Origin of the sequence: Kitasatospora sp. NPDC059462, from assembly GCF_042749955.1 — a bacterium.
Taxonomy (GTDB): Bacteria; Actinomycetota; Actinomycetes; order Streptomycetales; family Streptomycetaceae; genus Kitasatospora.
Genome location: NZ_JBHYUU010000040.1, coordinates 1 through 49,813, shown reverse-complemented (window position 1 = coordinate 49,813; position 49,813 = coordinate 1). Strand labels below are relative to the sequence as shown.

General features: G+C 72.8%; 43 protein-coding genes, 1 tRNA gene and 2 pseudogenes. 24 read left to right on the top strand and 22 right to left on the bottom strand.

Annotation, left to right across the window (positions count from 1 at the left end; genetic code table 11):
* Positions 1-1,068 (top strand): hypothetical protein (locus ACFXAM_RS13590; protein WP_380290627.1); only part of this gene is annotated, 1,068 nt, incomplete at its 5' end.
* 105 nt (positions 1,069-1,173) lie between these two features.
* Here the strand turns inward: ACFXAM_RS13590 and ACFXAM_RS13585 are convergent.
* Together ACFXAM_RS13585 and ACFXAM_RS13580 are read right to left on the bottom strand one after the other, a co-directional pair.
* Positions 1,174-2,265: an RCC1 domain-containing protein gene (locus ACFXAM_RS13585; protein WP_380290625.1), complete on the bottom strand. Its 1,092-nt coding sequence runs from the start codon at positions 2,263-2,265 to the stop codon at positions 1,174-1,176.
* 110 nt (positions 2,266-2,375) lie between these two features.
* A complete protein-coding gene (locus tag ACFXAM_RS13580) occupies positions 2,376-2,846 on the bottom strand; it encodes an SsgA family sporulation/cell division regulator (protein ID WP_380290623.1) in 471 nt (156 codons plus the stop codon).
* Between the two features lie 221 nt (positions 2,847-3,067).
* Here ACFXAM_RS13580 and ACFXAM_RS13575 point away from each other — a divergent pair, with 221 nt between their 5' ends.
* Both ACFXAM_RS13575 and ACFXAM_RS13570 read left to right on the top strand, forming a co-directional pair.
* Entirely contained in the window at positions 3,068-4,741 is a 1,674-nt protein-coding gene (locus ACFXAM_RS13575) for an alpha/beta hydrolase (RefSeq protein ID WP_380290621.1), read from the top strand.
* Between the two features lie 79 nt (positions 4,742-4,820).
* Positions 4,821-5,228, top strand: a complete 408-nt coding sequence (locus tag ACFXAM_RS13570; protein WP_380290619.1) for a hypothetical protein — start codon at positions 4,821-4,823, stop codon at positions 5,226-5,228.
* On the opposite strand, the gene ACFXAM_RS13565 is transcribed toward ACFXAM_RS13570, so the two are convergent.
* Entirely contained in the window at positions 5,180-6,121 is a 942-nt protein-coding gene (locus tag ACFXAM_RS13565; RefSeq protein ID WP_380290617.1) for a LysR family transcriptional regulator, read from the bottom strand. The genes ACFXAM_RS13570 and ACFXAM_RS13565 overlap by 49 nt on opposite strands.
* Positions 6,122-6,198: 77 nt before the next feature.
* Between ACFXAM_RS13565 and ACFXAM_RS13560 the strand changes: the two genes are divergently transcribed.
* The gene (locus ACFXAM_RS13560) at positions 6,199-6,930 is read left to right on the top strand and encodes a hypothetical protein (RefSeq protein ID WP_380290615.1); all 732 of its coding nucleotides are present in this window, start codon (positions 6,199-6,201) and stop codon (positions 6,928-6,930) included.
* Here the strand turns inward: ACFXAM_RS13560 and coaE are convergent.
* The 4 genes from coaE to rpsA form a co-directional block, all read right to left on the bottom strand.
* Positions 6,914-7,507, bottom strand: coding sequence for a dephospho-CoA kinase (gene coaE / locus ACFXAM_RS13555; protein ID WP_380290613.1), 594 nt, complete (start codon positions 7,505-7,507; stop codon positions 6,914-6,916). The genes ACFXAM_RS13560 and coaE overlap by 17 nt on opposite strands.
* Positions 7,508-7,540: 33 nt before the next feature.
* Positions 7,541-8,182 (bottom strand): MBL fold metallo-hydrolase, encoded by a 642-nt coding sequence (locus ACFXAM_RS13550; RefSeq protein WP_380290611.1) that lies wholly within the window; start codon positions 8,180-8,182, stop codon positions 7,541-7,543.
* A gap of 24 nt (positions 8,183-8,206) precedes the next feature.
* Positions 8,207-10,450: an MMPL family transporter gene (locus ACFXAM_RS13545; protein WP_380290609.1), complete on the bottom strand. Its 2,244-nt coding sequence runs from the start codon at positions 10,448-10,450 to the stop codon at positions 8,207-8,209.
* Between the two features lie 232 nt (positions 10,451-10,682).
* Complete coding sequence (gene rpsA / locus ACFXAM_RS13540) at positions 10,683-12,173, bottom strand: 30S ribosomal protein S1 (RefSeq protein ID WP_350543883.1); 1,491 nt, start codon at positions 12,171-12,173, stop codon at positions 10,683-10,685.
* A 419-nt stretch (positions 12,174-12,592) separates the two neighbouring features.
* Between rpsA and ACFXAM_RS13535 the strand changes: the two genes are divergently transcribed.
* The gene (locus ACFXAM_RS13535) at positions 12,593-13,447 is read left to right on the top strand and encodes a class I SAM-dependent methyltransferase (RefSeq protein ID WP_380290606.1); all 855 of its coding nucleotides are present in this window, start codon (positions 12,593-12,595) and stop codon (positions 13,445-13,447) included.
* A gap of 4 nt (positions 13,448-13,451) precedes the next feature.
* On the top strand, positions 13,452-15,962 hold the full coding sequence (gene hrpB, locus ACFXAM_RS13530) for an ATP-dependent helicase HrpB (RefSeq protein WP_380290604.1): 2,511 nt from the start codon (positions 13,452-13,454) through the stop codon (positions 15,960-15,962).
* Between the two features lie 66 nt (positions 15,963-16,028).
* On the opposite strand, the gene ACFXAM_RS13525 is transcribed toward hrpB, so the two are convergent.
* The 3 genes and pseudogenes from ACFXAM_RS13525 to ACFXAM_RS13515 all read right to left on the bottom strand — a co-directional run.
* A complete protein-coding gene (locus ACFXAM_RS13525) occupies positions 16,029-16,232 on the bottom strand; it encodes a DUF397 domain-containing protein (protein ID WP_380290602.1) in 204 nt (67 codons plus the stop codon).
* Positions 16,225-16,854 carry a DUF5753 domain-containing protein gene (locus ACFXAM_RS13520; RefSeq protein WP_380290637.1) on the bottom strand — a complete coding sequence of 210 codons (630 nt, stop codon included), beginning with the start codon at positions 16,852-16,854 and terminating at the stop codon, positions 16,225-16,227. Before ACFXAM_RS13520 ends, ACFXAM_RS13525 begins: the two co-directional genes overlap by 8 nt.
* Positions 16,855-17,058: pseudogene (locus tag ACFXAM_RS13515) on the bottom strand (multiprotein-bridging factor 1 family protein); the annotation flags it as partial. It abuts the gene before it with no gap.
* A 147-nt stretch (positions 17,059-17,205) separates the two neighbouring features.
* Here ACFXAM_RS13515 and ACFXAM_RS13510 point away from each other — a divergent pair.
* From ACFXAM_RS13510 to ACFXAM_RS13500, 3 genes and pseudogenes are all read left to right on the top strand, one after another.
* The gene (locus tag ACFXAM_RS13510; protein ID WP_380290600.1) at positions 17,206-17,691 is read left to right on the top strand and encodes an ATP-binding protein; all 486 of its coding nucleotides are present in this window, start codon (positions 17,206-17,208) and stop codon (positions 17,689-17,691) included.
* The gene (gene rfbB / locus ACFXAM_RS13505; RefSeq protein WP_380290598.1) at positions 17,688-18,725 is read left to right on the top strand and encodes a dTDP-glucose 4,6-dehydratase; all 1,038 of its coding nucleotides are present in this window, start codon (positions 17,688-17,690) and stop codon (positions 18,723-18,725) included. Before ACFXAM_RS13510 ends, rfbB begins: the two co-directional genes overlap by 4 nt.
* Positions 18,626-19,249: pseudogene (locus ACFXAM_RS13500) on the top strand (DegT/DnrJ/EryC1/StrS family aminotransferase); the annotation flags it as partial. The gene rfbB and the pseudogene ACFXAM_RS13500, both read left to right, overlap by 100 nt.
* Here the strand turns inward: ACFXAM_RS13500 and ACFXAM_RS13495 are convergent.
* Positions 19,216-19,536, bottom strand: a complete 321-nt coding sequence (locus ACFXAM_RS13495; protein WP_380290596.1) for a DegT/DnrJ/EryC1/StrS family aminotransferase — start codon at positions 19,534-19,536, stop codon at positions 19,216-19,218. The pseudogene ACFXAM_RS13500 and the gene ACFXAM_RS13495 overlap by 34 nt on opposite strands.
* Here ACFXAM_RS13495 and ACFXAM_RS13490 point away from each other — a divergent pair.
* The gene (locus ACFXAM_RS13490) at positions 19,510-19,803 is read left to right on the top strand and encodes a DegT/DnrJ/EryC1/StrS family aminotransferase (protein ID WP_380290594.1); all 294 of its coding nucleotides are present in this window, start codon (positions 19,510-19,512) and stop codon (positions 19,801-19,803) included. The two genes, ACFXAM_RS13495 and ACFXAM_RS13490, sit on opposite strands and share 27 nt — an antisense overlap.
* An 86-nt stretch (positions 19,804-19,889) precedes the next feature.
* A complete protein-coding gene (locus ACFXAM_RS13485) occupies positions 19,890-20,459 on the top strand; it encodes a formyltransferase family protein (protein ID WP_380290592.1) in 570 nt (189 codons plus the stop codon).
* A 50-nt stretch (positions 20,460-20,509) separates the two neighbouring features.
* On the opposite strand, the gene ACFXAM_RS13480 is transcribed toward ACFXAM_RS13485, so the two are convergent.
* Both ACFXAM_RS13480 and ACFXAM_RS13475 read right to left on the bottom strand, forming a co-directional pair.
* Complete coding sequence (locus ACFXAM_RS13480) at positions 20,510-21,697, bottom strand: glycosyltransferase (RefSeq protein WP_380290590.1); 1,188 nt, start codon at positions 21,695-21,697, stop codon at positions 20,510-20,512.
* A gap of 204 nt (positions 21,698-21,901) precedes the next feature.
* Complete coding sequence (locus ACFXAM_RS13475) at positions 21,902-22,369, bottom strand: NUDIX domain-containing protein (protein ID WP_380290588.1); 468 nt, start codon at positions 22,367-22,369, stop codon at positions 21,902-21,904.
* A 513-nt stretch (positions 22,370-22,882) separates the two neighbouring features.
* Between ACFXAM_RS13475 and ACFXAM_RS13470 the strand changes: the two genes are divergently transcribed.
* Complete coding sequence (locus ACFXAM_RS13470) at positions 22,883-23,293, top strand: VOC family protein (protein WP_380290586.1); 411 nt, start codon at positions 22,883-22,885, stop codon at positions 23,291-23,293.
* A gap of 383 nt (positions 23,294-23,676) precedes the next feature.
* Here ACFXAM_RS13470 and ACFXAM_RS13465 read toward each other — a convergent pair whose 3' ends face one another.
* The 6 genes from ACFXAM_RS13465 to polA form a co-directional block, all read right to left on the bottom strand.
* The gene (locus tag ACFXAM_RS13465; protein ID WP_380290584.1) at positions 23,677-24,450 is read right to left on the bottom strand and encodes a GNAT family N-acetyltransferase; all 774 of its coding nucleotides are present in this window, start codon (positions 24,448-24,450) and stop codon (positions 23,677-23,679) included.
* Between the two features lie 105 nt (positions 24,451-24,555).
* Complete coding sequence (locus tag ACFXAM_RS13460; RefSeq protein WP_380290582.1) at positions 24,556-25,695, bottom strand: DUF3103 family protein; 1,140 nt, start codon at positions 25,693-25,695, stop codon at positions 24,556-24,558.
* Positions 25,696-25,856: 161 nt separating this feature from the next.
* On the bottom strand, positions 25,857-26,612 hold the full coding sequence (locus ACFXAM_RS13455) for a hypothetical protein (protein ID WP_380290580.1): 756 nt from the start codon (positions 26,610-26,612) through the stop codon (positions 25,857-25,859).
* Positions 26,613-26,761: 149 nt separating this feature from the next.
* Positions 26,762-27,493 carry a hypothetical protein gene (locus tag ACFXAM_RS13450; protein ID WP_380290578.1) on the bottom strand — a complete coding sequence of 244 codons (732 nt, stop codon included), beginning with the start codon at positions 27,491-27,493 and terminating at the stop codon, positions 26,762-26,764.
* A 196-nt stretch (positions 27,494-27,689) separates the two neighbouring features.
* On the bottom strand, positions 27,690-28,382 hold the full coding sequence (locus ACFXAM_RS13445) for a hypothetical protein (protein ID WP_380290576.1): 693 nt from the start codon (positions 28,380-28,382) through the stop codon (positions 27,690-27,692).
* A gap of 88 nt (positions 28,383-28,470) precedes the next feature.
* Complete coding sequence (gene polA / locus ACFXAM_RS13440) at positions 28,471-31,152, bottom strand: DNA polymerase I (RefSeq protein ID WP_380290635.1); 2,682 nt, start codon at positions 31,150-31,152, stop codon at positions 28,471-28,473.
* Between the two features lie 374 nt (positions 31,153-31,526).
* Here polA and ACFXAM_RS13435 point away from each other — a divergent pair, with 374 nt between their 5' ends.
* The 6 genes from ACFXAM_RS13435 to ACFXAM_RS13410 all read left to right on the top strand — a co-directional run bounded on the left by ACFXAM_RS13435 (position 31,527) and on the right by ACFXAM_RS13410 (position 38,281).
* Positions 31,527-31,940 carry a PaaI family thioesterase gene (locus tag ACFXAM_RS13435; protein ID WP_380290633.1) on the top strand — a complete coding sequence of 138 codons (414 nt, stop codon included), beginning with the start codon at positions 31,527-31,529 and terminating at the stop codon, positions 31,938-31,940.
* A gap of 544 nt (positions 31,941-32,484) precedes the next feature.
* Positions 32,485-33,714: a branched-chain amino acid ABC transporter substrate-binding protein gene (locus tag ACFXAM_RS13430; RefSeq protein ID WP_380290574.1), complete on the top strand. Its 1,230-nt coding sequence runs from the start codon at positions 32,485-32,487 to the stop codon at positions 33,712-33,714.
* A gap of 134 nt (positions 33,715-33,848) precedes the next feature.
* The gene (locus ACFXAM_RS13425) at positions 33,849-34,778 is read left to right on the top strand and encodes a branched-chain amino acid ABC transporter permease (protein WP_380290572.1); all 930 of its coding nucleotides are present in this window, start codon (positions 33,849-33,851) and stop codon (positions 34,776-34,778) included.
* Between the two features lie 5 nt (positions 34,779-34,783).
* Positions 34,784-36,718 carry a branched-chain amino acid ABC transporter permease gene (locus tag ACFXAM_RS13420; RefSeq protein ID WP_380290631.1) on the top strand — a complete coding sequence of 645 codons (1,935 nt, stop codon included), beginning with the start codon at positions 34,784-34,786 and terminating at the stop codon, positions 36,716-36,718.
* Positions 36,719-36,725: 7 nt separating this feature from the next.
* Entirely contained in the window at positions 36,726-37,568 is an 843-nt protein-coding gene (locus ACFXAM_RS13415; protein WP_380290570.1) for an ABC transporter ATP-binding protein, read from the top strand.
* Positions 37,565-38,281, top strand: a complete 717-nt coding sequence (locus ACFXAM_RS13410; RefSeq protein ID WP_380290568.1) for an ABC transporter ATP-binding protein — start codon at positions 37,565-37,567, stop codon at positions 38,279-38,281. The genes ACFXAM_RS13415 and ACFXAM_RS13410 overlap by 4 nt, the downstream gene beginning before the upstream one ends.
* A 63-nt stretch (positions 38,282-38,344) precedes the next feature.
* Here the strand turns inward: ACFXAM_RS13410 and ACFXAM_RS13405 are convergent, their stop codons facing one another.
* Entirely contained in the window at positions 38,345-39,007 is a 663-nt protein-coding gene (locus tag ACFXAM_RS13405; RefSeq protein ID WP_350543927.1) for a response regulator, read from the bottom strand.
* A gap of 96 nt (positions 39,008-39,103) precedes the next feature.
* Here ACFXAM_RS13405 and ACFXAM_RS13400 point away from each other — a divergent pair.
* Both ACFXAM_RS13400 and ACFXAM_RS13395 read left to right on the top strand, forming a co-directional pair.
* Positions 39,104-39,178 (top strand) — tRNA-Leu (locus ACFXAM_RS13400).
* Between the two features lie 118 nt (positions 39,179-39,296).
* On the top strand, positions 39,297-39,701 hold the full coding sequence (locus tag ACFXAM_RS13395) for a helix-turn-helix domain-containing protein (protein WP_380290565.1): 405 nt from the start codon (positions 39,297-39,299) through the stop codon (positions 39,699-39,701).
* Positions 39,702-40,125: 424 nt separating this feature from the next.
* On the opposite strand, the gene pyk is transcribed toward ACFXAM_RS13395, so the two are convergent.
* Positions 40,126-41,556 (bottom strand): pyruvate kinase, encoded by a 1,431-nt coding sequence (gene pyk / locus ACFXAM_RS13390; RefSeq protein ID WP_380290563.1) that lies wholly within the window; start codon positions 41,554-41,556, stop codon positions 40,126-40,128.
* A 285-nt stretch (positions 41,557-41,841) separates the two neighbouring features.
* Here pyk and ACFXAM_RS13385 point away from each other — a divergent pair, with 285 nt between their 5' ends.
* The 3 genes from ACFXAM_RS13385 to ACFXAM_RS13375 are packed head-to-tail and all read left to right on the top strand — an operon-like array spanning position 41,842 to position 45,163.
* Positions 41,842-42,921 carry a hypothetical protein gene (locus tag ACFXAM_RS13385; protein WP_380290561.1) on the top strand — a complete coding sequence of 360 codons (1,080 nt, stop codon included), beginning with the start codon at positions 41,842-41,844 and terminating at the stop codon, positions 42,919-42,921.
* Positions 42,922-42,930: 9 nt separating this feature from the next.
* Positions 42,931-44,595, top strand: coding sequence for a substrate-binding domain-containing protein (locus tag ACFXAM_RS13380; RefSeq protein ID WP_380290559.1), 1,665 nt, complete (start codon positions 42,931-42,933; stop codon positions 44,593-44,595).
* Complete coding sequence (locus ACFXAM_RS13375) at positions 44,582-45,163, top strand: hypothetical protein (protein WP_380290557.1); 582 nt, start codon at positions 44,582-44,584, stop codon at positions 45,161-45,163. Before ACFXAM_RS13380 ends, ACFXAM_RS13375 begins: the two co-directional genes overlap by 14 nt.
* 82 nt (positions 45,164-45,245) lie before the next feature.
* Here the strand turns inward: ACFXAM_RS13375 and ACFXAM_RS13370 are convergent, their stop codons facing one another.
* Positions 45,246-48,383: an AAA family ATPase gene (locus ACFXAM_RS13370; protein ID WP_380290555.1), complete on the bottom strand. Its 3,138-nt coding sequence runs from the start codon at positions 48,381-48,383 to the stop codon at positions 45,246-45,248.
* Between the two features lie 654 nt (positions 48,384-49,037).
* On the opposite strand from ACFXAM_RS13370, the gene ACFXAM_RS13365 reads away from it, so the two are divergent.
* Entirely contained in the window at positions 49,038-49,715 is a 678-nt protein-coding gene (locus ACFXAM_RS13365; protein ID WP_380290629.1) for a LuxR C-terminal-related transcriptional regulator, read from the top strand.
* Positions 49,716-49,813: the final 98 nt, after the last annotated feature.

The window sequence follows — 49,813 nt, the reverse complement described above, 5'->3', positions numbered from 1 at the left end:
GTGCCGGGCGGCCCGCCTGTGGAGCAGGGGAACGAGAGGGGACGGGACGCGATGTCCGCCGAGGAAACAGCGTGGGACGCCGCCGTCGGGCGCGGACTGGGCTTCCTGCACGGGGCGTTGGGGCCCGAAGGCCTGCCGTCCGCCAGGCCCGGCGTCGACCCGGAGCTGCGCGCACCGCTCAGCGGCGCCGACGCCCGCCGGCGCCTGCTGGTCACGCACGGGGTGGACCTCGGGTTCGACCCCGACCACGAGGGGTTCTCCGCGATGTGGGGCCTCGCGCTGCTGCGGCCCGGCAGCGAACGGCCCGAGGAACGCGAGCTGGTGGCCGCGCTGGCCGAGCAGGCCGCCCGCCACCGCGAGCCGGGACGGCACCGGTTCCGCATGTTCCCGCCCGGCGTGCCGTTCGCCGCCGACACCGACAGCACCGCGGTCGCGATCTCCGGGCTGGTCCGGCACGGGCTGCTCGCACCGGACCAGCAGGCCGAGTTCGCACGGGAGTTGCTGGACACCCGGATCGGTCCGGACGACGGTCCGATACCGGCCTACTGGGAGGACACCGACCGGACGGCCTCGCGCGGCCGGCGCTACGACGCCGTCACCGCCGCCAACATCCTCTTCGCGCTCCATCTGCCCGGCGCCGCGGGCCGGTTGCCGCACCCGGCGGCCGAGGCGACGCTCCGCCACGTCCAGCAGCACCTGGCCGGACCCCGCACCGGCACCCGGTACTACGCCTCCCCCGAGGCCTTCCTGCACGCCGCCGCCCGGGCCGCCACCCTGGTGCCCGCGCTCGCCGCACCCGCGCGCCGGGCGGTCGAGCACGTCACCACCCAGTTCGCCGACACCCCGCTCGAACTGGCCCTGCTCGTCCTGGCCGGCGAGTACACGGGCGCCACCGCGGACCTGCCCGGGCTGCGCCGGCGGCTCGTCGACGCGCAGCTCCCGGACGGCTCCTGGCCGGCCGGCGGCTACTTCCGCACCGGAAGCGTGCCGCTGTACTTCGGCTCGCCGCACCTCACCACGCTGTTCGCCGTCCGCGCCCTGCGCCCGGAGACCCCGCCGGGGCGCTGACCCCCGCAGGCCCCGGCCGGCGGGCGGGGTCCGGGCCGACGGCGAGGCCCCGGCCGGCGGGCCAGGCGGTCAGGACAGCCGGGCCTCCGACGGGCCGGGCCCCGGTCAGTGGGCGAGGCTGAAGTCGCCGCCGACCGGGGCGGCGATCCGGTCGGCCCGGGCCAGGTCGGTGCGGGTGGCCACCGGGGTGCTGCTGCCGGTCGTGCCGCCGTCGCCGAGCTGGCCGGAGCCGTTGCCGCCGCAGGAGCGGACCGCGCCGTCGGCCAGCAGGACGACGGTGTGCTCGCGCCCGCCCGCCGCGCGCCGCACACCGGTCAGGCCCGGGACCTCCACGGGGGTGGTCCGGAAGGTGGTGGTGCCGTCGCCGAGCTGGCCCGAGGTGTTCTGCCCCCAGGACCTGAGGCGGCGGTCGCCGCCGGTGACGGCCAGGCTGTGGTGGCAGCCGGCCGCGATCCAGGAGACCCCGCCGGACCAGCCGCCCCGGGTGTGGACCGGGGTGTAGCGGTTGATGGTGGTGTTGTCGCCGAGCTGGCCGGCGGCGTTGAAGCCCCAGGCCCTGACGGCGTGCCCGCCGGTCACGGCGAGGCTGTGGTTGGCGCCGGCCGCGATCCGGGTGACCCCGTCCAGGCCGGAGACCTGGACCGGGACGGTGCGGGCGGTCGAAGTGCCGTCGCCGAGCTGGCCGTTGACGTTGTGACCCCAGGCCCACACGGTGCCGTCCGCGCGCAGAGCCAGGCTGTGGTGGAGGCCGGCGGCGATCGCGATCACCTCGTCGAGGCGCCTGACCCGCACCGGGACGCAGCTGTCGGCGTGGGAGCCGTTGCCGAGTTGCCCGTGGGCGTTCCGGCCCCAGGCGACCACGGTGCCGTCCTCGCACAGGGCCAGGCTGTGCTCACCGCCGGCGGCGACCCGGGTGGCGTCGCCGAGATTGACGACCAGGTCGGGCACGCCACGGGCGGAGACCGTGCCGTCGCCCAGCTGGCCCGAGCCGTTGGCGCCCCAGGACTGCACGGTGCCGTCGGCCAGCAGCGCCAGCCCGTGCCCCGTGGCCGCGCCGGTCCCGCCCGCGGCGATCCCGAGCAGGGCGCCGGCCGGCCCGAGCACGCTGGTGGCCCTGGTCTGCTGGGCCGCCCAGGAGCCGTCGCCGAGCTGACCGGCCCGGTTGTTGCCCCAGGCCTTGAGCCGTTTGTCCGCCACGTCTTCTCCCGGCGTGTGCATGGGCGGCCGCAGCGCCGCACTGACGGATGGCGGCGCGACCCCCGCGCCCCACAGGTAGCCAAGCAGACACCCACAGTAATCGGGTGTGCTCACGGCCCGGGTGAGGCGGCGCCGCCGTCGCGCAGCCGGCGCAGCAGCCCGTCCAGGTCGAGGCGGGTCCGCTCGCGGCCGGCCGGGACGAGGCGCTCGGTCTGGGCCAGGAAGCCGCGGACCCGGTCGGCGGGGGCGCGCAGGACGACGCTGCCGCCCTCGCCGATCAGGGTGATGAGGACGGAGCCGGGGTGTTCGGCCTCGCCGGGGCGGACGGTGACGCTGCCGAGGCCCGCCGGGGCGTGCAGACCGGCGGCCAGCAGCTCGCGGGCGAAGACCCAGCTGATCGGGGTGGCGAGGTCGGTGTGGCTGTCGAGGACGACGGCGTACGGGTCGGCGGCGCGGTAGCGCAGCCGGGCGGGGACGGCGAGGGTCAGGCCGGGCCGGACCTCGACCCGGAGGTCCAGCGCGACCGCGCAGCCCTCGTCGGCGGCGCGCTGCGCGGGGACGCGCGGAGGCTCGTCCGTCATGACCGCCCCCCGGCGTGCAGAATCGATTCTTCACAAGCGCCACGGGCGGAAGGGTCAGGGCTCACGGCAGGAACAACGAGCCACCCCGGCTTCGGCAACCCCCGCCGCGGACCGGTCACCCGGGTGACGCCGGAACGGACCAGTCCGGCGGGCGGGCCCCCCGCCCCCGGCCTAGGCTTCCGAGGCGGAACCACCCCTGGCGCCCTCGGAACGGAACCCCCATGCACCCTGTCGTACGCGGCGCCGGAGCGCTGGGCCTGGCCGCGGCGCTGGCCGGCGGCCTCACCGCGTGCCAGAGCGGGCCCATGGCGGCCTCCGCGAAGGTCGAACCGACCACCGCCGCGACCACCCCCGCCGCCACCGGCGCGACCCCGCCCCCGGCCCCGGCCGAGACCTCGACCACCGCCCCGAGCGCGGCCCCGAGCACCGCCCCGAGCACCGCCCTGGCGGCGCTGCCCGCCGCGCTCACCGGCCAGCGGCCCGGCTGGCAGGCCTGCCCCGCGCCGTCCGCCGCCCAGGGCGGCGGCCAGGCCCCGGGCGCGCCCTGGGAGTGCGCCACGCTGAAGGCCCCCCTGGACTACGCCGAGCCGGACGGCCGGAGCGTCGACCTCGCCCTGATCCGGCTGCCGGCCACCGGCGGCCAGCCGAGGATCGGCTCGCTGCTCTTCAACTTCGGCGGCCCCGGCGCCTCCGGCGTCGCCACCCTGCCCGCCCTCGCCGAGGACTACGCCGACCTCAACACCCGCTACGACCTGGTGAGTTTCGACCCGCGCGGAGTCGGCGACAGCGCGGGCGTGCGCTGCCTGGACGACGCCGCCACCGACGCCACGGCCGCCGTCGACGCCTCGCCCGACGACGACGCCGAGGTGCGGGCACTCGCCGAGGCCACCGCCGCGTACGCCAACGCCTGCCGGGACAACTCCGGCGCCGTCCTGGCGCACGTCGACACCGTCTCGGCCGCCCGCGACCTGGACCTGCTGCGCCAGGTGCTCGGCGACGACAGGCTGCACTACTTCGGCTTCTCCTACGGCACCGAACTCGGCGGCGTCTACGCCCACCTGTACCCGCACACCGTCGGCCGCCTGGTGATGGACGCCGTCGTCGACCCGGCCCAGGACCCGGTGCAGAGCTCGCTCGGCCAGGCCAAGGGCTTCCAGCTCGCCCTGGAGAACTTCATGACGGCCTGCGCCGAACAGGCGGGCGAGGCCTGCCCGACCGGCCCGGGCGGCGCGCAGGGCACCCGGCGGATCACCACCCTCCTCCAGGGCCTGGACGCCGCCCCGCTGCCCGCCGAGGGCGGCCGCACGCTCACCCAGGACCTCGCCGTCACCGGGATCGCCGCCGCGCTCTACAGCGAGGCGAGCTGGAACGCCCTGGCCGTCGGCCTCCAGGAGGCGTTGGAGGGCGGCGCCGGCACCACCCTGCTGGCCCTCGCCGACGCCTACGTGGGCCGCGACGCCCAGGGCCGCTACAGCAATCTGTTCGCCGCCAACCGGGCCATCAGCTGCGTCGACGACCGGCAGCGCTACACCGCCGCGCAGGTGCAGGAGCAGCTCCCGGCGTTCCGTCAGGCCTCGCCTGTGTTCGGCGACTTCGCCGCCTGGGGGCTGACCGCCTGCGCGGGCTGGCCGGTGGCCGGCCTCACCGACCACCCCGACGTCAGCGCCCCCGGCGCGCCGCCGATCGTGGTCATCGGCAACACCGGCGACCCGGCCACCCCGTACGAGGGGGCCCGCGCCATGGCGCACGGCCTCGGCGCCGGCGTCGGAGTGACCGTCACCCTGCGCGGCCAGGGCCACGGCGGCTACGACACCGGCAACGTCTGCCTCAAACAGGCCGTCGACCAGTACTTCCTGGACGGCGTGGTGCCCGCCGACGGCACCACCTGCACGTAACAAGCCGTCACCAACCTCCCACCCCGGTCGGGGACTTCACTGCGCCACGCCCTACCGTGGGCCCCGGAAAGGGGACCACATGACCGCCAACCCGCCACGGCTGCAGGGCAACCGCTGCCTCCTCGACCGCGCGCACCCGTTCCCCGAACGGGTCACCCGGCTGGTCCGGGCCTGGGAGGACGACGGCCGGGCCGGCTACCGCCTGGTCGACGGACGGGCGTTGCTCGCCCTCTACTGCTGGCACCTGGACGCCACCCGGCGCGGCACCGCCGACGACGACCCGGCCACCACCGCGTACGTCGCCGCGGCCTTCGCCGCCAACGGGGGCGCCGACGGCTGGGACGAACTGCTGCGCGAACGCGCCGACTGCACCTGCCACGGCCAGAGCTGGCGGCTGGAGAACATCTCGGTCTGCCTGGGCTGTCTGCGCTACGTCTGCTACCGGGTCGACGGCCCCTGCTGCCCCGGCGCCCGCATCGTCGGCTGATCCCCGTCCGGGTCCCCGGTCAGCAGACGGGCCAGCAACGCGGCCGGCCCCTCCGGCAGGGCGCCGTGGACGAGTTCGGTTCGGTGCACCAGCCGGGGCGACCGGACCGCAACGGCCACCACGCCCGGCGCGCCCGCCAGGGCGGCGGCGGGCAGCAGCACCGGCCCGTGCCCGGCGGCGACCAGGGCCAGCAGCCCGCGGACGTCGGTGCCCAGGTAGCGGGCGGCCGGCCGGAAGCCGTCGACGGCGGTCACGGCCCGCAACCGGGCGCCGCCCGGGGCCAGCCCGGGGGCGTCCAGCCAGCGGGCGGCGGACAGGTCGGCGAGCGCGAGCCCGCTGCGCCCGGCCAGCGGGTGGTCCGCCGGCAGGGCGACGGCCAGCGGCTGCTCCGCGACCGCGACGGTGGCGAGCGGGCCCACGTCGGGCAGCGGGAGCGGATCGGACGGAGCGGCCGGGCCGTCGACGAGCGCCAGGTCCACGGCGCCGGTGGCGACCTCGGCGGGCAGGTCGTCCAGGGCGACCACCCGCACCGTCAGGTCCACCGTGGGATGCACCCGGCGCACCTCGGCGAGCGCGCGCCCCACCTGCGCCCCGAGCGCCAACGGCGTGGCCCCGACGGTGAGGCGGGCGCTCGCGGCACCCGCCAGGCGCGCGATGTCGGCCCGTGCCGCGTCGATCCTCAGCAGCAGCGCGGAGGCGTGCTCCAGCAGCCGCGCCCCCGCCCCGGTCGGACCGACCGGACGGCGGTGCAGCACCGCCGTGCCGAGGTCCGTCTCCAGCGCGGCGATCTGCTGGGAGACGGCGGACTGGGTGTAGCCGAGCACGCGGGCCGCCTCGGAGAACGAGCCCAGCCGGGCCACGGTGACGAAGGTGCGCAACTGCTGCGGCTCCACGCGCCATCACGTCCACTGATCGGGGAGTAAGAAATCATCGTTGGCGCTGATCCCGCGCCGGCGGTCAGGATAGCCGCATGACGCACCCGACCCCCCGCCTCGCCCTGGTCGGCGACCGCTCGACCGCCGTCCGCTCGCACACCCGCGTCCCGGCCCTGCTCGACGCGCTCGCCGAGCGCGACCAGCTCGTCCTGGACGCCTACTGGATCCCCACCGAGGAGGCCGCCGCCCCCGGCGCGCTCGACGGCTTCGACGCCGTCTGGCTGCTCCCCGGCAGCCCGTACCGCAGCGAGGACGGCGCGGTCGCCGCCGTGCGCACCGCCCGCGAGCGGCGCATCCCCTTCCTCGGCACCTGCGCCGGCTTCCAGCACGCGGTGCTGGAGTACGCCCGCAACGTCTGCGGCATCGGCGGCGCCGCGCACGGCGAGAACGACCCCGGCGAGGCGGACCTCGTGATCGTGCCGCTCAGCTGCTCCCTGGTGGGCCACGAGGGCGCCGTGCACGTGACGCCCGGCTCGCTGGCCGAACGCGTCCTCGGCGCACCGCGCACGGTGGAGCGCTACCACTGCGGGTACGGGCTGAACGACGCCTACCGGGAGCGGCTGAGCGCGGAGGGCCTGCGCTTCAGCGGCACCGACGAGACCGGGGCGCTGCGGATCCTGGAGCTGCCCGCCGAGACGCACCCGTTCTTCCTGGCCTCGCTGTTCCAGCCGGAGCTGGCCGGCGACGGCACCCGGGCCCATCCGATGATCCGCGCCTTCGCCGCCGCCGCGGTGCGCGCGGCGGACGCCGTCAGCGCCCGGCGGTGAGCCGCTCCCACACCTCGGCCACCCTGGGCGCGAGCTCCTCCAGCGGGCCGCTGTTGTCGATCACCAGGTCGGCGATCGCCAGCCGGTCGGCCCGGCTCGCCTGGGCGGCCATCCGGGCCCGGGCCTCCTGCTCGGTCATGCCGCGCAGCCGGACCAGCCGCTCGACCCGCACCTCGTCCGCCGCGTCGACCACGATCACCCGGTCGTAGAGCGGACCGAGCCCGTTCTCGGCGAGCAGCGGGACGTCGTGCACCACCACCGCGTCCGGCGCGGCCGCCGCCTCCAGCTCGGCGGACCGCGCCCGGACCAGCGGGTGGACGATCGCGTTCAGGGCCCGCAGCCGCTCCGGGTCGGCGAAGACGATCGCGCCGAGCGCCGGCCGGTCCAGCGAGCCGTCCGCCGCGAGCACGCCCTCGCCGAACTCGGCGGCCACCGCGTCCAGGCCCGCGGTACCGGGGGCGACCACCTCGCGGGCGATCACGTCGGAGTCCACGATCACCGCGCCGTGGGCGGCGAGCAGCCGCGACACCTCGCTCTTGCCCGCGCCGATGCCGCCCGTCAGTCCGATCTTCAGCATGGCGCCAGGCTACCGGCGGACCCCACCGCGCGGTCACCCCAGGTCGAGGCTCTCCCCCTCGCCCAGGGTGCGCAGCTCCGCCCCGGTGCCCGGCCCGCCGGGGCCGACCAGACGGGTGTGCACCGCCAGGCCGGCCGTGCTGAGCACCGCGTCGTGCACCGGAACCGCCTGCCGCGGCCCGGTCTCGCGCACGTAGTCGACCAGTTCGGCGACCTTGGTCCAGGGCGCGGCGATCGGCAGCAGCAGGGTGTCCACCGGCTGCGGCGGCACGGTCAGCGCGTCCCCGGGGTGGAACAGCCGCCCGTCGAAGAGGAACCCGACGTTGCGCACCCGGGGGATCTCCGGGTGGATCACCGCATGCCACTCGCCGTGCACCGTGACGCCGATCCCGCCGAGGTCGAAGGCGTCGTCCTCCCCGACCGCGGTCACCCGCCGGGCCACCCCCTCCAGCTTCCGGGCGACATCCGGGTTGGTCCACACCCGCAGCGCCGGGTCCGCCTCCAGCGCGGCCCGCAGCGGGGCCTCCTCGAAGTGGTCGGCGTGCTCGTGGGTGATCAGCACGGCGTCCGCTCCCGCCAGGACGGCGGGGTCGGTGAACATCCCGGGGTCGACGACGACCGTCGTCCCCCCGTGCTCCAGGCGTACGCAGGCGTGTCCGAACTTGGTGATCCGCATGCCTCGCACGGTACTCCCGAACCGCTACGGCGCGGTGGCGGCCAGCTCCTTCTCCGCGACGGGCCGCGGCGAGGGCAGCACCGCCGGTGCGATCGTCGGCAGCTCCACGTGCTCGCTCAGCCCGAACCGGTCGTGCAGCCGGCGCAGCGGGGCCGGCGCCCACCAGTTGAACTCGCCGAACAGGCTCATCGCGGCGGGCACCAGCAGGCAGCGCACCAGCGTGGCGTCGACCGCCACGGCGACGGCCAGGGCGATGCCCATCTGCTTGACCATCAGCATGTCGCCGAGTGCGAAGCCGGCGAAGACGATCACCATCAGCAGCGCCGCCGAGGTGATGATCCTCCCGCTGCGCTGGACGCCCAGCTCCACCGACCGGGTGCAGCTGTGACCCTTGTCCCGCAGTTCCTTGATCCGGGCGAGCAGGAAGACCTCGTAGTCCATCGACAGGCCGAAGGCGAAGGCGAACACCAGCACCGGGATGAACGTCTCCAGACCGCCGGTCGGGCTGAAGCCGAGCAGTCCGCTGAACCAGCCGTCCTGGAAGACCAGGGTGAGCGCGCCGAGCGAGGCGCCCAGCGAGAGCAGGTTCATCAACAGCGCCTTGACCGGCATCACCACCGAGCCGGTCATCAGGAACAGCAGGATCAGGGTGCCGAGGGCGACCAGGCCGAGCGCGATCGGCCCGCGGGTGTGCAGTTCGTCCTGGAAGTCGACCACCGAGGCCGCGCCGCCGGTCACCTCGGTGGTGAGCCCGCCGCGGTCGGCGCGCAACTCCTTCACCACCTGCTTGGCCTGCCCGCCCTGCGGGTCGCCGTGCACCAGGACGTCGATGGTGGAGACGGTGTCGCTCACGGGGGTGACGGCGCGCACGCCGCTGACGCCCGGCAGCTGGGCCACCACGTCGTCCGCGTAGGCCTGGGCCACGGCGGCGCCGCTCTCCACCACCACCGTGATCGGGGCGGCGGAGGCCTGCGGGAAGCGTTGGTCGATCGTCTCGGCGACCTGCCGGCCGGCCGAGGAGGCGGGCAGCACGGAGGCGCCGGAGTTGCGCATGTCGGCGTGCAGGAACGGCGCGCCGGCGGCCATCAGCAGCGCCGTGCAGACCAGCGCCACGGGCACCGCCCGCTTGCCGACCCGGCGCACCGTCCGGCTGAAGAAGCCCTCGTCGGGGACGGGCGCCGTGGGTGCCTTGATCCGGCTCCCGGCGAAGCCCAGCAGCGCGGGGATGAGGGTGAGCGCGGCGGCGACCGCGATCACCACGACGCTCACCCCGGCCGCCGAGACGGCGGCGAGCACCGGGCTGGTGAAGACGAACAGGCCGGAGAGCGCGACGGCCACGGTCAGTCCGGAGAAGGCGACGGTGCGCCCGGCGGTGGCGGCGGTCCGCTCGACGGCGGCGGCGATCGTCGCGCCGTGGCCGCGTTCCTCGCGGAAGCGGTTGACCATGAGCAGCGCGTAGTCGATCGACAGGCCGAGGCCGAGCACGGTGGCGATGGGCAGCACGCTGGTGTCGATGTCCATGATCCGGCTGAATCCGAACATGGCCAGCAGCGCGCCGCCGACCGAGGCCACGGCGCCGATCACCGGCAGGCTGGCGGCGGCCAGGCCGCCGAAGACCAGCACCATGACGATCAGGGTGAGCGGCAGGGTGACGATCTCGCCGAAGCGGGTGTCCTTCTCGGTCTGCTTCTTGACCTCGTCCTGGAGCACCAGGTCCCCGCCGACGGTCACCTTTCCGCCCTCGGCCCGGACGTCGCTCTGAATGGCGGAAAGCCGCTGGGTGACGGCGGTGGTCTGGGCGGAGGTGCTGGTGTCGGACATCCGCACCGAGACCAGGCTCGCGGTGCCGTCGGCCGAGCGGAGCGCGGCGGCGCCCGGGCCGGGGCCGTAGGCGTCGGCGGCCGAGGAGACCCCGGGCAGGGCGGCGATCTCGGCGGTGGCCCGGGTGACGGCGTCCCGGACGGCCGCGTCGTCCACCGGCCGGCCGTCCACCACCGCGGTCACGGTGCCCCTGGCCGGGTCGGCGGCGGTGACGACGGCGCTGCCGCGGTCCGCCTCGGAGGAGGCGGAGGAGGCGCCGGCCACCGAGTCCTCGAAGACCCGCCCGCCGATCAGCACGCCTATCACCAGCACGACGGCCCAGAAGCCGAGCACCCAGCGTCGCTGCCGGTAGCAGAACCGGCCGAGGGCGGCGAGGCGCCCGCCGACCTGCTGGTCGGCGGAGCGAGGGGCGGAGGCAGCGGAGGACACGGCGGAGCGAGGGCTCATGTGCGGGGGGTGCCTAGCGTGCGGGGCCGGGTGAGCGGCCCATCGGGCAACTCCTCCCAAGGTAGGCGCGATTCACCGAATCACCCATAGGTATGCAATGAGCCCCTCATCACAAAAATTCGCCTGATAAAGAACAAATAATGAAGGTCGAAAAACAATGAACCCCGCTCGGAAACCGAGCGGGGTTCATCGGTGACGCTATGCGCTAGTCACGCACCAGCGGGGCAGAGCCTCAGCTCTGGCCGCCGGCCAGCTTCTCGCGCAGGGCGGCCAGAGCCTCGTCCGAGGCCAGGGCGCCGGAGCCCTCGTCGCTGCTGGACGAGTAGGAGCCACCGGCAGCGGCGGCGACGGCGTCGCCACCCTCGGCAGCGGCCTCCGCGTCGGCCTCGCGGCTCTTGATGACCTGGGCCTGGTGCTGCTCGAAGCGGGCCTGGGCCTCGGCGTACTGCCGCTCCCACTCCTCACGCTGCTTCTCGAAGCCCGGCAGCCAGTCGTTGGCCTCGGGGTCGAAGCCCTCCGGGTAGATGTAGTTGCCCTGGTCGTCGTAGGACGCGGCCATGCCGTACAGGGTCGGGTCGAACTCGACCTCGGCCGGGTTGGCACCCAGCGCCTCGTTGGCCTGCTTCAGCGAGAGGCTGATGCGACGACGCTCAAGGTCGATGTCGATGACCTTGACGAAGATCTCGTCGCCGACCTGGACGACCTGCTCCGGGATCTCGACGTGGCGCTCGGCCAGCTCGGAGATGTGGACCAGACCCTCGATGCCCTCGTCCACGCGGACGAACGCACCGAACGGAACCAGCTTGGTGACCTTACCCGGGACGACCTGGCCGATCTGGTGGGTACGGGCGAACTGCTGCCACGGGTCCTCCTGGGTCGCCTTCAGCGACAGGGAGACACGCTCGCGGTCCATGTCGACGTCGAGAACCTCGACGGTGACCTCCTGGCCGACCTCGACGACCTCGGACGGGTGGTCGATGTGCTTCCAGGACAGCTCGGAAACGTGGACCAGACCGTCGACGCCACCCAGGTCCACGAAGGCACCGAAGTTGACGATCGAGGAGACGACGCCGGAGCGCACCTGGCCCTTCTGCAGGGTGGTGAGGAAGGTCTGGCGGACCTCGCTCTGGGTCTGCTCCAGCCAGGCACGGCGGGACAGGACCACGTTGTTGCGGTTCTTGTCCAGCTCGATGATCTTGGCCTCGAGCTCCTTGCCCACGTAGGGCTGGAGGTCGCGGACGCGGCGCATCTCGACGAGCGAGGCCGGGAGGAAGCCACGGAGGCCGATGTCGAGGATGAGACCACCCTTGACGACCTCGATGACGGTACCGGTGACGATGCCGTCCTCTTCCTTGATCTTCTCGATCGTGCCCCAGGCACGCTCGTACTGAGCGCGCTTCTTGGACAGGATGAGACGACCCTCCTTGTCCTCCTTCTGGAGAACCAGGGCCTCGATGTTGTCGCCGACGGCGACGACCTCGTGCGGGTCGACGTCGTGCTTGATCGACAGCTCGCGGGACGGGATGACGCCCTCGGTCTTGTAACCGATGTCGAGGAGGACCTCGTCACGGTCGACCTTCACGATGACGCCCTCGACGATGTCGCCATCGTTGAAGTACTTGATGGTCTCGTCGATCGCGGCCAGGAACGCCTCGGCGTCGCCGATGTCGTTGAGCGCGACCTGCGGGGTGGTGCTGAGGGAGGAGTCGGTGGGGCTCGTCATTAGGAAAAGGGCTCCGGTACGGACATGAAAGTCGTAGGTAATGCCACGCGGAGGGCCCGTATCGCTCCCACCGAAAGCCGGACAGCCAAGAACACGGAGCACCGGGATTCCCGTGGCAACGGGAGATCGGCGTCCGTCTTGCGACCGTGGGGTCTTCGACAGATGCGAGCGCGACCTGCTCCGTCCGAGGCGCGCAGGCCCGCAGCGCAACTTGTAGCATACGGGGACGGCCAGGCACGGTCAACGCCAAGAACGGCAAGACGGTGGAGCCCGGTATGGAACAGGCCATATCCTCCGATTGCGCACCTCGATGGGTGGCGGCCGCAGGGAGGACCCTTTCCCCGGATGCCACCGCCGGGACACCGGACCTCTCGGACCGGTTCACGGCAGCGGCGCTTCCGCAGACGACACCCTACGCGATGGGCCTTCTCACCGTGACCGGCACCCCCCTCCCCGACCCCATTGATCTTGACGAGGACGGCGACGACGCGGTAAGGCGCTCCGCCGGAACCGGCGAGAGCAGCCGCGCCAGCCGCCACTGGTGGGACCGCAACGCCGACGAGTACCAGGACGAACACGGCGCGTTCCTCGGCGACGACCGGTTCACCTGGTGCCCCGAGGGCCTCGACGAGGCCGACGCCCGGCTGCTCGGCGACGTCACCGGCCGCACCGTCCTGGAGATCGGCGCCGGCGCCGCCCAGTGCTCGCGCTGGCTGGCCGGCCGCGGCGCCCGCCCGGTCGCCCTCGACATCTCGCACCGCCAGCTCCAGCACTCGCTGCGGATCGACCTCGCCCGCGGCGCCGCACCCGTCCCGGTCGTCCAGGCCGACGCCGCCGTGCTGCCCTTCGCCGACGCCTCCTTCGACCTCGCCTGCTCCGCCTACGGCGCCGTCCCGTTCAGCGCCGACACCGCCGCCCTGATGCGCGAGGTCCACCGGGTGCTGCGGCCCGGCGGGCGCTGGGTCTTCTCGGTCACCCACCCGATCCGCTGGGCCTTCCCCGACGAGCCGGGCGTCGAGGGCCTCACCGCCGTCGCGTCCTACTTCGACCGCACCCCCTACGTCGAGGAGGACGAGCAGGGCCGCGCCACCTACGTCGAGCACCACCGCACCCTCGGCGACCGGGTCCGCGAACTCGTCGCGGCCGGCTTCCGGCTGCTCGACCTCGTCGAGCCCGAGTGGCCGGACGGGCACGAGCAGGAGTGGGGCGGCTGGTCGCCGCTGCGCGGGCGGTTCATCCCCGGCACCGCGATCTTCGTCACCGAGCGGGGCTGACCCCTTGCTGAACCCGGCCTGGCGCGACCTGCCCGTCCGCACCGCCCTCCCCGCGCTGCACGAGGCGCTCGACGGGCCCGGCACCGCCGTCCTCGCCGCGCCGCCCGGCACCGGCAAGACCACCCTGGTGCCGCTCGCCCTGGCCGGGCTGCTGGATTCCGGCCCCGTGCGGCGCGTGCTGGTGGCCGAACCGCGCCGGCTCGCGGTCCGGGCCGCCGCCCGGCGGATGGCCTGGCTGCTCGGCTCGTCCGTGGGCCGCGAGGTCGGGTACACCGTGCGCGGCGAGCGGCGCGTCGGGCCGGACACCGTCGTCGAGGTGGTCACCACCGGCGTGCTGCTCCAGCGGCTCCAGCGCGACCAGGAGCTGCCCGGGGTCGACGTCGTCGTGCTCGACGAGTGCCACGAACGGCACCTGGACGCCGACACCGCGCTCGCCTTCCTGCTCGACGTGCGCGCCGCCCTGCGGCCCGAGCTGCGGATCGTCTGCGCCTCCGCCACCTCCGACACCGCCGCCTGGGCGGAACTCCTGGGCGGCGCGCCGGTCGTCGAGGCGCACGGCGTCTCGCACCCGGTCGAGGTGGTGTGGGCGCCGCCGCCGCGCGCCGTCCGGCCCGCGCACGGCACCCGGGTGGACTTCGCGCTGCTCGACCACGTCACGGCGGTGGTGCGGCGGGCTCTGGGCGAGCGCGACGGGGACGTGCTCTGCTTCCTGCCCGGCGTCGGCGAGATCGCCCGGGTCGCCGGACAGCTCGCCGGCGTGCCCGCCGAGGTGCTCCAACTGCACGGCCGCGCCCCGCAGGCCGTGCAGGACGCCGCGCTCACGCCGTCCGACCGGCGCCGCGTCGTCCTGGCCACCGCCGTCGCCGAGTCCTCGCTCACCGTGCCCGGCGTGCGGGTCGTGGTGGACGCCGGGCTCGCCCGCGAACCGCGCACCGACCACGCGCGCGGACTCGCCGCCCTGGTCACCGTCCGCGCCTCGCTGGCCGCCGCCCGCCAGCGGGCCGGCCGCGCCGGGCGCGAGGCCCCGGGCACCGTCTACCGCTGCTGGGCGGAGGCCGAGGACGCCCTCGCCGCCCGCTTCCCCACCCCGGAGATCGCGCTCGCCGACCTGACGTCCTTCGCCCTCCAGGCCGCTTGCTGGGGCGACCCGGACGCCACCGGACTCGCGCTGCCCGACCGGCCCCCGGCGGGGGCGATGGCTGCGGCCCGGGAGACCCTGCTCGCCCTCGGGGCGGTCTCCCCGGACGGGCGGGCCACCCCGCGCGGCACCCGCCTCGCCCGCACCGGCCTGCACCCCCGCCTCGCCCGCGCCCTCGTCGACGGCGCGCCCCTGGTCGGCGCCGACCGGACCGCCGAGGTGGTCGCCCTGCTGTCCGAGGAACCGCCGCGTGCTCTGGGGGACGACCTCGCCGCCGTCCTGCGCACCGTCCGCACCGCGCGGGACCCGTACGCGGGCCGCTGGCGCGACGAAGTCCGCCGCCTCTTGCGAGCCACGGGATCCGAACCCGTCACTCAGCTCCCGGACACCACCGCCGTCGGCCTCGTCGTCGCCCTCGCCTTCCCCGAACGCATCGCACGCGCCCGGGTCGAGCGGCCCGCCCCGGGCGAGCGCAGCCCCTACCTGATGGCCTCGGGGACAGCGGCCGAACTCGCCCCCGGCACGGCGTTGGGTTCCCTCCCCTGGCTCGCCGTCGCGGTCGCCGACCGCCCGGCCGGCTCCCCCTCCGCCCGGGTCCTGCACGCCGCCGCCCTCGATGAGGACACCGCCCGCCAAGCCGGAGCACCCCTGCTGTCCGACCGCGCCGAAGTCCACTGGGACACCCGGCGCAGCGAAGTCGTCTCCCGCCGGGTGGAGTCCCTCGGCGCCATCGAACTCGCCGAGAAGCCACTCACCAACCCCGACCGCGCCCTCGTCCGCGCCGCTCTCCTGGAAGGCCTCAGCCGCGAGGGCATCAGCACCCTCCTGACGTTCCCCTCCAACCTCCGCGAGCGTTTGGCCTTCCTCCACGGCGCTATCGGAGCCCCCTGGCCCGACGTCAGCGACGAGGCGCTCCTCGACCGCGCCGACGAGTGGCTGGAACCCGAACTCTCCCGCGCCCGCCGCCGATCCGACCTGGCCCGCATTGATACGACAGCCGCCCTCCAACGCCTCCTCCCCTGGTCCACCGGCGAGGCGGGCCGCTTGGACGAACTCGCCCCCGAACGCATCGCTGTCCCCAGTGGATCGAAGATCCGAGTCGACTACACCACCGACCGCCCGGTGCTGGCCGTGAAGTTGCAAGAACTCTTCGGCTGGAAGGCCGCCCCGGCCCTGGCCGCCGGAAGAATCCCCCTCACCATCCACCTCCTCTCCCCCGCCGGCCGCCCCGCCGCCATCACAGGAGATCTGGCGTCCTTCTGGCACAACGGCTACCCCGCCGTCCGCGCAGATCTGAGAGGCCGCTACCCCCGCCACCCCTGGCCCGAAGACCCGACGACGGCAGAGCCCACCAAGCGCACCAACGCCCGGAAGTAGCCCTCAAGAGAAGGCCCCGCCGCCCAAAGCATGAGCGGCGGGGCCTCGGACGACTCGTGGATTGCGTCAAACCTCGCCGAACTCGCCGACGCGAACGCCCGCAAGGAACGACTGCCACGCGCAGGCGGAAAAGGCCAGTGCCGGGCCCTCCGGGTCCTTGGAATCACGGACTGGCACCCGGCCCGACGACCCGATCGCCACCTCGACGCATTGCCCCTGCTGGGCACTGTACGAGCTCTTGCGCCAAGCGGTGCCGCGCAGGTCATCCATGATCAAAACCCTTCCGCACTTCTCGAATGAACTCGATGCTCGCCGCCCGCGACAACGCCTCCACCTGAAGGTGATCGTACTCACTGGCCCACCCGGCCAGCGTCTCCGGATCGCGTTCGAGGAAGCCCCGCTTCTGTGTCTCCCCGTAGCCAACCATGGACCTGTTCTGCATGGTCAGCAACGTAATTGGGTGCGCAAACGGCCTGACCTCGCCCAGCGTGAACGGGCTGACCTGCACAAGAACGCGAGGCCGAGCCGCAAGGGACTCAAGGTGCCGCAGTTGCTCGACCATGACTTCGCGGCTTCCGATGGATCGCCGCAGCGCCCCTTCGTCTATGACCGCGTGAATGAGTGGTGCGGGATCACCAACGAGGAGCTGTTGCCTGTGGAGTAGCAACTCCGTTCGCTCATCAGCCTGCTGCTGCGTTGCGACACCCCGACCGACCAGCGCCCCCTGATACGCCCGGATGTACGCGGGGGTCTGCACGAGGCTCGGAACGATGTTGATCTCGAACAGCCGCATCGCCACAGCCTTCGACTCATCGCACAGGTACTCCTCGAAGCCCTCGAACAGGATGCGCCGACCCGACCTGCTCCACTCCGTCAGGAACTGCCGCTCCAAACCAAATGCTCTGTCAAGTTGTGTTGAAATTCGTCGAGTTGCTTTTCTACGACCATTTTCAAGGGCGGAGATGTGTGACGACGTACACCCGACCAGCCCCGCAAGGTGCTCCTGGGTCCACCCTCGCTGCTCTCGCGAGCTGCGGACAAGCGCCCCAAACTCGGCCGCCGGGGAGCCCTGAGGATCAAGTTCCCTCTTGTTCAAGGCGATTCACCATACCAATCAAACAGCATCGACAAGTTGAATACCTCCAGATCCTAGAGCACAGTGGATGCGCCGGGTAGTCACATCGCTACACACCGAAGCGACGCCTGACGCCCCTCCATCCCACCCCCACCGAGGTGCTCCGCCATGCCCGCTTCCCGCCACCCCCGCACGTTCGCCGCCCGCCTCGACTCGCGAACCGAATCCAACCAGCTCGCCAGGCACTTGCTCCGCGCCTACCTCGCCGCCCTCCCGACCGGCGACCACTACTCCGACATCGCCGAACTCCTCCTCAGCGAGCTGTTCGCCAACGCCGTCCAGCACTGCGACGCCCCCAGCGACCGCCTCATCGAGATCCGCTTCACCCTCATCAATTCCCGCCTGCGCCTCGAAGTCCACGACGCCGGCAGCGGCCGCCCGTCCCTGCGCTCCCCCTCCCCCGACGACGAGCACGGACGCGGCCTCTTCCTCGTCAACGAGCTCGCCGAGCGCTGGGGCTGCTGCCCGCGAGCCGGTGGCATCGGCAAGTTCATCTGGGTCCTCATCGCGCCTTCCCTCACCACCACCGCCGGCGAACTCCTGTCCACCACCCCCAGCCCCCGAGACCACCACGGACGAAAGGTCCAGGCATGAACAAGGTACTGATCACCGGAGGTGCGGGCTTCATCGGCTCGCACTTCGCCAGGCGGCTGCTGCGGTGTGACGATGTGGCCCAGGTGACCGTGCTCGACGCCCTCACCTACGCCGGGAGCGTGGAGAACCTGGGCGAGGCGATGTTGTCGCCCAAACTCGCGTTCGTCCCCGGCAACGTCCTCGACACCCTGCTGGTCGAACGGCTCGCCCAGGAGCACACCGCAATCGTCCACTTCGCCGCCGAGTCGCACGTGGACCGGTCCTTCTTCGACACGGGGAACTTCCTCTCCACCAACGTCCTGGGCACATACACGCTCCTGGAGGCTGCCAGGAAGACCCACATCCGCCGCTTCGTCCACGTATCCACCGACGAGGTCTACGGGCCGCTGACGACTGGTCAAGCCGTTGAATCGGACCCGGTGCGGCCGAGCGTGCCATACGCCGCGTCGAAGGCCGCCAGCGACCTCGTGGCGCTGTCCTACTTCCAGACCTTCGACGTACCGGTGTGCGTGACCCGCTCCTCCAACAACTACGGGCCGCGCCAGCACCCCGAAAAGATCATCCCGCTTTTCATCACCCGCCTCCTCAAGGGTCAGGAACTCACCCTCCACGGAAGCGGCCAGCACGTGCGCAACTGGCTCCACGTCGAGGACAACTGCCACGGCATCGAACTCGTGCTCCGCGACGGCACCCCCGGCGAGGTCTACAACATCGGCGGCGGCACCGACCTGTCCAGCAAGGAGTTGACCGGCATCCTTCTGCAGATTTTCGGCGCGGACTGGGACCAGGTGCGTTACATCCCTGACCGGGCCGCCAACGACCTGCGCTACGCCATGGACTGGTCCAAGACCGCTGCCCTCGGCTACCAGCCCGGCAAGGACCTGGTGAACGGCCTCGTGGAGACCGCCGACTGGTACCGGAACAACCCCGACCGGTGGGCGCCGCTCTTGCGCACCCCCACCGAGGCCCCCCAAGCCCTTCCACCATCCCGTGTGAACTCCCCGCTCGCGACAACGGAACGGACAATGCCTTGAACAGCAGCGCCCCCGAGTACCGGCGCAACGCGACCCCCTTCCTCCACGGCCAGGAGGCCGAGGCGGTGGCCCGCGTGCTTGCGGCCGGCCAGTACGGACACACCGAGGTCACCGAGGCATTCGAGCGGAAGGTCGCCGCGTTCCTCGGCGTTCCGGACGCGGTTGCCGTCACCTCCGGCACCGCCGCGATGCACACCGCGCTCCTGGCGGCGGGCATCGGCGCCGGGCACGAGGTGGTCGTCCCCTCGCTGACGTTCTGCGCGACCATCCAGGCGATCCTGGCCTGCGGTGCCGCACCCCGCTTCATCGAGGTCGCCCCCCACACCCTGTGCGTCGAGCCGGACGCGGTGGCGGAGGCGATCACCCCCGCCACCCGGGCCGTGATGCCCGTTCTGTTCGGCGGCCGGGCCATTGACCTCTCCGGCATTCGAAGCGCGCTCGACCGGCAGGGCATCGCCGTCATCGAGGACGCAGCCCACGCCTTCGGCTCCTACAGCGGTCCTGCCCGGGTCGGCGGCACCGGAGATCTGACGTGCTTCTCCTTCGGTCCGGTCAAGAACCTGACGTGCGGCCAGGGCGGGCGTCGGAAGACCACTTCCCGGTCGGCGACCCGCACCACGCACAGGTGCGGCACCGTGTGGTCCACGTCCACGTCCACCAGGGTGATGCCCTTGGCGCCGTGCAGGGCCGTACGGTAGGCCCGCCACAGCCGCTGACGCTTGACCTCGGTGGTCTTGAACCCGGGGAGCTGGGCCAGCCCGATCGCCGCGTTGATCGAGGACAGTTGGTAGCGCAGGCCGAATCCCTCCACACGATAGGACGTGGCGGCCTGCCGTTCGGCCTGCGAGGCGACGACGCCGAGCAGCCGCAGCCGATGCTCGCCGCAGGAATCGCAGTCGGCGTCCACTACCCGCCCAACCACCTCCAGCTCGCCTTCGCTCAGTGGCGGCGAAGCCTTCCGGTCACCGAACAGCTCGGGAGGGAGATCCTGTCGCTGCCGTTCCACCAGCACATGACCGAGGACGACGTCCACCACGTCGCCACCGCCCTCAAGCGCGCCACCCGGAACGAACGGTGAGGCGCGCGGCCGTCCTCGGGAATGGGGCCCTCGCCGCGCATGCGTGCGAGACGATCGCCGCTCTGACCGGCACCACACTGGACACGGTGATCCCGAACGCGGTCGAGCCGGACTGGGACATGCGGCTGTCCGACTACGTCACCGAGCGCTGGCCGGCCACCCGCGTCCTACGCTCGGGCGACTGGCGGGACCTGGAGCCGGGCCGCTGCGACCTGGTGTTCAGCGTTCTCTACGACAAACTCATCGGCCCTGAGCTGATCGACGCCACCGAGCACATCATCAACTGCCATCCTGGCCGTCTGCCCGGCTACCGGGGCGTGCGGCCGGTCAACTGGGCGCTGCGCAATCGCGAGTACCTGCACGGCATCACGATCCACGTCATCGACTCCGGGATCGACTCCGGGCCGATCCTCGCCGAAGCGGTCTTCTCCATCTGGCCGGACGTGGACGAGGTCAAGGACGTGTGGCGGCGAGCCATGGAACACGGGCGGCTGCTCATCTCGGACACGCTGCCCAAGCTGGAGCACATCGTGCCCCGACCGCAGGAGACATCTGCGGCGGTCACCCACTTCAGCCGCGACAACGCCGGCCTCGGCGAACGCAGCAACTGGACGCGGGCGGAATCCGCAGACGGGAGCAGCGTCCACGGTGCCTGAGCACACCGAAGCCCGGGGCAAGCCCCGTCCCGGGCTCCGGTGGCCGGCCGTCAGTGTGCGACGGCGGCCGCCAGAACCAGGTCCACCAGCCGGTCAGCGGCATCCGGCCGGCCGTAGGAGCGTGCGCGCTCCGCCATGCCCGCACGGTGGTGGGCGTCGGTCAGCAGTGGGTCGACCGCCACACGGAGGCGCTCCGCCGTCACATCGCCGAGGAGCGCGACCGCGGCCCCGGCATCGTGCAGGTGCCCGGCGTTGTGGGCCTGCTCGTTGCCGGCCGAGCTGGCGAGGGGAACGAGAACCGAGGCCTTGCCCAGCGCCGTCAGCTCCGCGATCGTGCCTGCCCCGCTGCGGGAGACCACCACATCGGCCAGTGCGAGGACATCTGGCAGTTCGGGACCGACGAACCCGGTGAGCAGATACCGGGACCCCAGATGCGGGGGAAGAGCCGCAGCGCGGGCCCGCAGGGCTTCGGCGTTCGCCGGGCCGCACTGGTGGACCACGTTGGCACTGGCCAGCAACCGGGGCAGAACGTCGGCCACCAGTCCGTTGATCTGCTCCGAGCCCTGCGCGCCGCCGGTGACGTACACCGTCGGCAGGTCACGGCGGAAGCCGTGCAGCCCAAGAGCCTGGATCGCCTTGTCCGCATCACCGGTCAGCACCTCGGGCCGCACCGGATTGCCGGTGACGACCGCAAGCGAGCGGACCGCCTCGGGCAGCAGCGGCAGCGTGGACTCGGAGGACACCGCGATGCGTGCCGCCCGTCCTGCGAGCGTTCGGTTGGCCAGGCCCAGGCGCACCGTCTGCTCGTGGACGACCAGCGGGCGACGACACAGCGAAGCGGCGATGCCCACCGGAACCGCGACGTATCCGCCCGTGGCCAGCACCACGTCCGGGCGGAACCGGGAGAGCACTGCGCGGGCCTGGGCGACACCGAGCGGCACACGCGCCATGTCCCGCACGTTCGCAGGGGAGACCATCTTGATCGGGTTCCGGTGGCGCCGGATCTTCCCCGTGGCGACCGCGGTGAACTCGATCCCCTCACCCGCCGCGACACGGGACTCCAAGCTGTCCGCCGTGCCGACCCACAGCACGTCCAGCGCCCGGCCGACAGCGGCGAGCCTCGCCCGCGCGGTGCGCACCGCGGTGAGCGCCGGGTAAGTGTGACCGCCCGTTCCGCCGCCCGTCACGATCAGCCGGAAGGCTCGCTCCGGGTGGCGGCCGACGGCATCGCTGGTCACAGAGGAACTCCCCATCCGTTCATGCCTGGAAAGCGGCGTCCGAACACTGCGGACGATAGCAGGACACCGTCCTCGCCATCGGCGCGCGAACTGTGCAATGCCGCAGTCAGCTTCACCTCATCGAGGGCACGTCCGCGACACCTCCCGCGGCAGCCCGAACACGGTCGATCGCACCAACGCCAGGAGCCGGACGACGACCGGTGGCTAACGCACGACGGGGATCGCCCCGGAGCGCCAGTCGGCCAGCCGCCTGCGGATGTTCGACACCATCGGCAGCCCGTCCGTTTCGGCCGGGCTGAACCACGCCACCTCGTGGGACTCGTCGGACACCCGCAACTCCCCGCCGAGTGGGCGGCCGAGGAGGCAGATCGAGAACTCCTGGCGGACCTCGCCGTCGTCGTAGGCGAACACGTGCCGGGGGTCGGTGTAGGTGCCGACGATCCCGGTGATCTCGATGTCGATGCCGGTCTCCTCGCGCGTCTCGCGCACCCCGCACCCGGCGAGCGACTCGCCGATGTCCATCCTGCCGCCGGGCAGCGCCCACATGCCGTTGTCGGTACGTCGCTGGAGAAGAACCCGGCCCGCGTCGTCGACCACGACCACGGACGCGGCCGGGACGAGGGAGTTGGCCGCGGGGGCGTCGAGGTCGTCCTCGTAGTCACGCCTGGGCATGATCCGCCACCTCTGCTAGCGGGATGGTCCACACGTCGCGGCCCTTCTCCCACAAGTCCTCGACGTGGCCTCCGAAGCGATCGAAGACGCCGTCGTCCTGAGCCCGCCTGACATGCATCATCGGAGCGTCGTGGCCGACTCTACCCGGCGAACGCGAGTTCCCGGGTCGCCCCCTTGTCAGCTGACGCCACAGCGAGGCCGGTGCCTCCGATCGGTAGGCCGCCCCACCCTCGACTCCGCCGCCCCGACGACGACGAGCACGGACGCGGCCTCTTCCTCGTCGACGAGCTCGCCGAGCGCTGGGGCTGCTGCCCCCGCGCGGGAAGTATGGGCAAGTTCGTCCGGGCCCTCATCGCCCCCTCCCCTGCCCTCCCTCTCGCCGCCCGAAAGCCCCCCTCCGAGGCGAACGGGGTCCGGGGGCGGATCCACCAGGAAATCCCTGTTCCCGCCCCCCGGCGGAGCCGCTCAGAGTCTGTCTCGAAGTCGGGCGTGGGCTTGTGGCAAGATCACGGGATGCTGCGACTCACCGATTTCATTATCGACTGCCCGGACACCATGAAGCTGGCGGGTTTCTACTCCGAGGTGACGGGCCGTCCGATCAAGGAAGGAAGCTCCGAGGACTGGGCCGGCATCCAGTTCGGCGAGATCGAGCTGGCATTCATCCGGGTGGACGACTACCGCGCTCCGCAGTGGCCCGACATCGAGCACCCCAAGCAGTTCCACCTCGACTTCGAAGTGGACGAGATCGCGTCCGAGCAGCGCCGCGTCCTCGACCTCGGCGCGACGCTGAGGCAGGACTTCATCGGCCCCGACGGCTACGGCTGGCAGATCTACACCGACCCGATCGGCCACCCCTTCTGCCTGTGCCGCAACAAGGGCGTCATCTGGACCGACCAGGGGCCGATCTGGCCCGAGCGCGACTGACGCGGCTTCGGTGAAGTCGGCTGCCGATCCTTCGATACTTGTCCGCTGACGGTTCAGGGCCCGGTCGACTGCGGTGGTTCGATCCCGAGCGCCGGCCCGACAGCCCGGGCGGCGTCCTCCCACCGTTCCGCCCCTGCGGAGCGGTTCGGCGCTCGTGGTGGAAGCCCAGGAACGGTTGCGCTCGGGGGCGGGGCCGGGCACCGTCTGCGGCGAGCCGGTCGCCTCCACCACGCACCCCGTCCCGTCCCGGTCCCCTCCGGAGCAGCCTCGCACCCCGAACGGCGACGCCCCGAGGCACCCTGCGATGCCCGCCCCACGCTGCCACCCGTGCACGGAAAGTCGGCCGGGGCACGGCGATGCGGGCGGGCCGACGGGCTCCGCCGCTACGCCGTCCCGGACGGCGAGGCCCACCAGGTCGAGGGGGCGGCGACCGTGTAGCCCAGGGACTCGTACAGGGGGCGGCCCAGCTTCGAGGCGGTGAGGGTGGCGGGGAGGTCCGCGATGTGGGCGAGGGCGCCGAGCATGACGGCGCGGCCGACGCCGCGGGAGCGGAAGGCGGACGAGGTGGCGATCCAGTAGTGGCTGGCGAGGCCGTCGGCCACCACGCTCACGCCGGCGCCCGCGGGCACGCCGTCGACCGAGGCGATGAACACGTCCACGCCCGGCTGTTCGGTCAGCGTCGGCGGGAAGAGCTCACCCGCGCGGTGGGGCTCGAAGCTGTCGAGCTCGAAGCCCTCGATCACGATCCGCTCGGCCGCCCGGAGGTCCTCGGGCCGCCGCGCCCGGGTCACGTCCAGTGCCGGGGCCTCGACGGGGCCGGGCAGGCGCAGCATGATCGGCATCTGCCAGGTGCGCAGGCCCAGGTGGCCCAGGTCCGTCGAGCCGAACGGATCCTCGACGACCACCGGTCCGGCGGCCCGGCGGACCAGTTCGCCCACCTCGGCGACCTCGCCCGGGTCGAGGTCGGGCTCCTGGATCAGGATCCGCCCGCCGGCCCGCTCGTCGCCGTGGACGGCGAGGAACCCGCGGCGCCGGATCACGTCGTGGCCCCGGGACACGCCGGTGGCGGTCCAGAAGGCGGCGGAGTTGCGGGCCTGGAGCGTCGGCGCCCCGGCCAGGGAGGCGGTCCGGCCGGTCGACATGTGATCCGTTGTCATTGGGCCCACGGTAGTACGAACGTGCCTACTTGACACGGGTTGATCAACCGCGGGCCGACCGGGCCGGGCCGGCGCGGCGCGTTGCCACACCGGCCCGGCCGGGGGTCAGAGCTGGCCGACCCAGTACGGCTCGACGGTCATCCAGCCGTTGCCGCGGGCGCCGTTGAGGCGGCCGGTGCTGGTGCGGGCGAGGGTGTACCAGGACTCCACGTAGTCCGGGTCGTCGGTCCACCAGTTGGAGGGCAGCGCCGCCAGGACGGCGTTGACCAGCGGGATGTAGGCACCCTGGTCGGCGATGGTGAGCAGGACGGCGGCGATCGCCTGGGCGAGGGCCAGGTAGTTGGTGTCGCCGTCGTCCTCCATCAGCACGACGTCGGCCAGGTTGTACTTGTAGTTCGACCAGTTCACCAGGATCTGGTTGGGGTAGTACACGGTGCCGTCGTACTGGAGGTACGGCATGGCGACCGAGTCGACCCGGACCTTGCCGTCCTGGCCGAAGCCGCTCACCAGGCTGAACATCTCGGCGGCGCCCTTGAACCAGGGCTCCTCGTCGTCGTTCACCTCGACGGAGGTGATCTTGGTACCCCACCAGCCGGCGGCCTGCGCGGCGGCGGGGGCGGGGGTGGCCGGGGCTGCCCCCTGAGCGGCCAACTCCCGCTGGAGCAGGTCGACTCCGGCCGCGCTCGCCTTGGCGGTGTCGATGTCGACCAGGTAGACCGGACGGGTGGGCAGGGTGGCGGCGTTCAGGGCGTGCGCCCGGCCGGCCGTGTCGTAGGCGCGGACGGTGCGGGCGTGCTCGTCGGTGCCGGCGGTGGCCACCAGCGGCGCGGCGCCGGCGTCCAGGGCGGCCCGCATCGACGGGTCGGCCAACTGCACGCGCAGCAGCGGGCCCAGGTCGCCGCCGAGGCCCTTGGCGGCGGCGATGGCGCGGTCCCCCTGGGCGGTGGCGGCGGCGAGGCCCGGGAAGCCGGCCGCCAGCGCGGCGAGTTCGGCGGAGGCGGAGGCCGGGGCGGAGGCGGTCGCGCTGCGCAGCCGCTCGCGCAGGGCGGGGTCGGCGAGGGAGGTGGCCAGGGTGCGGGCGATCCCGTCCTCGATCGCGGTCACTGGGGAGGCGTCCGCGCGAACGGCGGGAACGGGGGCGGAGGCAGGGGCGGGGGCGGCGGCCACGGCCTGGCCCGCGCCGAGCGCGAGCAAGGGCAGGGCCGTCAGCGCGACAACGGCGCGCCGCAGGCGGGACTGGGACATGAGGGGATCTCCAGACTCGTCGGATGGGGCGGCGGAGCAGCGGGGCAGGTGGTGCCGCGCCCATGATCGAAGACGTCGGCGCCATGACAAGTGAAGAGGCTCCCTGACCCGATATCAACCCCCGGGACGCACGGCCGCCGACCCGGCGGCACGGGCTTCGGTCACCCCGGGCCGGGGGCACCCTCCGCCGTCCGCCCGTCCTCCCGAACCGGCCCCCGCCCCGGCCCCTGCCCCTGCCGCTCGTCGGTCGGCACCGGGTCCGCCGGCGCCTCGTCGGCCGGTGACGGGCCGGCCACGAGAAGCGGGGGCCTGCCGGGCCTCCCGATGTACCGGGCGGTTCGGAGGTCGACCGGCAGACCGGCGGGCGCCAACACGTCCCCGAGCTGCTGGACGAGCCGCCGCGGATCCCCGGGGACGTCGCGGACCGACAGCGACGCCCCCCGGTAGCCGGCCGCCGACACCGTGAAGGTCTCTGCGCGCGGCCGCGGGTCCCCGTCCACGGGCTCGTGGATCCGGTGCACCACCTCCAGCCCGCCGAGCTCCGCCACCGGTCGCCACCGCCCCGGCAGTCCCAGCCGTACCAGGCGCATCCGGACCGGTGCGTGCGGCGGCGAAAGCTCCAGGCGGCAGGGCCGGGTGAGGGTGCTCCAGCCGGCCAGGAGGCCGCAGACCAGCAGCTCCAGCAGCGTCACCGCCCCGACCAGCCCGACCGCCGCCCCGGCGCCGAGGCCCAGGGCAACGTGGGCGACCACCCCGGCCAGCGCTCCCAACGGCAGCAGGATCACCTGCGGTCCCAGTACCGACAGCACCAGCTCCGAGCCCAGCTCCCCGACGGCCTCGCGCACCCGGTCCCGGCCGGTGCCGAGCACCAGCACCGCCGACTCCGGTCCCACCCGCACGGTCACCCGCTCCGTCACGGCCCCAGCGTAGGGCCGTGACACCGGGCGCAGAAGCCCTCCGGACGACCGCGGCCGGCCACCGCGGCGCAGCACGGGATCCGGGCGGGCCCCCGGCCCCCGGGAGGCGCGGACGCCGGAGCCGCCGGTCCGCGCCCGGCCGCCGGGACTCAGGAGCACGGCTCCGGCGGCGCGTCGACCGGCCCGACGTCGACCGGCGCGGCGTCCGCCGGCACGGCCCGAACGGCGCGGGCATCGGCGGGCGGCCGGGCCGGCGCCGCGGGGAGCTTGCGCGCCGTCCGCCGGACGGTGACGAACTCCACCGGCACCCCGGCCGGTTCCAGCGCCCCGGCGAGCTCCGCCGCGACCGCCCGGGGGTCACCGGTGCCCTCCCGGTACAGCGAGCGGGGTCCGCGCACGCGCACCGACACCTTCCACCGGTCGTTCTCCGGCCCCGGCCGGCTGTCCACCGGCGCGGTGACCAGGTGCACGATCTCGACGCCCAGCAGGTCCGCGATCGGCCGCCACCGGCCGCCGGGCCCGGCCCCGACGACCCTGAACCGCTCGGGGGCCCCGGGCGGGCCGAACTCCAGCTGGTGGAAGGCCCGGAGCGCGTCCCGCACCTCCCGGATCCGCCACAGCGGCGAGCACAGGAGGTAGGAGCCGGCGGTGATCGCCGCACTGGTGCGGGGATCGCGTTCGAGCACGTGGCGGAGCAGCAGGACCAGCGGGATCCAGGCGGGGATCCACCACACCTGCCGGCCGGCCCCGACCAGCGTGCGGGAGAGGACGATCCACCCGGCGGACCGCCACCGCCCGCCGCCCGGGCGGACCGTCAGGACCACGGAGCGCCCGGTGTTGCGCAGGCCCGGCCCCGGCTGCTTCACGGCCTTCCACGGCATCACCGCCCGTCACCTCCCCACTCGCCGCAGCGTAGGGGCGGGCGGCATCGCCCGGAACACCGTCGGCACGCCGGAGGCCCGCGCCCCGCCACCACCGCTCCGGCCCGCGAGGCGCCGCCCGTGCCGGCCCGCCCGCCCGGACCCGCCCGGCCCACCCGCCCGGACTCGCCAGCCGCCCGGACTCGCCCGCACGATCTCACCCGCCGCCGGAGAAGCCCCCGCCGGAGTTGGCCGAGCCCGAGCCGCCGTAGACCCAGCCGCCGGAGGAGGGCCGGGGCTTGGGGCGCACGCGCCGCTCGGTGCGGCGCAGGACCGGTACGCCGGCCGGACCGAACAGGTCCTCCAGGGCGCGCTGGAGCGCGTCGGCGTCGGTGCCCTTCGGCGCCCGGTGCGGGCGGCCGTCGTCGCCGGTCGCGACCACCACCGTGATGTCGAGGGTGCGGACGGCCGGTTCGGTATCGCCCTCGTAGGGCTCCTCCACGGTCTCGTCCAGCTGGACGCGCCGCAGGCCGGAGGAGACCGGGATCCAGGCGCCGGCGCGGGCACCCCGGACGACGCGCAGTTCGGCCGGAGCCTCGGCCGGGGCGAACTGGATCCGGCGAACCGACCGCAGCTCGGTGGAGGCCGCGAACGGCCACAGCAGCAGCGCGGCGGACGCCCACAGCGCCCCGCAGACGGTCACCGCGGCCACCAGGGTGGCACCGATGATCACCGCGACCATCACCACCAGGACGGCGAAGGGGACGAAGACGACACCCACCGCGAGCAGGACGGCGAGCGTGCGCAGCACCAGCAGCGCGGCGGCGGGCAGGGAACCTCCGCCCGGCTCGAACACGAGGTCGACGGTGGTGCCGTCACGGCCGCGGCGGAGCACCTCATCGGCAGACATGACCGCCAGGGTAGGGCCGTCCACCGCCACCGGAAAGGCCCCGGGCGCAGCCTCGACGAGGCTGCGCCCGGGGCGCGTTGACGCATCGTCAGTGCGCGGCGGCCTCCCAGTTCGCGCCGACGCCGACCGAGACGTCGAGCGGGGCGCGCAGCGGGTAGGCGCCGGCCATCTGCTCGCGGACGACCGCCTCGACCGGCTCGCGCTCGCCGGGCGCCAGCTCCAGCACGATTTCGTCGTGGACCTGGAGCAGCATCCGGGAGGTCAGCCCGGCGGTGCGCAGCGCCTCGTCGACCCGGAGCATGGCGATCTTCACGATGTCGGCGGCCGAGCCCTGGATCGGGGCGTTGAGGGCCATCCGCTCGGCCATCTCGCGGCGCTGGCGGTTGTCGCTGTTGAGGTCCGGCAGGTAGCGGCGGCGGCCGAGCAGGGTCTCGGTGTAGCCGGTGGCACGGGCCTCCTCGACCACCCGGTGGAGGTAGTCGCGCACGCCGCCGAAGCGCTCGAAGTAGGTGTCCATCAGGCCCTGGGCCTCGGCGGGCTTGATGCCGAGCTGCTGGGAGAGCCCGTACGCGGAAAGGCCGTAGGCGAGGCCGTAGGACATCGCCTTGATCTTGCGCCGCATCTCGGCGTCGACGGCGCTGCCCGGCACCTCGAACACCTGGGAGGCGACGGTGGTGTGGAGGTCCTCGCCGGTGGCGAAGGCCTCGATCAGCGCCTCGTCCTCGGAGAGGTGGGCCATGATCCGCAGCTCGATCTGCGAGTAGTCGGCGGTGAGCAGCGACTCGTAGCCCTCGCCGACGACGAAGGCGCGGCGGATCATCCGGCCCTCCTCGGTGCGGACCGGGATGTTCTGCAGGTTCGGGTCCTGCGAGGAGAGCCGGCCGGTGGCGGCGACCATCTGGTTGAAGGTGGTGTGGATGCGCCCGGCCGGGGAGACGGTCTTGAGCAGGCCCTCGACGGTGGTGCGCAGCTTGGCCTGGTCGCGGTGGCGCAGCAGGATGACCGGCAGCTCGTTGTCGGTCTGGGTGGCGAGCCAGGTGAGCGCGTCGGCGTCGGTGGTGTAGCCGGTCTTGATCTTCTTGGTCTTCGGCAGGGCGAGCTCGCCGAAGAGGATCTCCTGGAGCTGCTTGGGCGAGCCGAGGTTGAACTCGTGGCCGGCCGCGGCGTGCGCCTCCTCCACCACCCGCTGGATCTCGGCGGCGAACTGGGCCTCCAGGCCGGTGAGCCAGCCCCGGTCGGCGGCGATGCCGGTGCGCTCCATGCGGGCGAGCAGGGCGGCGATCGGCAGCTCCATGTCGCGCATCAGCTCGGTGGCGCCGACCTCGGCGAGGCGGCCGTCGAAGAGCGCGGCGAGGTCGAGCACGGCGCGGGCCTGGAGCATCAGCGCCTGGGCGTGGGCGGCCGGGTCCTCCTCCGGGGCGTCGAAGGCGAGCTGGCCGGACTCGGCGGCGGGGGCCGGGGCGAGCGAGCGGCCCAGGTACTCCTCGGCGAGCACCTCCAGGGTGAAGGTGCGCCGGCCGGGCTTCTCCAGGTAGGCGGCGAGGGCGGTGTCGGCGACCACGCCCTCGACGCTCCAGCCGCGCTCGGCGAAGGCGCGCATGACCTGCTTGGCGATGTGCAGGGCCTTGGGCGCGGCCGGGTCGGCCAGCCAGCCGGCGAAGGCGCGCTCGTCCTCCTCGGCGAGCAGCGCCGGGTCGAACCAGGCGGCGGTCTCCCCGGCGGCGAGCGCGACCTCGGTGACCTCGCCGCTGCCGAGCGCCCACTGGTAGACGGCGGCCAGCGCGACCGGGGACTTGTCGTTCGCGTGCTCCCGCAGCCAGGCGGCGAGGGTCCCGGGGTCGGTGAGCAGTTCGCCGTCGACCTCGACGCCGGGGGCGAGCTCGACGGCCTCGGGCTCGGCGGCTCCCGGGTCGATGCCGAAGACCCGGTCGCGGAAGTTGGCGTTGCGGAACTCCAGCGACTCCATCAGCGCGCCGACGGCCGGCTGGTCGAACGGCGCGCGGGCCAGGTCGCCCACGCCGAGCGGGAGTTCGACGTCGCGGACCAGCTCGGTGAGGACGCGGTTGCGCTTGACCGAGTCGAGGTGCTCGCGCAGCTTCTCGCCGATCTTGCCCTTGACCTCGTCGGCGCGGGCGACCAGCTCCTCGAAGGACCCGAACTGGTTGACCCACTTGGCGGCGGTCTTCTCGCCGACGCCGGGGATGCCGGGCAGGTTGTCGGACGGGTCGCCGCGCAGCGCGGCGAGGTCCGGGTACTGCCGGGGGGTGACGCCGTACTTCTCGGCGACCTTCTCCGGGGTGTAGCGGGTGAGCTCGGAGACGCCCTTGGTCGGGTAGAGCACGGTGATGTGCTCGGTGACCAGCTGGAGGGAGTCGCGGTCGCCGGTGACGATGTCGACGTCGTAGCCGGCCGCCTCGGCGGCGGTGGCCAGGGTGGCGATGATGTCGTCGGCCTCGAAGCCCTCGGCGGTCAGCCGCGGCACGTTCATGGCGTCGAGCAGCTCGCCGATCAGGCCGACCTGGCTGCGGAACTCGTCCGGGGTCTTGGCCCGGTTGGCCTTGTAGTCGGGGAACTCCACCGAGCGGAAGGTCTGGCGGGAGAGGTCGAAGGCGACCGCGAGGTGGGTGGGGGCCTCGTCCCGGACGGTGTTGGCGAGCATCGAGGCGAAGCCGTACACCGCGTTGGTGGGCTGGCCGGTGGAGGTGTTGAAGTTCTCCACGGGCAGCGCGTAGAACGCCCGGTAGGCCATGGAGTGCCCGTCGAGCAGCATCAGGCGGGGCCGCGATCCGGCTCCGCCGCCACCCGGCGCGCCCTTGTCCGTACTCTGCGTAGCCACGTCAACGTCCGTTCCTGCCGATTCCACTACCGGCCACCGATCCTAGGGCCCGCCACCGACAAAAGGGGCATGCCGGGGGCGGGCGCCCCTCCCGTGCGCTCACGCCCCGGCCGCCACACCCGTTCACCGCCGTCAGCACCACTACCGCCGAGTAGGACGGTCGTACGATCACAGGCAGCACGACGACGTGACCCCCGAGCGGCAGGAGCTCCCCCATGACCGACCCGGCCCCCGACGCAGCCACCACCACCGCCGACGCGGCCCCCGACGGCCCCGCGCAGGTCCCCCTCCTCGACGTCTCGCCGGAGATGCTGGAGCACTTCGCCAAGCTCGGCGTGGAGCCGGCCGCCTTCTCCGGCGGACGGCTCGGCGAGAAGCTCGGCATCCGGATCGTCGAGGCCTCCGGCGACCGGGTGGTCGGCACCATGCCGGTGGACGGCAACCAGCAGCCGTACGGCCTGCTGCACGGCGGCGCCTCGGCGGCGCTGGCCGAGACCCTGGGCTCGGTCGGCGCGATGCTGCACGCCGGCCCCGGCCGGTACGCGGTGGGCGTGGACCTGAACGCCACCCACCACCGCTCGGCCACCTCCGGTCTGGTCACCGGTGTGGCGACCGCGGTCTTCAAGGGCCGCACGGCCGCCACCTACGAGATCGCGATCACCGACGACACCGGCAAGCGGGTCACCAGCTGCCGTCTCACCTGCATGCTGCGCGACCTCTGACCCGATCCTCCGTCAAATCCCTTGCCCGCCCCCTTGTTTGACCTTCGACCGCCCTGGGCAGTCGTTGGTCTGGACAAGGGGGCGGCGGCATGTCCGGGCATTTTCACCGATGTAACACTGCGTAACAAGTAGGACTTCCAAGCAACAGACAGTTTCCGGGGGCCGAATCGGACGAAAGCAGTACGCCACCCCCCTTGTCGTCCGATATTCGGACGCATGTGCCCGGCGCCAACACCGCGGACACCTTCGTCCGATTATCGGCAAGGCCAGGAGTCACCTGCCCTTCTACGCCTTACACAGGGCGAGTTGAGGCCGGGACCCCCGGCAGGAGCGGATCGATCGAACCGGAACGACCACATGGTGAGACGACTTCTCTGTGTGCTCATAACAAGAGAATCACAGCCTCGCTACACCACTGCCCGAGCCGCCGACCGACATCTAGAGTCACGGCCAGTCACCGCGCCACCGGAATGGGCCAGGCCCACCGCGCATCCAGGCTCCCGCCGTTCAGGCGCGGCGCCCTCCTGAACCGAAGGGGACCCCCGTGCGTCATCGTTCAGCAGTTGTCGTGAGCATTGCCGTGATCGGCGCCCTCACCCTCACCGCGTGCGGTTCCCGCGACGACAAGAAGTCCGGGGACAGCGGCAAGGGCGGCGACACCACCGTCACCATCGGCGTCGACGCGCCGCTCACCGGCGACCTCTCCGCCCTCGGCCTCGGCATCCGCAACTCCGTGGAACTCGCCGTCAAGCAGGCCAACGAGAAGAACGAGGTCCCCGGCGTCAAGTTCAAGATCAAGGACCTCGACGACACCGGCAAGCCCGGCCCCGGCCAGCAGAACGCCACCCAGCTCGTCGGCGACAAGGACGTCATCGGCGTCGTCGGCCCGCTCAACTCCAGCGTCGCCCAGTCGATGCAGCAGATCTTCAACGACGCCAAGCTCGTCCAGATCTCCCCCGCCAACACCGGCGTCGCCCTCAGCCAGGGCGAGAAGTGGGCCACCGGCGAGAAGTCCCGCCCGTTCAAGACCTACTTCCGCACCGCCACCACCGACGCCGTCCAGGGCCCCTTCGCCGCCGACTACCTGGTCAAGGACGCCAAGAAGACCAAGGTCTTCATCATCGACGACCAGAAGACCTACGGCGCCGGCCTCGCCGCCACCTTCAAGGGCCAGTTCCTCAAGAACGGCGGCCAGATCGCCGGCGAGGAGCACGTCAACCCCGACGACCGCGACTTCGCCGCCGTCGTCACCAAGGTCAAGTCCTCCGGCGCCGAGGCCATCTACTACGGCGGCGAGTACCCCGCCGCCGGCCCGCTCTCCCTCCAGCTCAAGGATGCCGGCGTCACCATCCCGCTGATGGGCGGCGACGGCATCCAGAGCGGCGACTTCATCAAGCTCAACCCCAAGGGCCAGGGCGACCTCGCCACCGCCGTCGGCCTGCCCGTCGAACAGCTCCCCACCGCCGCCAAGTTCATCGCCGACTACAAGGCGGCCGGCTACAAGGACGCCTACGAGACCTACGGCGGCTACTCCTACGACAGCGCCTGGGCCATCATCCAGGGCGTCAAGGCCGTCGTCGCCGCCAACAGCGGCAAGCTCCCCTCCGACCCCCGCGCCAAGGTCGTCGAGGCCGTCCAGAAGGTCACCTTCGAGGGCGTCACCGGCAAGGTCTCCTTCGACGAGTTCGGTGACACCACCAACAAGCAGCTCACCGTCTACACCGTCAAGGACGGCAAGTGGGCCGTGGAGAAGTCCGGCACCTTCAACGGCTGAACCGCCACCTGACCTGACGTCAGGAGCACCACAGCACACCGGAGTCAGCGCGCGGGGGACGCCACGAGCACCCCCGCGCGCACCCACATCCACCACCCACGCGGACACCCCACACGCACAACGGAGGCCCAGCGGTGCACGACCTACCGCAGCAGCTGGCCAACGGCCTGATCCTCGGCGCCCTCTACGGGCTCGTCGCGATCGGCTACACGATGGTCTACGGCATCGTCCAGCTCATCAACTTCGCCCACGGCGAGATCGTCATGGTCGGCGGCTTCGGCGCCCTGACCGCCTACCTCGCCCTCCCCGGCGGCACCACCCTGTGGCTGGCCCTACCGCTGATGCTGATCGCCGGCATCCTGGTCTCCACCCTCACCGCCGTCGCCGCCGAACGCTTCGCCTACCGGCCGCTGCGCACGGCACCCCGGCTCGCCCCGCTGATCACCGCGATCGGCCTGTCCATCGCCCTGCAGCAACTGGTCTTCGCCTTCTACCCGGACGCCAAGAAGGCCCGGGTCTTCCCGAAGATCCCCGGCGACCCCTTCGAGATCGGCTCCGTCGCCATCCAGCGCAGCGACCTCTTCCTGATCATCGCCGCCCCGCTCTGCATGATCGCCCTCGGCTGGTTCGTCACCCGCACCCGCTCCGGCCGCGCCATGCAGGCCACCAGCCAGGACCCCGACACCGCCAAGCTCATGGGCATCGACACCGACCGGATCATCGTCATGGCCTTCGCCATCGGCGCCGCCTTCGCCGCCGTCGCCGCCGTCGCCTACGGCCTGCGCAGCGGCCAGGTCGACTTCCGGATGGGCTTCCTGCTCGGCCTCAAGGCCTTCACCGCCGCCGTCCTCGGCGGCATCGGCAACATCTACGGCGCCATGCTCGGCGGCATCACCCTCGGCCTCGCCGAAGCCCTCGCCACCGGCTACATCCAGCACCTGCCCGGCATGCACCTCTTCGGAGGCGGCGCCTGGAAGGACGTCTGGGCCTTCGTACTCCTCATCGTCGTCCTGCTCGTCCGGCCCCAGGGGCTGCTCGGCGAGCGCGTCGCGGACAGGGCGTGAGCACCATGACCACCACCGGCACCGAAACCACCCCGGTCATCCCGCTGCCCGGCCGCACCGCCGCCCTGGTCACCGGCACCGGCGCCCTCGCCGTCACCGGCTCCGCCCTGATGCCCTGGACCTGGACCTCCGACTACCCCGGCGACCTCACCTACTACGGCTCCCCCGCCGGCCTCCAGTGGCTCGCCCTCACCGCGGGCCTCGTCACCCTGCTCCTGCTCCTCGCCACCCAGGGCGTCCCCGGCCTGCGCTGGGCCGCCCCCCGGCACACCCACAACGCCGTCCTGTTCGCCGCCACCGGCGCCCTCGCCGTCGGCTGGTTCTCCGCCGTCTCCATCGCCAACGACCTCGGCGGCCTCGCCAACCTCGAACCCGGCGGCTGGGTCCTCGCCGTCGGCTCCCTGCTCGCCGTCACCGGCGCCCTCGGCCTGCCCCTCGACCGGCGCACCGCCGTCCCGCTGCGCATCCTCGACCGGCGGCTCTTCCTGCTCGTCCCGATCGCCCCGGCCGTCTGGTTCGCCACCCACGCGATCCCCGACGACAAGCCGGTCGCCCCCGTGCTCACCGCCCTCGCCGGCGGCCTCGCCATCGCCACCGGCGCCGTCCTGCTCGTCCAGCTCGGCCACCTCGCCAACACCTGGCTGCGGCTCGGCACCGTCCAGCGCCCGCTGCCCGCCCCGCGCGAGCTGCCCTCCTGGGCCGAGGTCGGCCTGATCGTCGTCGCCTTCGCCGTCGGCCTGTTCGCCATCACCTTCGGCATCGACACCGAGTACGGCGAGCTCTTCACCGGCTACCTGCTGCTCGCCGCCGCCGTGGTCGCCGCACTCGGCCGCTCCGGCCTGATCGCCCGGCTGCGCGCACTGACCGTCAAGTACCAGGCCGTCACCACCGGCGCCGCCTTCGCCGCCGCCGCCAGCTTCCCCTTCACCCAGACCAGCGACCAGTACACCTCGGTCGCCACCAACATCCTGATCTTCGCCACCGTCGCCCTCGGCCTCAACATCGTCGTCGGCCTCGCCGGCCTGCTCGACCTCGGCTACGTCGCCTTCCTCGGCGTCGGCGCCTACAGCGCCGCCCTGGTCTCCGGCTCCCCCGCCTCGCCGATCCACGTCCAGTTCCCGTTCTGGGCCGCCGTGCTCACCGGCGCCGTCGTCTCCATGGTCTTCGGCGTCGTCATCGGCGCCCCCACCCTGCGACTGCGCGGCGACTACCTCGCCATCGTCACCCTCGGCTTCGGCGAGATCTTCCGCATCACCATGCTCAACCTCAACGGCACCACCGGCCCCAAGGTCACCAACGGCTCCAACGGCATCCCGCGGATCCCCGACCTCGAAATCCTCGGCTGGGACCTCGGCAAGCCCACCACCGTCTTCGGCGTCGAACTCGGCCGGTTCTCCAACTACTACCTGCTGATGCTGCTCGTCACCGCCCTCGTCGTGCTCGTCTTCGCGCGCGTCGGCAACTCCCGCATCGGCCGCGCCTGGGTCGCCATCCGCGAGGACGAGACCGCCGCCGAGGCCATGGGCATCAACGGCTTCCGCCTCAAGCTCCTCGCCTTCGCCCTCGGCGCCTGCCTCGCCGGCCTCGCCGGCACCGTCCAGGCCCACGTCAGCTACACCGTCACGCCCGACCAGTACACCTTCGCCGAAGCCCTGCCGCCCAACTCCGCCTTCCTGCTCGCCGCCGTCATCCTCGGCGGCATGGGCACCATCAGCGGACCCCTCGCCGGCGCCACCCTCCTCTTCCTCATCCCGAAGAAGCTGGAATTCCTCGCCGACTACCAGCTGCTCGCCTTCGGCATCGCCCTGATCGTCCTCATGCGGGTGCGCCCCGAAGGCCTCATCCCCAACCGGCGCCAACAGCTGGAGTTCCACGAGGCCGCCGCCCTCCCCGCCCAGTCCACCGGCGACAGCGTCGCCCTCACCAAGGCAGGGGCGTGACCCCCCGATGACGACCACCGACGCCCCCGCCCCCGCCGGCGCCGCGCCCGGCTCCGCCGAACCCCTGCTCGACGTCTCCGGCGTCACCATGCGCTTCGGCGGCCTCACCGCCGTCAACAACGTCTCCCTGACCGTCGGCCGCGGCGAGATCATCGGCCTCATCGGCCCCAACGGCGCCGGCAAGACCACCTTCTTCAACTGCCTCACCGGCCTCTACGTCCCCACCGAGGGCACCGTCACCTACCAGGGCACCGTCCTGCCGCCCAAGCCCCACCTCGTCACCCAGGCCGGCATCGCCCGCACCTTCCAGAACATCCGGCTCTTCGCCAACATGACCGTCCTGGAGAACGTCCAGGTCGGCCGGCACAGCCGGATGCGCCAGGGCCTGCTCTCCGCCGTCCTGCGCGGCCCCGGTTTCCGCCGCTCCGAGGCCGAGAGCCGCGACCGGGCCATGGAACTCCTGGAGTTCACCGGCCTCGCCGGCAAGGCCGACCACCTCGCCCGCAACCTCCCCTACGGCGAGCAGCGCAAGCTGGAGATCGCCCGCGCGCTCGCCTCCGACCCCGGCCTGCTGCTCCTCGACGAGCCCACCGCCGGCATGAACCCGCAGGAGACCCGCGCCGCCGAGGAACTCGTCTTCGCCATCCGCGACCGGGGCGTGTCCGTCCTCGTCATCGAGCACGACATGCGCTTCATCTTCAACCTCTGCGACCGCACCGCCGTGCTCGTCCAGGGGCAGAAGATCGTCGAGGGCGACCGCGAGACCGTCCAGAACGACGAACGCGTCATCACCGCCTACCTCGGCGCCCCGCTCGAAGGCACCGCCCCCGCTACGGAGACCGACCAGTGACCGCACTCCTCGAAGTCCAGGACCTCCGCGTCGCCTACGGCAAGATCGAGGCCGTCAAGGGCATCAGCTTCACCGTCAACCAGGGCGAGGTCACCACCCTGATCGGCACCAACGGCGCCGGCAAGACCACCACCCTGCGCACCCTCTCCGGCCTGCTCAAGCCCACCGCCGGCCGCATCACCTTCGACGGGCAGCCGCTCGACGCCGTCCCCGCCCACCGGATCGTCGCCCTCGGCCTCGCCCACTCCCCCGAGGGCCGGCACATCTTCCCGCGGATGACCATCGAGGAGAACCTGCTCCTCGGCGCCTTCCTGCGCAGCGACACCGACGGCATCGCCAAGGACGTCGAACGGGCCTACGGCCTCTTCCCCATCCTCGGCGAGCGGCGCCGGCAGGCCGCCGGCACGCTCTCCGGCGGCGAGCAGCAGATGCTCGCCATGGGACGGGCCCTGATGTCCCGGCCCAAGCTGCTGATGCTCGACGAGCCCTCGATGGGCCTGTCGCCGCTGATGATGCAGAAGATCATGGCGACCATCGTCGAGCTCAAGGCCGACGGCACCACCATCCTGCTGGTCGAGCAGAACGCCCAGGCCGCGCTCTCGCTCTCCGACCGCGGCTACGTCATGGAGACCGGCTCCATCGTCCTGAAGGGCACCGGCGCCGACCTCCTGCACGACGAGTCGGTGCGCAAGGCCTACCTCGGCGAGGACTGACCGGCGCCCGCACACGCAGGGGCCCGGCGCACCAGGTGCGCCGGGCCCCTGCGGCTCGTACGACTACTCCGCGCCGCCCGCGGCCTCCTCGGCCTTCTTGCGGTCCTGCGCGGCACCCTCCTCGATGACCGCCTCGGCCACCGCCGCCATCGTCATCCGGCGGTCCATCGACGTCTTCTGGATCCACCGGAACGCGGCCGGCTCGTTCAGCCCGAACTTGGTCTGCAGCACGCTCTTCGCGCGGTCCACCAGCTTCCGGGTCTCCAGCCGCTGGGTGAGATCGGCGATCTCCTCCTCCAGCGTCCGCATCTCCGTGTACCGGGACACCGCCATCTCGATCGCGGGCACCAGGTCGCTCTTGGAGAACGGCTTGACGATGTACGCCATCGCCCCGGCGTCGCGCGCCCGGTCCACCAGCTCCCGCTGCGAGAACGCGGTCAGCATCAGCACCGGCGCGAGGTGCTGCTCATGGATCTGCTCGGCCGCGGACAGCCCGTCCAGCACCGGCATCTTCACGTCCAGGATCGCCAGATCCGGCTTCAGCTCCTGCACCAGCCGGACCGCCGTCGCTCCGTCCCCGGCCTCCCCGACGACGGTGTACCCCTCCTCCTCCAGCATCTCCTTCAGATCGAGACGGATCAGCGCCTCGTCCTCGGCGATCACAATCCGGGTGATCTGGGGCGAATCGGTCTCAAGCGGCTCGGCCTGCTCGTCGGCGGTGCTCACGGGGCTCCTCGTTCCGGCGGGGTACTGCATGCACGAGGGTACCTAGACACGGTATGTTTGAGACATGACGCGAAGGCAACCACCTTCGAATCATAGGCCCCGATAGCCCAATTGGCATGAGGCAATGGTCTCAAACACCATAAAGTGTGGGTTCGAATCCCACTCGGGGCACTTTCCTTCGAATCGAAGGTAGCCGGATTGAGTGCAACGGTTGTGGCCGCCCACTCGTTCGAGTGAGCGGTCAGCCATTTGCCCGACACTCTTCCGATAACGCCCAAGGATCGTGCACATGCACGAACCATCGATGCGCGAGCAAGCCGTCCAGCTCATGCGCAGCGGCGTCGGGACCGCGGAGACCGCTCGCCGCCTGGGTGCCCCGCGCGGCACCGTCTCCTGGTGGAAGCACCAGGACCTCGCGAAGCACGATCAGCTTCCCGGCCGCAAGCAGTCCACCTGCTTCCACTGCTTCGGAGACGCACTGAACAGATCGGCGTACTCCTACCTGCTCGGGCTCTACCTGGGCGACGGCCACATCAGCCACCCCGCACAGCACAAGATCCCGAGCCTGTTCATCACGTGCGACGACAAGTGGCCCGGGATCATGGACTCCGCCGAATCCGCCGTACGCCAGGTCTTCCCCGCCCTCACTCCCTGCCGCGTGCGAAAACCCGGCTGTCACAACATCAAGGTGTAATCGAAACACCTGACCTGCTACTTCCCCCAGCACGGCCCCGGCAAGAAGCACGAGCGCACCATTGCCCTGGAGCCCTGGCAGCAGGAGATCGTCGACGCCCACCCGTGGGACTTCCTGCGCGGCCTGATCCACTCCGACGGTTGCCGCATCACCAACTGGGCCACGAGGCGGGTCGACAGCGTCGTCCGCCGCCACGAGTACCCGCGCTACTTCTTCACCAACACCTCGACCTACATCGTCCGCCTCTTCACGGACACGCTCGACGCCGTCGGCGTCCGCTGGACGGCCCCGGTCCCCCGCCCCACCGGGCAGGTCAACATCTCCATCGCCCGCAAGGAGTCCGTCGCCCTCATGGACACCCACATCGGCCCGAAGCACTGACGCCGGTGCGGCCCCCGCCGAGGGGCCGCACCGGGGTGGTGGGTCAGTCGTCCAGGGTGCCGACGTGGTGGACGCGGACGAGGTTGGTGGAGCCGGCGAGGCCGGGCGGGGAGCCGGCGGTGATGACGACGATGTCGCCCTTCTGGCAGCGGCCGAGGGAGAGCAGGGCAGCGTCGACCTGTTCGACCATCTCGTCGGTGGTGGGCGCGAACGGGCCGAGGAAGGTCTCCACGCCCCAGGTGAGGGCGAGTTGGCTGCGGACGGCCGGTTCGTAGGTGAAGGCGAGGACGGGGATCGGCGAGCGGTAGCGGGTCAGCCGGCGGGCGGTGTCGCCGGACTGGGTGAAGGCGATCAGGTACTTGGCGTGCAGGAAGTCGCCGATCTCCGCGGCCGCGCGGGCGACGGCGCCGCCCTGGGTGCGGGGCTTGTTGCTGGGGGTGAGCGGGGGCAGTCCGGCGGAGAGGATGTCCTGCTCGGCGGCCTCGATGATCCGGCCCATCGTGCGGACCGTCTCGGACGGGTACTTCCCGACCGAGGTCTCGCCGGAGAGCATCACCGCGTCGGTGCCGTCGAGGACGGCGTTGGCGACGTCGGAGGCCTCGGCGCGGGTGGGCCGCGAGGAGTTGATCATCGAGTCGAGCATCTGGGTCGCCACGATGACCGGCTTGGCGTTCCGCCGGGCCAGGGCGACCGCCCGCTTCTGGACCATCGGCACGTCCTCCAGCGGCATCTCCACGCCGAGGTCGCCGCGGGCCACCATGACGCCGTCGAAGCGGTCGACGATGGAGTCGAGGTTCTCCACCGCCTGCGGCTTCTCGATCTTGGCGATGACGGGGACCCGGCGTCCCTCCTCGTCCATCACCCGGTGGACGTCCTCGACGTCCTGCCCGCTGCGGACGAAGGAGAGCGCGACGAGGTCGGCGCCGGCCCGCAGGGCCCAGCGCAGGTCGGCGATGTCCTTCTCGCTGAGCGCGGGCACCGAGACGGCGACCCCGGGGAGGTTGAGGCCCTTGTGGTCGGAGACCAGGCCGCCCTCGACGACGACGCAGCGGACCCACGGTCCGGCCACCTCGACGACCTCCAGGGTGACCCGTCCGTCGTCGACGAGGATCCGCTCGCCGGCGGTGACGTCCCCGGCGAGGCCGGGGTAGGTGGTGCCGCAGCCGTTCTGGTCTCCCTCGACGCCGTTGTCGGTGGAGATGGTGAACTCGTCGCCGCGTTCGAGAAGTACCGGGCCCTCGGTGAACGCCCCGAGGCGGATCTTCGGGCCTTGAAGGTCGACGAGCACGCCGACGCTGCGGCCGGTCTCGTCCGCGGCCTTGCGGACCCGGCGGTAGCGCTCCTCGTGCTCGATGTGGGAGCCGTGGCTCAGATTGAATCGGGCGATGTCCATCCCGGCGTCGACCAGGGACTTGATCTGGTCGTAGCTGTCGGTGGCGGGCCCGAGGGTACAGACGATTTTTGCTCGGCGCATAGTGCTGAGAGTAGGCATTACCGACGCGTAACGTCGATGCGGGTCCGGACAACGGGATGGCCGTTGCCGTAAGGAGAGTTGAACAATCTGACACAACGTCGGACCGGCGTGCGAGAGGTTCCCCGGCGTTCGCCGCCACCCGTCCCCTGATGCGATTCCGTGAAGGGGTGTTCACCCCTGGTTCACCGTCACTTCGGCCGGCGCTCGTGGCACGGCGGGACGCTCGTCACCCGGGTGAGGTGCCCGGCGTGACGGAGAACGTGCGACGAGGGGGAATCGTCCGGCATGAAGCGTGCGTTCGGGGTGCTGCTGGCACTGGCGCTGCTCGGCGGGGTGGCGTTCGCGCTGCTGCGACCGTCGGATAAGACCGAGAAGACCGAAACCATCACCGGTCTCATCGGCTCGGAGAAGCAGGAGTTCTTCCAGGACAAGGACGTCAAGGCCGAGTTGGCGGCCCAGGGGCTCGTCGTGAACACCCTGCCCGTCGGTTCCTGGCAGATGGTCGACAAGCTGGACGGGCAGGACTTCGCGTTCCCGGCGAGCAAGGCGCCGGCCGACAAGATCCGGGAGAAGAAGGGCATCGCCGAGCTGAGCCCGGCACCGTTCTACTCGCCGCTGGTGGTGGTGGCCCACGAGGCGACCGCCAAGGCGCTGGAGGCCGGCGGGATGGCGGTCCTGGACCCCGCCACCCACGTGTGGAACTTCAAGATGGACGTCTACCTGGACGCCCTGCGCAAGGGCAGGACGTGGGAGGACCTCTCGGGCGGCAAGTCGCAGGGCGAGCTGCGCGGGAGCATCATGATGGCCACCACCGACCCCAACGACTCCTCCTCCGGGGCGATGTACCTGGCGCTGCTCTCCTCCCTGGAGAACAACGGCCCGGTGTCGAGCGACGCGGAGGTGGAGAAGGTGAAGGACCTGCTCCACACCGCGATCGTCAAGCAGGGCGAGAAGCAGCAGTCCACCGACCTGCTGTTCAAGGGCTTCACCTCGGGCGTCGGGCGGCCGCTGTCGCTGGTGTACGAGTCGGAGGCGGCCGAGTTGGTGCTGCAGAACAAGGCTCCCGACGACACGGTGGTGCTCTACCCGGACACCACGATCTTCTCGGACCACACGCTGGTCGGGTTCAGCCCGGGCGGGCGGAAGCTGGCCGGGCTGCTGCAGAGCAACACCAAGCTGCGGGAGGCCGCGACCCGGCACGGCTTCCGCATCCAGGGGGACGTCACGGCGTTCGGCGCCCAGCTCAGGAGCCGGGCCGACTCGTTCCACCTGTCGCCGGACCTGAACCGGTCGGGGATCGGCCACGCCGCCGTCCCGGTGTACGACGTGCTGAAGAAGCTGACCGAAGTCGCGACGAAGAACTGAGCGGGAGACATGGCGACAGGGAAGGCCGCGATGGCGGGGAAGCAGCGGGGCGGGGTCCGGGGGCTGACCGCCGGACTGGCGGTGCTGGCGGCGATGGTGACGGCATGCACGTCGTCCGCCGCACCGAAGCCGGACCCGACCAGACCTCCGGCCCCGACCGCGCAGGCGGGGGTGCTGCGGGTCCTGGCCGGCAGCGAGTTGCAGGACATGGCACCGATCCTGGCGGAGGCGCAGAAGGAGACCGGGGTGACCGTCCAGTTCTCCTGGACGGGTTCGCTGGACGGCGCGGAGGCGGTCTCCGGCGGCGCGGCGGACGGGAAGTACGACGCGCTCTGGTTCCCGTCGAACCAGTACCTGCGGCTGGACGAGAAGAGCCGGCCGAAGCTGCTGTCGGAGAGCCCGGTCATGACGTCGCCGGTGGCGTTCGGGATCCGCTCCTCGGTGCTGGGCGAGCTGGGCTGGGGGGACGGCTCGTCGGTGACCTGGGGCAACCTCGCCGAGGCGGCGGCCGGCGGGAAGCTGTCCTACGGCATGGCGGACCCCTCCCGGTCGAACTCGGGCTTCTCCGGGCTGGTGGCGGTGGCCTCGGCGTTCTCGGCCGCGAACGCGGCGCTGACCGAGGCGGACGTGGTGAAGGCGACGCCGCAGCTGAAGCAGTTCTTCGCCGGGCAGAAGCTGACGTCCGGGTCGTCCGGCTGGCTGACCCAGGCGTATACCCAGGCCGAGGCGGGTTCGGTCGGGGCGCTGGTGAACTACGAGTCGGTGCTGATGTCGTTGAACAAGACGCTGCCGCCGGAGCAGCAGCTCACGGTGGTGCGTCCGGCGGACGGCGTGGTGACGGCCAGCTACCCGTTGACGCTGCTGAGTTCCGCACAGCCCCGGGAGCAGGAGTCGTTCCGCCGGCTGACCGAGTACCTGCTGAAGGAGGACGTCCAGAAGCGGATCTCGGAGCAGACGCTGCGCCACCCGGTGACGGCGGGCGTGGCTCCGGCGGCGGGGGTGCCGACGGACCGGCGGCGGGAGCTGCCGTTCCCGGGCAGTCTGGCGGTGGCGAACCAGCTGCTGGCCTCGTACCAGAACGAGCTGCGGCGGCCCTCGCGCACGGTGTACGTGCTGGACACCTCGGGTTCGATGACCGGGGAGCGGCTGGCGGCGCTGAAGTCGGCGATGGGCCGGCTGACCGGGTCGGACGACTCCCGGGGGGTGCGGCGGTTCCGTGACCGCGAGGAGGTCACGCTGATCTCGTTCGCCTCGAAGGTCAAGTCCACGAAGACGCACACCGTTCCGGCGGGTGCGGCGGCGCAGCAGGAGCTGGCGTCGATCAACGCGGATGTGCAGGCGTTGTCGGCGGAGGGCGGTACGGCGGTGTACTCGTCGCTGGAGGAGGCGTACCGGGTGATCGAGCGGCAGCAGGCCGCGGCGAAGGACGACCGGTTCACCTCGATCGTGGTGATGACGGACGGGCAGAGCAACGAGGGCGCGTCGGACCAGGACTTCAAGACGTTCCGTGCGGGGTTGTCGCCGGCGCTGAGGTCGGTGCGGGTGTTCCCGATCCTGTTCGGTGACGCGGCGAAGGCGCAGTTGCAGGGGATCGCGGATCTGACGAGCGGCAAGCTGTTCGACGGGACGGGTTCGCTGGACGGCGCGTTCGAGGAGATCCGTGGCTACCAGTAACGGCGACGGCGACGGCGAGGGGGGAGGGCGGCTGCTGCGGTACCTGGGGTCGGCCCGCAACATCGCCGCGTGCGGGGCCGGTGCGGTGGGGCTGGGGCTGCACTTCGCGGGCTACGGCGGGGCGTGGTGGCCGGGGATCGTGGCCGCCCTGTACGGGGCGGTGGTGCTGTTGTGGCCGCCCGGGGCACCCAAGGGGACCGGGATCCCGGGGAAGTCCGATCCGGTGTCGGTGCGGGAGAAGCCCGCGCCGGTCCAGGTGCCGGCTCCTCCGGTGCCGGTGCCGGTGCCGGAGCCGCCGCGGGTGTGGCCGCAGTTGGAGGAGTTGGCGGTGTTCGTGGGTTCGGCGCCGCTGCCGCCGTCGGCGAACGTGCCGGGGTTGCTGGTGCGGTTGCGCTCGGCCGGGCCGGGGCCGACCACGGAGCCGATCGTGGTCCGTCGGCTGCCGTTGGCGGTGGACGGGTACCTGCGCGCGTTGACGTGGCAGCCGTGGGTGTCGGACGGGGCGGATCCGGCGGCGGAGCTGGCCCGGGCGGTGGACGAGATGGCGGCGCTGGTGCCGGCGTCCTGACCGTCGTGCCGTGGTGGGGGGAGGACGGCGGAGCGGCCGGGCCCGGGTTCTCCGGGTGCCGGCCGCTTCGGCGTCGGGCGGGTCAGGCGTCGAGGGCACCGGGCAGTTCCAGGCGGCGGCGCACGCCCAGTTTGCGGAAGCTGTTGGTGAGGTGGGTCTCGACCGTGCGGACCGCGAGGTGGAGCATGGCGGCGATCTCGGCGTTGGAGTGCCCGGCCGCGGCGAGGCGGCAGATGCGCAGTTCGCTGTCGGTGAGGGCTTCGGCCCCGGCGTGGTCGGCGCGGCCGATGCGGGCTCCGGAGGCGCGCAGCGATTCCAGCGCGGCGGCGCGGTGGCGGACGGCGCCGAGGCGTTCGGCGCGTCCGGCGGCTTCGCGCAGGGCGCGGCGGGCGGCGCCGCGGCGGCCGCCGTCGGCGAGCAGCCGGCCGTAGGTGATGAGGGCGGGGATGAGTTCGGTGTCGATCTCGGCGGTGCGCAGCAGGTGGACGGCTTCGGCGGCGAGGTCGAGTCCGTGGCGTCCGCCGGTGGCGGCGGCGAGGGCGCGCAGGGCGCGGCCGACGGTGCGGGGGGTGCCCCAGACGCGGGCGAGCCGCAGTTCCTCCTCGGCGAGGGCGACGGCGGGTCCGGGTTCGCCGAGGAGGAGGTGGCATTCGGCGGCGACGGAGCGCCAGGGGGTGACGATGGGGCTGCGGACCTGGCGTTCGCCCTGGCGGCGGCCGCATTCGAGGAGGTCGGCGAGGGCTTCGGCGGGTTCGCCGGAGGCGAGGCGGAGCAGGCCGCGGGCGTAGAGGTACTCGTTCCACTCCCAGGAGTCCTGGGCGCGGTCGGCGGCGACGGCACGGGCGAGGCCGTGGGCCTGCCAGAGGCGGCCGGTCTCGACGAGGGCGATGACGCTCTGGGCGACGAGGTGGGCGTTCTGCTGGCCGAGGAGTTCGGCGTAGCGGCCGGGGGCGGTGTCGTCGGGGAGGGGGCGGGGGACGGGGGTGGTGGTCCACCAGGAGGGGCCGGGGGTGGCGTGGTGGCCGGGGGCGCCCCAGGTGTGCAGCCGGGGCAGGCCGGGGGGTCCCCAGGGGGTGGGCGGGAGGAGGGCGGGGGCGGGTGGCGCGGCGGAGGGTGCGGGGGTGGGGGCGGGTCCGGGGGCGGTGAGGGCGTAGTCGTCGAGGAGGGCCTGGTACTCGCCGCGCATGATCCTGGTTTCGGCGCGGACGCTCAGCAGGCACTGGTAGCCGGGGTCGAGGGGGCCGCCGCGGTAGCAGGCGAAGCCGCGGGCGACGATCTCCTCGGCCTGGTCGAGGAGGTCGGCCCACTGGGAGAGGGTGGCGAGGGAGACCAGCAGGTAGGAGCGGCAGAGCGGGTCGACGGGGGCGTCGTCGAGTTCGCGGATGCGTTCGGTGACCTCGGTGGCGGAGAGCAGGCCGCTGGTGGCGTCGAATTCGGTGAGCAGGGCGAAGGCGGGCGGGGCGAGGCGGTGGGGGGTGCGGGCGGCGAGGCGCTGGACGCCTTCGACGACCTGGAGCCAGCTGCGGCCGTCGTGGGCGGCGATCTGGGCGGTGGCGGCCTGGACGGCGTGGAGGAGGTCCTCCTGGTCGACGAAGCGGTGGGCGAGTTCGTCCATGAGCTCGATGGCGGCGGTGGTGTCGCCACGGGTGGCGAGGACGGCGCCGAGGGTGTTGGCGGCGCGGAAGACGCCCTCGTCGGTCTGCTGGAGGTGGACGGCTTCGGCGAGGTGGCGCAGGCCGACGGTGCGTTCGGCGGGGCCGAGGGTGACTTCGAGGCTGCCGAGTTCGGTGAGCAGCAGTCCGCGCTGGCGGTCGCTGAGGGGTTCGGCGAGGACGCGGCGCAGCAGGGTGGCGGCGTCGGCGGGGTGGTCGGCCTCGGCGGCCTGGCGGGCGGCGCGGCGCAGGGTGTCGGCGGCCCAGCGGGGGGTGGGGGCGGGGGTGAGCAGGAGGTGGCCGGCGACGGTCTCGTCGGGGGCTCCGGTGCGGTGGAGGTGTTCGGCGGCGGCGAGGTGGACTTCGGCGCGGTGGCCGGGGGCGTGGCCGGTGAGGACGGCGTCGGCGAGCAGGGGGTGGGCGAAGCGGGGCCAGTGGCCGGGGCCGGGGGTGTCGACGTGGTGGTGGAGGGTGAGGTGGGCGAGCCAGCCGGTGAGCCGGCCGGGGTCGGCGCCGGTGAGGTCGGCGAGCAGGGGGACGGGGTCGAGGGGCGGGGTTCCGGGGGCGGGGGTGGTGTCGGCGGCGGGGTGTTCGCGCATCCGGGCGAGGACGCGGGCGACGGTGACGGCGTGGTCGCCGGCGCCGTGCAGCCAGGCGTCGACGGCTTCGGCGAAGGCGCCGCCGGGCAGGGCGCCGCAGCGTTCGGGGAGGGTGGCGGGCAGGTCGGGCGTGCCGGGCCGGTGTCCGCCGGGGCCCTCGCCGTGCGGGCCCTCCCCGTGCGGGCCCTCCCCGTGCGGGCCCTCGCCGTGCGGGCCGTCGCCGTCGGCCGGGTCCGTCGCGAGGTCGGCGAGCAGTGCGGTGAGCAGCAGCGGGTTGCCGCCGCTGGCGCGGGCGCAGTCGGCGGCGAGGCCGGCGGGGGTGCCGGGCCCGAGGTGCTGCCGGGCGATCCGGACGGCGGCGGGGGTGCTGACCGGGGCGAGCCGCAGGGTGGTGGCGAGGTCGGGGGTGAGGTCGCGGGCGAAGCGGCCGGGCGGGGTGTCGAGGGTGGCCTGGCGGTGTTCGGTGGCGATCAGCAGGGCGGGCAGCCGGTCGATGCGGCGGGCGACCTGGCGCAGCCAGCGCCGGGAGGGTTCGTCGGCGAGGTGGATGTCGTCGACGGCGAGCAGCAGCGGGTGGTGGGTGCTGTGCAGGCGGAGCAGGGACCAGAGGGTGGCCTCGGCGGTGCCGGCGTAGGTGCCGGGGTCGGCGGCGGCGGTGGGGTCCGCGGCCGCCGCGGCGCCCCAGTGGCCGTAGGGGCCGGCGGGGGTGGGGCCGGTGTCGAAGAGCTGGCGGGCGGCCGCGTAGGGGGTGGCGGTCTCCTCGGCGGAGCAGCGGGCGCGCAGCACGGTGGTGCCGTCGGCGGCGGCGCGGCGGGCGGCCTCGGCGAGCAGCGCGGTGCGGCCGGTGCCGATGGCGCCGGTGATCAGCAGGACGTGGCCGGTGCCCCGGCGGGCCGCGGCGGCCCGGTCCGCGATCTGCCGCAGCTGTGGTTCGCGTTCCGCGAGCCGGGTGGACGTGGTGGTGCGCATCCCCGGTTTCCCCTCTCTCCCCTTCTGCCCTTCCCGGCCGCCTGTCCTGGTCCGAAAGGGCAGTATCCGCCGTTGTACCGGGAAATCGGCTTGACGTGCTAACCACGCGTTACCGGTGAGTCCGGTTCTCCCCGTGACACGACGGGTCCCGGCGAACCCGGGTGGTGTCGCGGATCGGCCCGGAAGGGCGCGCTCCGATTGTCCCGGGGGCAGTGCGCCCGCCCCTTTGACCACCGGCGGGGCCCGATCCGTTGCCCCCGCCGATCGGCGGGGACTGCCCGGCGGGCCCGATCTCGTGGTGGACCACGATGGCCGGGAGGCTGCCCGGGCGGGAAGCATGGAGGCAGTTTCCGGGGCATGGGCAGCGCTCCCGGATCGCCGTCGAAACGGCCGGCCGTCCCGGGTGGGGCGCAATGCCCCAGGGTTCGGGGTCCACCGGGTGGCCGGGCCGGCTTCTCCAGGAGGGGGCCAGATTTGACTGTTCTGCACACCGAGTACGACCGCCGTGGTACGGCGGTGCGGGCTTCGGCGTCCGCCACGCGCACGGTGCCGCCGCAGCGCCCGGTGGCGCCCCGTGCGGTCGCCGTCGCCGGGGCCGTGCCGGGCACGGCCGCCGTGGCGTCCGCGCACGCCCAGACGTCCGCCGCCCAGGCGGTGCGCGGTGCCGCGGGCACCACGCGGCCGGCCGTCGCCCCGGCGGCCCGCACCTCGACGGTGCCGGTCGCCGTCCAGGCCGCCGATCCGCTCTCCCGTGCGGGTGCCGAGGCGCAGCTGCGCCGCTTTCCCGGGGTCGCGGTGGTGGACCCGACGGGTGCGCCCGCGCCGGGCACGGTGACGGTGCTGGTCGCCGAGTCGGCCGACGCGGCCGCGACGGCGGCGTTGCGCCGGCTGGTGCGCGGTGCCGGGCAGCGGGTGGTGCTGGTGGTCGAGCGGCTGCGCGAGACCGAGTTGATGGAGGCCGTCGAGTGCGGGGTGGCGGCGATCCTGTGGCGCCGGGAGGCGACGCCGGACCGGCTGGGCCGGGCGGTGCTGGCCGCGGCCCGGGGCGACGGTGATCTGCCGGCGGATCTGCAGGGGCGGCTGATCGCCCAGGTGGGCCGGTTGCAGCGGTCCGTGCAGGGCATGCCGGGGCAGGCTCCGACGGGCCTGTCGGAGCGTGAGTCCGATGTGCTGCGACTGGTCGCGGAGGGGTGGGACACCGGGGAGATCGCGGCCCGGCTGTCGTACTCGGAACGGACCGTCAAGAACGTGCTGCACGGTCTGACCACCCGTCTCCAGCTGCGCAACCGGGCGCACGCGGTGGCCCACGCGGTCCGCGAGGGCTACATCTAGAACCAACGCCGTTCAGTTAGGGGCGGTCTGGGCTGCGTCAAGGGTCGGTTGTGAGCATGTTGATGCTGATGGTGGCCTTGTAGGTTGTCCGGTCGATG

What these genes read in the sequence shown, in the direction of transcription:
- ACFXAM_RS13580 (WP_380290623.1), bottom strand. Translation starts at nt 2,846, where the DNA reads ATGACGGACGAGCCTCCGCGCGTCCCCGCGCAGCGCGCCGCCGACGAG.
- ACFXAM_RS13575 (WP_380290621.1), top strand. Translation starts at nt 3,068, where the DNA reads ATGCACCCTGTCGTACGCGGCGCCGGAGCGCTGGGCCTGGCCGCGGCG.
- ACFXAM_RS13570 (WP_380290619.1), top strand. Translation starts at nt 4,821, where the DNA reads ATGACCGCCAACCCGCCACGGCTGCAGGGCAACCGCTGCCTCCTCGAC.
- ACFXAM_RS13560 (WP_380290615.1), top strand. Translation starts at nt 6,199, where the DNA reads ATGACGCACCCGACCCCCCGCCTCGCCCTGGTCGGCGACCGCTCGACC.
- coaE (WP_380290613.1), bottom strand. Translation starts at nt 7,507, where the DNA reads ATGCTGAAGATCGGACTGACGGGCGGCATCGGCGCGGGCAAGAGCGAG.
- ACFXAM_RS13550 (WP_380290611.1), bottom strand. Translation starts at nt 8,182, where the DNA reads ATGCGGATCACCAAGTTCGGACACGCCTGCGTACGCCTGGAGCACGGG.
- ACFXAM_RS13545 (WP_380290609.1), bottom strand. Translation starts at nt 10,450, where the DNA reads ATGAGCCCTCGCTCCGCCGTGTCCTCCGCTGCCTCCGCCCCTCGCTCC.
- rpsA (WP_350543883.1), bottom strand. Translation starts at nt 12,173, where the DNA reads ATGACGAGCCCCACCGACTCCTCCCTCAGCACCACCCCGCAGGTCGCG.
- ACFXAM_RS13535 (WP_380290606.1), top strand. Translation starts at nt 12,593, where the DNA reads ATGGGCCTTCTCACCGTGACCGGCACCCCCCTCCCCGACCCCATTGAT.
- ACFXAM_RS13525 (WP_380290602.1), bottom strand. Translation starts at nt 16,232, where the DNA reads ATGGATGACCTGCGCGGCACCGCTTGGCGCAAGAGCTCGTACAGTGCC.
- ACFXAM_RS13510 (WP_380290600.1), top strand. Translation starts at nt 17,206, where the DNA reads ATGCCCGCTTCCCGCCACCCCCGCACGTTCGCCGCCCGCCTCGACTCG.
- rfbB (WP_380290598.1), top strand. Translation starts at nt 17,688, where the DNA reads ATGAACAAGGTACTGATCACCGGAGGTGCGGGCTTCATCGGCTCGCAC.
- ACFXAM_RS13475 (WP_380290588.1), bottom strand. Translation starts at nt 22,369, where the DNA reads ATGCCCAGGCGTGACTACGAGGACGACCTCGACGCCCCCGCGGCCAAC.
- ACFXAM_RS13470 (WP_380290586.1), top strand. Translation starts at nt 22,883, where the DNA reads ATGCTGCGACTCACCGATTTCATTATCGACTGCCCGGACACCATGAAG.
- ACFXAM_RS13465 (WP_380290584.1), bottom strand. Translation starts at nt 24,450, where the DNA reads ATGACAACGGATCACATGTCGACCGGCCGGACCGCCTCCCTGGCCGGG.
- ACFXAM_RS13460 (WP_380290582.1), bottom strand. Translation starts at nt 25,695, where the DNA reads ATGTCCCAGTCCCGCCTGCGGCGCGCCGTTGTCGCGCTGACGGCCCTG.
- ACFXAM_RS13450 (WP_380290578.1), bottom strand. Translation starts at nt 27,493, where the DNA reads ATGCCGTGGAAGGCCGTGAAGCAGCCGGGGCCGGGCCTGCGCAACACC.
- ACFXAM_RS13445 (WP_380290576.1), bottom strand. Translation starts at nt 28,382, where the DNA reads ATGTCTGCCGATGAGGTGCTCCGCCGCGGCCGTGACGGCACCACCGTC.
- polA (WP_380290635.1), bottom strand. Translation starts at nt 31,152, where the DNA reads ATGCTGCTCGACGGGCACTCCATGGCCTACCGGGCGTTCTACGCGCTG.
- ACFXAM_RS13435 (WP_380290633.1), top strand. Translation starts at nt 31,527, where the DNA reads ATGCTGGAGCACTTCGCCAAGCTCGGCGTGGAGCCGGCCGCCTTCTCC.
- ACFXAM_RS13420 (WP_380290631.1), top strand. Translation starts at nt 34,784, where the DNA reads ATGACCACCACCGGCACCGAAACCACCCCGGTCATCCCGCTGCCCGGC.
- ACFXAM_RS13415 (WP_380290570.1), top strand. Translation starts at nt 36,726, where the DNA reads ATGACGACCACCGACGCCCCCGCCCCCGCCGGCGCCGCGCCCGGCTCC.
- ACFXAM_RS13395 (WP_380290565.1), top strand. Translation starts at nt 39,297, where the DNA reads ATGCACGAACCATCGATGCGCGAGCAAGCCGTCCAGCTCATGCGCAGC.
- pyk (WP_380290563.1), bottom strand. Translation starts at nt 41,556, where the DNA reads ATGCGCCGAGCAAAAATCGTCTGTACCCTCGGGCCCGCCACCGACAGC.
- ACFXAM_RS13385 (WP_380290561.1), top strand. Translation starts at nt 41,842, where the DNA reads ATGAAGCGTGCGTTCGGGGTGCTGCTGGCACTGGCGCTGCTCGGCGGG.
- ACFXAM_RS13380 (WP_380290559.1), top strand. Translation starts at nt 42,931, where the DNA reads ATGGCGACAGGGAAGGCCGCGATGGCGGGGAAGCAGCGGGGCGGGGTC.
- ACFXAM_RS13370 (WP_380290555.1), bottom strand. Translation starts at nt 48,383, where the DNA reads ATGCGCACCACCACGTCCACCCGGCTCGCGGAACGCGAACCACAGCTG.